Raw genomic sequence first — 55,604 nt, forward strand, 5'->3', positions numbered from 1 at the left:
TGGAAACGTCCTTGTCGACCATGACCCCATCGTCGTCGTGTCTATGTCCCCGGGTGAAGAGTCTGGCGGGGAAATTTATGTGAGGCACGACCCTTGGCTACGCGGGGACTATCTATGAGTCTCGTCGGCGTCTTGCATGACTTGACCGGTTGCTATAGACTTGATATTTGCGTTGATCTGCCTGTGGCGTGCCTTCATATAGCGGGGGGCACCTCAGTTCCACTCAAGTGAACCACGTTGTCGCCCGGTGTCGAAGTCTGACACACCCGGGGCCGTCGATGTGACTTCGGGTGGAGGGTCAACCTATCAATTGGTGAAGCACTCGGAAGGATCCCATTGGCCGCCGCCAACGATAACACCAGGACCGCTAACGCCCCCAAGAGAATCTCCTTCGCGAAGATTCGCGAACCGCTCGAGGTTCCCGATCTGCTCGGTCTGCAGACGGATAGCTTCGATTGGCTCATCGGCTCAGAAGCGTGGCAGGACCGCGTCGCCGAAGCCATCGAAATCGGAGACGATTCCGTCGCAACCACCTCGGGACTCGAAGACATCTTCGAAGAGATCTCACCGATCGAGGACTTCGGTGGATCGATGTCACTGTCGTTCCGGGAGCATCGGTTCGAAGCTGCCAAGTACTCCATTGATGAGTGCAAGGAACGCGACATGACCTATTCGGCGCCACTGTATGTGACCGCCGAATTCATGAACAACAACACGGGTGAGATCAAGAGCCAGACGGTCTTCATGGGTGATTTCCCGCTGATGACCGACAAGGGCACGTTCATCGTCAACGGCACCGAGCGCGTTGTCGTCTCGCAGCTCGTGCGTTCGCCCGGCGCCTACTTCGAGTCCAGCGTCGACAAGACCACTGACAAGGACATCTTCACCGCGAAGATCATCCCTTCCCGTGGTGCCTGGCTGGAGTTCGAGGTCGACAAGCGCGACCAGGTCGGCGTGCGTCTTGACCGCAAGCGCAAGCAGTCCGTGACTGTTCTGCTCAAGGCCCTCGGCTGGTCCGAAGCGAAGATCCTCGAGGAGTTCGGCGAGTTCGAGTCGATCCGCGAGACCATGGCCAAGGACACGGTCAACACGCAGGACGAAGCGCTGCTCGACATCTACAAGAAGCTGCGCCCGGCAGAGCCCGCGACCGCTGAAGCGGCACGCAACCTGCTCAACAACCTGTACTTCAACCCCAAGCGCTACGATCTGGCCAAGGTCGGCCGCTACAAGGTCAACCGCAAGCTGGGTGTCGACGCACCGCTGAGCGACTCGGTCCTCTCGACCGATGACGTGGTTGCGACCATTCGCTACCTCGTGTCCCTGCACGCCGGGGTCGACACCTCCAAGGGTGTCCGTGACGGCGAGAACATCGAGCTCAACGTCAAGCTCGATGACATCGACCACTTCGGCAACCGTCGTATCCGTGCAGTCGGCGAACTCATCGAGAACCAGGTCCGCACCGGACTCTCTCGCATGGAGCGTGTCGTTCGTGAGCGCATGACGACCCAGGACGTTGAAGCGATCACGCCTCAGACCCTGATCAACATCCGCCCAGTGGTGGCTGCGATCAAGGAGTTCTTCGGCACCTCGCAGCTCTCGCAGTTCATGGATCAGAACAACCCGCTCGCGGGTCTGACTCACAAGCGCCGTCTGTCCGCTCTGGGACCCGGTGGCCTCTCGCGTGACCGTGCCGCCATGGAAGTCCGTGACGTCCACCCGTCGCACTACGGGCGCATGTGCCCGATCGAGACTCCCGAAGGCCCGAACATCGGTCTGATCGGTTCGCTGGCCTCCTATGCCCGCATCAACCCGTTCGGCTTCATCGAAACGCCTTACCGCAAGGTCGTCGACGGTGTCGTCACCGATGACACCGAGTACCTCACTGCCGACGACGAGCTCGAGTTCAACATCGCGCAGGCCAATGCGCCGTTGACCGAAGAGCAGCGCTTCGCTGAAGTCGAAGTTCTTGCGCGTCCTAAGGGCGGCGGAGGAGAAGCCGAACTGGTTCAGTACGACACGATTGACTTCATGGACGTCTCCGCACGTCAGATGGTGTCTGTTGCGTCCGCACTGATTCCGTTCCTCGAGCACGATGACGCGAACCGTGCCCTCATGGGTGCGAACATGCAGCGTCAGGCTGTGCCGCTGGTGATGTCGGAGTCCCCGGTCGTGGGAACCGGCATGGAATACCGTGCCGCTGTCGACGCCGGCGATGTCATCACTGCCGATCGCCCGGGCGTCGTCACAGAGGTGTCTGCCGACTTCGTCACCGTCCTCGCCGACGATGGCACGATGCAGACCTACCGCGCCTCGAAGTTCAAGCGTTCCAACCACGGAACCTCGTACAACCAGCGCATCATCGTCGACGAAGGCGATCGTGTCGAGCCGGGCACTGTCCTGGCGGACGGACCGTCCACTCAGAACGGTGAGATGGCTCTGGGTAAGAACCTTCTCGTGGCGTTCATGTCCTGGGAAGGTTACAACTTCGAGGATGCGATCATCCTCTCCCAGCGTCTTGTTCAGGACGATGTTCTGTCCTCGATCCACATCGAGGAGCACGAGGTCGATGCTCGCGACACCAAGCTCGGTGCCGAGGAGATCACCCGCGACATTCCGAACATCTCGCCGGATGCTCTGGCCGACCTCGACGACCGTGGAATCATCCGCATCGGCGCCGAAGTCACCGATGGCGACATCCTCGTCGGCAAGGTCACCCCGAAGGGTGAGACCGAGCTGACACCGGAAGAGCGCCTGCTGCGCGCGATCTTCGGTGAGAAATCCCGTGAAGTCCGCGACACCTCACTGCGTGTGCCCCACGGCGAGATCGGCACCGTCATCGGTGTCCGCGTCTTCGACCGCGAGGAAGACGACGAGCTTTCGCCAGGCGTCAACCAGATGGTCCGCGTCTACGTCGCCCAGCGTCGTAAGATCACCATCGGTGACAAGATGGCCGGTCGTCACGGCAACAAGGGTGTCATCTCGACCATCCTGCCCGTTGAGGACATGCCGTTCATGGCCGACGGAACCCCCGTCGACATCATCCTCAACCCCCACGGTGTTCCTCGTCGTATGAACATCGGTCAGGTCTTCGAAGTCCACCTCGGGTGGATCTCGAAGCAGGGTTGGAAGATCGAAGGCAGCCCCGAATGGGCTGCCGACCTGCCGACTGCTGCACGCGAAGCCGAAGCCGGAACCAATCTGGCCACCCCGGTCTTCGACGGTGCACACGAGCAGGAGCTGCGTGGACTGCTGGACTCGACGACTCCGAACCGCGATGGGGATCGCCTCATCGACTCTTCGGGCAAGGCCCAGCTGTTCGACGGTCGCTCAGGTGAGCCGTTCCCGTACCCGATTGCTGTCGGTTACATGTACATGCTCAAGCTCCACCACCTCGTCGACGACAAGATCCATGCCCGCTCGACCGGTCCGTACTCGATGATCACCCAGCAGCCGCTTGGTGGTAAGGCACAGTTCGGCGGTCAGCGCTTCGGTGAGATGGAAGTGTGGGCTCTCGAGGCCTACGGTGCGGCGTACACGCTGCAGGAACTGCTGACGATCAAGTCCGATGACATCCCAGGCCGTGTGAAGGTCTACGAGGCCATCGTCAAGGGCGAGAACCTGCCCGATCCGGGAATCCCCGAGTCGTTCAAGGTCCTCATCAAGGAGATGCAGTCCCTGTGCCTCAACGTCGAAGTTCTGTCTTCGGACGGAGCCGAGGTTGAGATGCGTGACGGTGAGGACGAGGTCTACCGAGCAGCTGAAGAGCTCGGCATCGACTTGTCACGCCGTGAAGCCCAGACCGTAGAAGAAGTCTGAGGACTTCCACTTCAACCGACACAACTTCGCGGTGAACGAGACGTTCATCGCCAGGAAAGAGGATTTACGTGCCTGACGTCAATTTCTTTGATGAGCTACGTATCGGTCTTGCTACCGCGGAATCCATCCGCGGCTGGTCACACGGTGAGGTGAAAAAGCCTGAGACCATCAACTACCGCACACTCAAGCCCGAGAAGGACGGACTCTTCTGCGAGAAGATCTTCGGACCCACTCGTGACTGGGAGTGCGCCTGCGGCAAGTACAAGCGTGTCCGTTTCAAGGGCATCATCTGTGAGCGCTGCGGCGTCGAGGTGACCCGCGCCAAGGTCCGCCGTGAGCGCATGGGACACATTGAGCTGGCCGCACCGGTCACTCACATCTGGTACTTCAAGGGTGTTCCCTCGCGCTTGGGCTACCTGCTGGACTTGGCTCCGAAGGACCTCGAGAAGGTCATCTACTTCGCCGCCTACATGATCACCTCGGTGGATGAGGACTCCCGCCACCGGGATCTGCCCAGCCTGCAGAACAAGATCGACATTGAGAAGCAGCAGATCGGCACTCGCCGTGACGCTGACATCGACCGTCGTGCCAAGAAGCTCGAAGAGGACCTGGCAGCTCTCGAGGCCGACGGCGGCTCCGCCCCGGCCAAGAAGAAGCTGCGTGATGTCGCCGAGAAGGAAATGGAGAAGCTGCGAAAGAACGCCGACCGCGAGGTCGACCGCCTTGAGCAGGTGTGGGACCGGTTCAAGAGCCTTAAGGTCAATGACCTCGAAGGCGACGAGAGCCTGTACCGCGAGATGTTCCACCGTTTCGGTCTCTACTTCACCGGTGCCATGGGCGCCGAGGCGATTCAGAAGCGTCTCCTCGACTTCGACCTCGAGGCCGAATCGGACAAGCTGCGTGAACTGATCGCCACGGGCAAGGGCCAGCGCAAGACCCGCGCCCTGAAGCGTCTCAAGGTCGTCAACGCGTTCCTGACCACTGACAACAACCCCGAGGGCATGGTCCTCGACGTTGTTCCGGTGGTGCCGCCTGAACTGCGCCCGATGGTGCAGCTCGATGGTGGACGTTTCGCCACGTCTGACCTCAACGACCTCTACCGTCGTGTGATCAACCGCAACAACCGCCTCAAGCGTCTGTTGGACCTCGGTGCTCCCGAGATCATCGTCAACAACGAGAAGCGGATGCTGCAGGAAGCCGTCGACTCACTGTTCGACAACGGTCGTCGCGGTCGTCCAGTGACCGGTCCGGGCAACCGTCCGTTGAAGTCACTGTCGGACATGCTCAAGGGCAAGCAGGGACGTTTCCGTCAGAACCTCCTGGGCAAGCGTGTGGACTACTCGGGCCGTTCGGTCATCGTGGTCGGTCCGCAGCTGCGCCTGCACCAGTGCGGTCTGCCCAAGACCATGGCTCTGGAATTGTTCAAGCCCTTCGTGATGAAGCGCCTGGTCGATCTCAACCATGCGCAGAACATCAAGTCGGCAAAGCGCATGGTCGAGCGTCAGCACCCACAGGTGTGGGATGTGCTCGAAGAGGTCATCACCGAACATCCGGTGCTGCTCAACCGTGCACCGACCCTGCACCGTCTGGGTATCCAGGCGTTCGAACCGCAGCTCATCGAGGGCAAGGCCATTCAGCTTCACCCACTCGTCTGCTCGGCATTCAACGCTGACTTCGACGGTGACCAGATGGCCGTTCACCTGCCGTTGAGCCCCGAGGCGCAGGCTGAGGCCCGCATTCTCATGCTCTCCGCCAACAACATTCTCAAGCCTTCGGACGGCAAGCCCGTGACCATGCCCTCACAGGACATGATCATCGGTCTGTACCACCTCACCTCCGAACGCAAGGGACTGGCCGGCGAAGGACGGTCCTTCTCCGGACTCGGCGAAGCCATCATGGCCTTCGATCGTGGAGAGCTGGACCTTGGTTCGCTGATCACGATCCGTCTTGAGAACGTCGTCCCCGGTGACGCTCTCGAGGTTCCTGAAGGTTGGGAAGCCGGCGATCCGCTGGACGTGCAGACCACTCTGGGTCGCGCGCAGTTCAATGATTACCTGCCTGCTGACTACTCGTTCGTGAACTCCACGATCGACAAGAAGGCACTCAGCCGCATCGTGAACTACCTGGCCGAGGAATACCCCAAGGTCGAGGTCGCACACACCCTGGACAACTTCAAGGCTGGCGGCTTCTACTGGGCGACCCGCTCGGGCATCACCATTTCGATGTCAGATGTGGTCTCACCCGAGGCCAAGACCGAGATCCTCGACAACGCCGAGGCCCTCGACACGAAGGTTCAGCAGCAGTATGAACTCGGTGCACTCACCGACGACGAACGCCGCAACGAGCTGGTCAAGCTGTGGACTGAGACGACCGAAAAGGTCGACCAGGTCATGCGGACGAACTTCCCAGAGGAGAACTCAGTTCTGCGTCTGGTGGAGTCCGGTGCATCAGGCAACTGGATGCAGGTCCGTCAGCTGGCCGGTATGCGTGGACTGGTGACGAACCCGAAGGGTGAGATCATCCCTCGTCCGATCGTTTCGAACTACCGTGAGGGACTGTCGGTGCTCGAGTACTTCATCGCCTCGCACGGTGCTCGTAAGGGTCTGGCCGATACTGCTCTGCGTACCGCTGACTCCGGTTACCTGACCCGTCGCCTCGTCGACGTGTCGCAGGACGTCATCGTCCGCACTGCTGAAGCCGATACGAACAAGGGCATCACCCTGCCTGCAGCCGAGCGCGACCACGAGGGCAACCTCGTACCGCACGAGTATGCAGAGACGAGCCTCTACGGCCGTCTCACGGTTTCAGACGTCTCCGACGCCGATGGCAATGTCATCGTGCCGGCGAAGACCGACGTCACCGCAGAGACGATCGATACGCTGGTCGCGGCAGGCATCGAGGAGCTCAAGGTGCACTCTGTGCTCACCGCTGACTCCGACACGCAGATCTCGGCCATGCACTACGGTCGTTCGATGGCCACCGGCAAGCTGGTCGACATCGGCGAGGCTATCGGCACCGTCGCTGCCCAGTCGATCGGTGAGCCGGGAACCCAGCTCACGATGCGTACCTTCCACACCGGTGGTGCGGCCGCGTCCACGGGTGACATCACCCAGGGTCTGCCGCGTGTGACCGAGCTCTTCGAAGCTCGCACACCGAAGGGCTTCGCTCCCATCGCCGAGGCGACCGGACGTGCCAAGGTCGATGACAGCCGCAAGACCCGCTTCGTCGTCATCACACCCGATGACGGGGGCGAAGAGATCGAGCACGCAGTCTCCAAGCGTGCCCGACTGCTCGTCGAGGACGGACAGAACGTCAAGGCCGGCGAACAGCTGGTCATCGGTGCTGTCGATCCGAAGCAGGTGCTGCGCATCCGCGGTCGTCGTGAGGCCGAGCGCTTCCTCGTTGAGCAGGTGCAGAAGGTGTATCGCTCGCAGGGCGTGGGCATCCACGACAAGCACATCGAGGTCATCGTGCGTCAGATGCTGCGTCGCGTGACCGTGATCGAGTCGGGCGATACGAACCTGTTGCCCGGCGAGCTGGTCGACCGTGGTCGTTACCAGGGCGAGAACCGCCGCGTGGTCGCCGAAGGTGGCCAGCCGGCATCGGCTCGTGACGAGCTCATGGGCATCACGAAGGCCTCTCTGGCCACCGATTCGTGGTTGTCCGCCGCGTCCTTCCAGGAGACGACACGCGTCCTCACCGAGGCCGCTATGGAAGGCAAGTCGGACACCCTGCTGGGTCTCAAGGAGAACGTCATCCTCGGTAAGCTCATCCCTGCGGGCACCGGCCTGCAGACACACCGCGATATCGTGGTGGAGCCGACCGAAGAGGCGAAGGCCGAAATGTTCACGAACAGCTACGGTGACTTCTATGCAGGTATCGGCTCCGATTCCGGATCCGCCATCCCGCTGGAGGACTACGACTACGGCGCTTTCAGCTGAAACTGATCGTGTGAGTCGTCGGCAGCCGTGAGGCTGCACCGACAGCCAGAGTGAGAAGGGGCATCCACCATCCGGTGGGTGCCCCTCTTGCGATTCACGCTCCAATCCCACCCCGGCGCTCGCTTCATGTCGCTCCGAAGTCCTCGGCCTGGCCTCCGAATTAGGCGGAATCGGCTGGGAACGACAAACGGTTGGCCGCTTGTGGTCGAAGAAGCTCAAGATCTTCGACCAGAAGGTACCAACCGTTTGTCTGCTGTTGTGATTGTGGGCCACGACGAATCACCAAGTCGTGACCTCAGCGATGGTCCTCGAGGCCAGCGGTGCTCATCCGAAGAGGATCTGAGCCTCATTCCAGCGCTGGAGCGGGACCGTCTTGAGGCGGTCCACGGCCGAGGCCATATCGACCGAGACGATCTCGGTGCCCTTGAGGCTGGCCATCTTGCCCCAGTGGCCATTCTGTGCCAAATCCGCCGCGGCCATTCCCAGCCGCGTCGACAGGACACGGTCGTAGGCGGTGGGGGAGCCGCCTCGCTGCAGGTGCCCGAGGGTGGTGGCACGAGATTCGATTCCCGTGATCTCCTCGATCTTCGGAGCCAGAAAGTCCGCAATCCCGCCGAGGCGGGTCCGTCCTTTGTTGTCGACACCGCGGTCGGCGACCTGTTCGTCGAACCCCTCGGGAATGAACCCTTCGGCCACGACGACGATCGGAGCACGGCCGCGGTCCCTGGCCGATATCACCCAGTCTTCAATCTGGTCGAAGGAGACGGGAAACTCGGGCATGAGGATCGCGTGGGCACCGCCGGCCATCCCAGCGTGCAGGGCGATCCATCCGACGTTGCGGCCCATGACCTCTATGACCATGCACCGGTGATGGGACTCGGCAGTTGTGCGGAGGCGATCGATGGACTCTGTGGCGATGGCCTGTGCGGAGTCGAAGCCGAAGGTATAGTCGGTGCCGCTGAGATCGTTGTCGATGGTCTTCGGGACACCGATGATGTTGAGCCCCTCCTCGGTCACGAGTCGGGAGGCACCGGCAAGAGTCCCTTCGCCACCGATCGCTATGATCGCGTCGATGCCGTGTGAGGACATGACCTCGCGCATCCGATCCGGTCCGCCACCCTCATAAGGGTGGGTGCGGGAGGTGCCCAGGATGGTGCCGCCTCGGCCGGAGAGGCCGCGAACGTCGATCATCGACATGTCGAACATGTCGTCCTCGAGCAGGCCGCGCCAACCATCGCGGATCCCGACGAACGAGGAGTCGTGGGAGCGGATGCCCTTGCGGACTATGCCGCGGATGACAGCGTTGAGTCCGGGGCAGTCGCCGCCGGAGGTGAGCACACCTATCTTCATTCCAATTGCCCCTGATCCTTTGCTCGGTAGCCTTTGGCCAGATGAATGTCATGGCCGGCCATGAAGGAGACTCCCTTGAGAATGAGCGTCCCGTTCGAGCCGTCCCCTTTGGCGGATCCGCGGACCTCATTGCCGGCCATGATGTTGATCGTGTCGTCGCGGATACGCACTCCTGGGGGCACGTAGATGTCGTGGCCGGCCATCATCGAATAGGAGGTCAGAGACACGGTCACTCCTGGGCCCATGGCCTCGCAGAGGTCGACATGGTCACCTCCCATGAGAGCGTAGGTGGTGACTTCGGAGGTGCCCGCAGGGACATCGAGTTCTCGGCCTGACATGATCGCAACGGAATTCATCGGTCTCGCGGAACCGGGCTCGGCTCGTGGAGCCAGAGGCGCCGGTCCGCTGCTGTGGGCGAGGGACGTGCCGGCTGTGGTTCCGCCTCCGGTCTGTGTCTGCAGAGACCGGTAGATGTCATGACCTTCGGGAAGATCGACGATGAGCGGCATCAGCTCATCGAGGTATTTCGCCGATATTGCCTCGTCTTGACGTTCGGCGGTCTCGTCCGGGTCGAGGCGACCGCTGGTGACAGCGTCGGTGATGACTCCGAGGACGGCGTCGCGGTCCTTGTCGGAGGCGCGCAGGCGCGGCGCGGGCGGCTGGTTCGAATCGTCGTGAGCCATGGTGCCCAGTGTAGCGGGGACCACACATTCGCAGGTGAGATCGGGAGTTTTCGAGTCCCACAGGTTGGCCCACACGCCGGGACCGCCGACACCCGAACACTCACAATGGACGACCACGTCCGATGCCACCTCGGATGACGGCAGCGAGGATTACGTGGCGCAGCTCGACTTGAGCCGCTTGCCCCACGATGCCGCGGTCTTCAACCGAGAGGACTGATCCCATCTTCCGCCACGGTGTCCGATTCTGTCCCGGATACGACTGTGCCCCCACCCTGAGTGGTGGGGGCACAGTGGTGAGTCGTCAGATCACTCAGCGGTGCAGGTCGAAGCGGTCTGCTTCGACGAGCTTGCTCCAGGCCTTGACGAAGTCGTTGACGAACTTCTCCTGGGCGTCATCGGAGGCGTACACCTCGGCGAGGGCGCGTAGTTCGGAGTTGGCACCGAAGAGCAGGTCGATCCGGCTTCCGGTCCACAGTTTCTCACCGGCAGGGGAGAAGCACTCGTAGACGTTGGCGGACTCGGACTCACCGACCGGCTTCCAGGTGTTGCCCAGTTCCAGGAGGTTGACGAAGAAGTCGTTCGTCAGCTCACCGGGACGGTCGGTGAACACACCGAGATCGGAGTCCTGGTAGTTCGCGCCGAGGACGCGCAGGCCACCGATGAGCACAGTCATCTCCGAAGGAGTCAGTCCGAGCAGGCTGGCTCTGTCCAGGAGGAGGAACTCGGCTGACAGAGGAAGATCCTCTGTCAGGTAATTGCGGAATCCGTCGTGAGTCGGCTCCAGGTGGGAGAACGAGGCGACGTCGGTCTGTTCCTGGGTGGCGTCCCCACGGCCGGTGGTCACAGGAACGCTGATATCACGGCCAGCGGCCTGCGCAGCGGTTTCGACACCGACCGCACCGGCGATCGCCAGAACATCGGCGAACGAGGCACCGTTGTCTGCCGCGATGCCTTCGAGGACGGTGATGACCGCGGACAGTTTCGCTGGTTCGTTGACTTCCCAGCTCTTCTGCGGTTCGAGACGCAGACGTCCGCCGGTGACTCCGCCGCGGAAGTCTGAGACGCGGTGGGATGATGCTGCTGCCCAGGTGGTCGAGACCAGCTGGGAGACGCTCAGCCCGGAGTTGCGCACGGCAGTCTTGACGGCTTCGAGCTGGCTGCCATCGAGCGGGGTGCCGGCCGGAACCGGGTCCTGCCAGATGAGCTCTTCGCTGGGCACCTCAGGCCCGAGATAGCGGGTGGCGGGCCCCATATCGCGGTGGGTGAGCTTGAACCACGCACGAGCGAAGGCGTCTTCGAAGGTCTTCTGGTCGTCCTTGAATCGCCGCGAGATCTCACCGTAGATGGGATCGAAACGCAGAGACAGGTCGGTGGTGAGCATGCGCGGTTCACGACGTCCGTCGCCCTGCGCCATCGGGACCATGTCATCTCCGCCGCCGTCGATCGGGCGCCACTGCAGATGTCCGCCTTCGTTCTCGAAGACCTCCCACTCATACGCGAAGAGGATGTGGAAGAACTCGTTGTCCCAGCGTGTGGGGTGATAGGTCCAGGTGACCTCGATGCCGCTGCCGACGGTGTCGTTGCCCTGCCCGGTGCCGAAGTCGCTCTTCCACCCAAGACCCATCTCCTCGAGCGGTGCCGCCTCAGGGTCTCCACCCTTGTGGGATTCCGGGGCTGCGCCGTGAGTTTTGCCGAAGGTGTGGCCGCCGGCGATCAGGGCGACGGTCTCCTCGTCGTCCATCGCCATTCTGGCGAAGGTGTCGCGGATGTCGATGGCTGCGGCCAGCGGGTCTGGCTTGCCCTCGGGGCCTTCGGGGTTGACGTAGATGAGGCCCATGGTCGTTGCGGCAAGTGGCTTCTGCAATTCGCGGTTTCCCACATAGCGTTTGTCGGTGCCCAGCCATTCGGTCTCTGAACCCCAGTAGACGTCATTGTCGGGCTCCCACACGTCCCTGCGGCCACCGGCGTAGCCGAAGGTCTTGAAGCCCATTGACTCCAGTCCCACGTTTCCGGCGAGGATGAACAGGTCGGCCCAGGAGATCTTCTTGCCGTACTTCTTCTTGACTGGCCAGAGCAGGCGACGAGCCTTGTCGAGACCGACGTTGTCAGGCCAGGAATTCAGGGGGGCGAAGCGCTGCTGTCCCTCGCCGCCGCCGCCGCGTCCGTCCTGAACTCGGTAGGTTCCGGCCGAATGCCAGGCCATGCGGACCATGAACGGGCCGTAGTGTCCGAAGTCGGCGGACCACCAGTCGGCATTCGTCTTCTGCAGCTCTTCGATATCGGCCTTGAGCGCGTAGTAGTCGAGACTGGCGAATTCGGCATCGTAGTCGAAGTCCTCGTCCATAGGGTCGCGTGCCGGCTGGTTCTTGGCCAGGATCTTGAGGTTGAGACGGTTGGGCCACCAATGCGAGTTGGCGTCGCCCTGGCTGGGATCAACCAGTGAGTCGGCATCGGGCGCCGTTGGCGCAGACGCAGTCGTGTGGGCGACTGGACAGCCTCCGGTGATGGAAGTCTCGGTCATAGTGTTCCTTTCACATTCGAGTCCCGTGAGGGCCCGGTTGAAGACAAAGGTGTGGCTTTGTCAAAGTTTGGATCGGCTCAGACGGCCGAGGCTGGTTCGGGATGCCCAGAAGACGCTGCAGACGCAGCGCAGTCAGGACACAGACCCCAGAAAGTGATTTCAGCCTGTTCGATGATGAACCCTGCGTCGTGTGAAGGGGTCAAACAGGGGGCCTGTCCGACCGCACAGTCAACATCGACGATGAGATTGCATGACCGGCACACGAGGTGGTGATGATTGTCCCCGATGCGCCGCTCGTAGCGGGCAACGGACCCGGACGGCTGAATGCACCGAACGAGTCCAACCTCGGTGAGTGTGTGCAACGAGTCGTACACCGCCTGATGCGACACCTCGGGGAGGTTTTCCCGGACAGCGCGGATGACGGTCTCGGTGTCTGCGTGCTGGTGATCGCACACAGCCGCCAGAACCGCGACCCTCTGTTTCGTCACGCGAAGGGAACTGTTCCGCAGTGCTGCGGTCGGTTCGGATTCGTGCCTATGCTTGTTCTCAGCCACAGCTACAGCTTGCCGCCTTTTCTTGAATCAGTCAAGGAAGCGAATTCTCCGGGTGCACGGGCGATCGACCGTCATCTGCCTCGTGTTTCAATTCGCGGAGAGTGTCTGCACCGGGGGAGCGGCGGCTGTGTCGTGCAGCGCACAGTCGTTGGTTTTGACCAGATGCACGCGACCGCGATATTCTAGGATGCGACTGATTGTGTTATCTGCGTCGGCGAACGACCATACCGGATGTTTTGTGAGATCCGGGTTCATTGTGAAAGTTCGTCAGAGGCAGGCCGCGGACGTGTCATTCTGCATAGGTTGCGTGTCATTGCGACACGCCCGAGTGCAGGGTTCAGTGCGTCACGCGAATACTGGCATCGGGCGTGAAGCTTCACCCGGTGTCCAGTCGGATATGTCCCACGGTTCACAAACATGGCTGATGTCATGGCCAACGTTGGGAATTAGGTTTATCGAGAAGCAAATGGAGAACGCTTAGTGCCGACAATCCAGCAGCTCGTCCGCAAGGGACGACATGTCAAATCCGCAGGATCCGACGCTCCTGCTCTGAAGAGCAGCCCGCAGCGTCGTGGAGTGTGCACCCGTGTGTACACCACTACACCCAAGAAGCCGAACTCGGCTCTTCGCAAGGTCGCTCGCGTCAAGCTTTCGAGCCAGATCGAAGTGACTGCCTACATTCCAGGCGAAGGACACAACCTGCAGGAGCACTCGATCGTGCTCGTGCGCGGTGGTCGTGTCAAGGACCTGCCAGGTGTGCGCTACCGAATCGTTCGCGGTTCACTTGACACCCAGGGTGTCAAGGGTCGCCAGCAGGCACGCAGCAAGTACGGTGCGAAGAGGGAGAAGAAGTAATGCCACGTAAAGGTCCTGCACCCAAGCGACCGATCGTCATTGACCCGGTCTTCAGTTCGCCGATCGTCACGCAGCTGATCAACAAGATCCTGCTCGACGGAAAGCGTTCGACCGCTGAGCGCATCGTCTACGGTGCTCTTGAAGGTACCCGTGAGAAGAACGGCAATGACCCAGTTGTCAACCTGAAGAAGGCTCTCGACAACATCCGCCCATCCCTCGAGGTTCGCTCCCGCCGTGTCGGTGGCGCAACCTACCAGGTTCCGGTCGATGTTCGTCCGGTTCGTTCGACGACTTTGGCACTGCGCTGGCTCGTGGCATACTCCCGCCAGCGTCGTGAGAAGACGATGACCGAACGCCTCATGAATGAGATTCTCGATGCGAGCAACGGCCTCGGCGCTGCTGTGAAGCGTCGCGAAGACACCCACAAGATGGCCGAGTCCAACAAGGCCTTCGCCCACTACCGCTGGTAATCGTTCCTCCCCGGAACCCTGGCCGGCAGGCGTCATTCGGCGCCTGCCGGCCAGGTAACGGGGGAGTCGATCACATCATCGAGTGAGAGAGAGACACCGTGGCACTTGACGTGCTCACCGACCTGAACAAGGTCCGCAACATCGGCATCATGGCCCACATCGATGCTGGTAAGACAACCACGACCGAACGCATCCTTTACTACACCGGTGTGAACTACAAAATCGGCGAGACCCACGACGGCGCGTCGACGATGGACTGGATGGACCAGGAGCAGGAACGCGGCATCACGATCACGTCGGCTGCCACCACCTGCTACTGGCACGACAACCAGATCAACATCATCGACACCCCGGGCCACGTCGACTTCACCGTCGAGGTTGAGCGCTCGCTGCGCGTCCTCGACGGCGCCGTCGCCGTCTTCGACGGTAAGGAAGGCGTTGAACCGCAGTCCGAGACCGTGTGGCGTCAGGCTGACAAGTACGACGTGCCGCGCGTGTGCTTCGTCAACAAGATGGACAAGCTCGGGGCTGACTTCTACTTCACCGTCGACACCATCAGGGAACGTCTCGGAGCCAAGCCGCTGGTCATTCAGCTGCCAATCGGTTCCGAGTCCGACTTCGAGGGCGTCGTCGACCTTCTTGAGATGAAGGCCTTCATCTGGCCTGATGAGTCCAAGAAGGGTCAGGACATGACCGAGATCGAGATCCCGGCGGATCTTCAGGACAAGGCTGTGGAATACCGCGCCAAGCTCGTCGAGGATGTTGCTGAAGCCAGTGATGAGCTCATGGAGAAGTACCTTGAGGGCGAAGAGATCTCCATCGATGAGATCAAGGGCGGCATCCGCTCTCTCGTCGTCAACTCCACGGCGTTCCCGGTCATGTGTGGTTCGGCATACAAGAACAAGGGCGTCCAGCCCATGCTCAATGCCGTCATCGACTACCTCCCCTCGCCTCTCGAGGTTCCTCCCATGGTCGGAGAGAACCCCCGTGACGAGGATGAGAAGCTGACCCGCAAGCCCTCCGTCGATGAGCCCTTCTCGGCTCTCGCCTTCAAGGTGGCTACCCACGCGTTCTTCGGTACGCTGACATACGTTCGCGTGTATTCCGGAAAAGTGAAGTCGGGCGAACAGGTTCTCAACTCCACGAGCGGCAAGAAGGAGCGCGTAGGCAAGCTCTTCCAGATGCACTCCAACAAGGAGAACCCTGTCGAAGAGGCCATCGCCGGGCACATCTACGCGTTCATCGGTCTCAAAGAGACAACCACCGGTGACACACTGTGTGACCCCAGCCATCCGATCGCTCTTGAGTCGATGACCTTCCCTGAGCCGGTCATCTCTGTGGCTATTGAGCCCAAGACCAAGAGTGACCAGGAGAAGCTGTCGGCCGCCATTCAGAAGTTCGTCAGGGAAGACCCGACATACCGGGTCGAACTGGACGTGGAGACGGGTCAGACTGTCATCCGCGGGATGGGCGAGCTTCACCTCGACATCCTCGTTGACCGCATGCGTCGCGAGTTCAAGGTCGAGGCGAACGTCGGCAAGCCGCAGGTCGCCTACCGCGAGACCATTCGTCGCACTGTCGAGAAATACGATTACACCCACAAGAAGCAGACGGGTGGATCAGGTCAGTTCGCGAAGGTCCAGGTCACCTTCGAACCTCTCGAGGTTGAAGGCGATACGATCTACGAGTTCGAGAATGCTGTCACGGGCGGACGAATTCCGCGTGAGTACATCCCGAGCGTGGACGCCGGCATCCAGGACGCCATGCAGCTTGGCGTCCTCGCCGGTTACCCGATGGTCGGCGTCAAGGCCACACTGATCGACGGCGCCTACCACGATGTCGACTCTTCGGAGATGGCATTCAAGATCGCCGGATCGATGGTCTTCAAGGAGGCCGTTCAGAAGGCTAAGCCGGTTCTGCTGGAACCGGTCATGGACGTCGAGGTGCGCACCCCTGAGGAATACATGGGTGACGTCATCGGCGATATCAATTCCCGACGTGGCCAGATCCAGTCGATGGACGATGCTTCCGGTGTGAAGGTCGTCAAGGCTGTGGTCCCGTTGTCGGAGATGTTCGGTTACATCGGTGATCTGCGGTCGAAGACCCAGGGCCGTGCGGTGTACTCGATGACTTTCTCCAGCTATGCGGAGGTCCCCAAGGCAGTCGCCGAGGAGATCGTCCAGAAGATGCGTGGCGGAGAGTAATCTCCGGTCCCCGGTCGCCACGGTGAGCAAGAACATGCTCACCGAAATGAAAGATAACCAACAAAGGTCTAAGATATGAACCGCATATCTTTTGCCAACCACGAGGAGGAACCCAGTGGCAAAGGCTAGTTTCGATAGGACTAAGCCGCACGTCAACATTGGCACCATCGGCCACGTTGACCACGGAAAGACCACCTTGACCGCCGCAATCACCAAGGTGTTGGCGGACAAGTACCCAGATCTCAATGAGGCTCGCGCCTTCGACCAGGTGGATAACGCACCTGAGGAGAAGGAGCGCGGCATCACCATCAACGTCTCTCACGTTGAATACCAGACCGAGAAGCGTCACTACGCTCACGTCGATGCCCCTGGTCACGCCGACTACATCAAGAACATGATTACCGGTGCTGCCCAGATGGACGGCGCAATCCTCGTGGTTGCCGCCACCGACGGTCCGATGCCGCAGACTCGTGAGCACGTCCTGCTCGCGCGTCAGGTTGGTGTGCCCTACATCGTCGTCGCGCTGAACAAGTCCGACATGGTCGATGACGAGGAGCTCATTGAGCTCGTCGACTTCGAGGTGCGCGATCTGCTCTCGAGCCAGGACTTTGACGGCGACAACGCTCCCGTCATCCCTGTGTCCGCTCTCAAGGCGCTGGAAGGCGACGAGAAGTGGGTCAAGAGCGTCGAAGATCTCATGCAGGCCGTGGATGATAACGTTCCCGAGCCGGAGCGCGACATCGACAAGCCCTTCCTCATGCCTGTGGAAGACGTCTTCACGATCACCGGTCGTGGAACCGTCGTCACCGGTCGTGTGGAGCGCGGCGTCCTGCTGCCCAACGATGACATTGAAATCGTTGGCATCAAGGAGAAGTCGTCCAAGACGACCGTCACCGCAATCGAGATGTTCCGCAAGACTCTGCCTGACGCACGTGCAGGCGAGAACGTCGGACTGCTCCTGCGTGGAACGAAGCGCGAAGATGTGGAGCGCGGACAGGTCATCTGCAAGCCAGGATCGATCACACCTCACACCAACTTTGAGGGCCAGGTCTACATCCTGAGCAAGGACGAGGGTGGACGTCACAACCCGTTCTACTCGAACTACCGTCCTCAGTTCTACTTCCGCACCACGGACGTCACCGGCGTCATCACGCTGCCTGAGGGCACCGAGATGGTCATGCCCGGCGACAACACCGACATGTCGGTCGAGCTGATCCAGCCGATCGCTATGGAAGAGGGCCTCCGCTTCGCTATCCGCGAGGGTGGACGCACCGTCGGCGCTGGTCGAGTCACCAAGATCACCGCCTGATATACCATCGGTCATCGAGGCTGATGCCTTGAGTTCGGGACTTCGGTCCTGAACGATCGATTCGGAACCCCGGCCCATTGGACCGGGGTTCCGTGCATTCACAAAGAGGCACCGCCTCGGCACGCGATGCAACCGACGCGCGGCGCCAGACCATCATGAAATGGCTCACAAGACGGATGCCTGGAATTGCGCCGATGAAGTGCTCTATGACAAGATAGTGAAGTTGCGTTTTGGACGTTGACCCCTGCACTGCGGTAGCGATACCGCGAACAGTCCGGAACACTATCGGATCGATGAATCTGCTTGAAAGCGGGTTCGGACCGAGCAGCCAATGAGTAAAAGCGCCGTCGGCCCTGAATGAGAACCTTAAGATTCTCCGCCAGGATTAGCCGACACGCCCGACCTCGGGGGTCGGTCATGGTCAGCCGGCACAGACCACAGGCGATTTCGATCGACTGATGGTTGATGGCCGGAAGTAACTAAAGAAAGAGACGACGCCATGGCGGGACAGAAGATCCGCATTCGGCTCAAGTCGTACGACCATGCTGTGATTGACAGTGCTGCACGAAAGATCGTGGACACCGTCACTCGCGCAGGTGCGACTGTTGTGGGCCCCGTGCCGTTGCCAACGGAAAAGAACGTGTACTGCGTCATCCGTTCGCCACACAAGTACAAGGACAGCCGTGAGCATTTCGAAATGCGCACGCACAAGCGTCTGATCGACATCGTCGATCCGACGCCGAAGGCAGTCGATTCGCTGATGCGTCTCGACCTCGCTGACGACGTCAACATCGAGATCAAGCTCTAAGGGAGGCAGACATGGCGAACAATCGTTCATCAGCTCTCCCTACCACCCGCAAGGTCAAAGGCCTTCTGGGAACCAAGCTGGGCATGACTCAGGTTTGGGATGAGCAGAACAATCTCGTACCGGTGACCGTAGTGGCCGCCGGCAGCAACGTCGTGACACAGATCCGCAACGAGGAAACCGACGGTTACCCCGCACTGCAGATTGCGTTCGGCGAGATCGATCCTCGCAAGGTCAACAAGCCCACTGCAGGCCACTTCGAGAAGGCCGGCGTGACTCCACGCCGTCACCTTGTCGAGCTGCGCACCGCAGATGCTGCTGACTACGCACTGGGTCAGGAACTCGGAGTCGACACGTTCGACGCCGGGATCAAGGTCGATGTGACCGCAAAGACCAAGGGTAAGGGTACCGCCGGTGTCATGAAGCGTCATGGCTTCCACGGCGTCGGCGCCTCCCACGGTTCGCACCGCAACCACCGCAAGCCGGGTTCAATCGGCGGAGCCGCGACCCCTGGTCGCGTGTTCAAGGGTATGCGCATGGCCGGCCGTATGGGTGCAGTCAAGCACACCACCCAGAACCTCACGATCCACGCCGTGGACACCGAGAACAACTTCCTGCTCATCAAGGGTGCCGTACCTGGTCCCAAGGGTGCAGTCGTTCTCGTTCGCTCGGCCGCGAAGGAGGCCTGAACGTAATGACTGATGTCAAGACAGTCGACGTTGTCGATGCCGCTGGTGCGAAGACCGGATCCGTTGACCTGCCAGCCGAGATCTTCGGCGTGCAGACCAATGTGCCGTTGATTCACCAGGTTGTTGTCGCACAGTTGGCAGCAGCCCGTCAGGGTACACACAAGACAAAGACCCGCTCCGAAGTACGCGGTGGCGGTCGCAAGCCCTACCGCCAGAAGGGTACCGGTAACGCCCGTCAGGGTTCGATCCGTGCTCCTCAGTACAACGGTGGTGGAGTCGTGCACGGGCCGGTTCCACGCGATTACTCGCAGCGGACCCCCAAGAAGATGAAGGCTGCTGCTCTGCGTGGCGCTCTCTCGGATCGTGCACGTCTCGATCAGATCTTCGTTGTGAAGAACCTGATCACCGGCGAAGCACCGTCGACCAAGCAGGCGAAGCTCGCTCTGGCCGGCCTCTCCGATCGCAAGAACACCCTCGTGGTGCTCGACCGTGACGATGAGCTCACCGAGCGCAGCGTTCGCAACCTGCCTCACGTTCACGTGCTCACCTCCGATCAGCTCAACACATATGATGTGCTGATCGCCGATGACGTCGTGTTCACCGAGGCAGCGCTGGAGACGTTCCTGGGCGGCTACCGCAAATCGGAGGACGCATCATGAGTCTGAACTTCAAGGACCCTCGCGACGTCATCGTCGCTCCGGTCGTCTCGGAAAAGACCTACAGCCTGATGGACGAGGGAAAGTACACCTTCATCGTCGATCAGGGGTCGAACAAGACTGAGATCAAGAACGCCATTGAATCGATCTTCAATGTGCAGGTTGCCAAGGTCAACACCCTGAATCGTCAGGGTAAGCGCCGCCGCACTCGTACCGGTTGGGGTAAGCGCAAGGACACCAAGCGTGCCATTGTCGCCCTCAAGGACGGATCGATCGACATCTTCGGTGGATCGCTCTAAGCGATCCTTCGTAAAAGAAGGACAAGACTCATGGGAATCCGTAAGCACAAGCCGACGACCCCGGGCCGTCGTGGCTCATCGGTCGCCGACTTCGTCGAAGTGACCCGGTCTACACCGGAGAAGTCACTTCTGCGCCCACTGCCTAAGCGCGGTGGCCGCAACAGCCAGGGACGCGTGACCACTCGCCATCAGGGCGGCGGCCACAAGCGTCAGTACCGTGTCATCGACTTCCGCCGCCATGACAAAGATGGCGTACCGGCGAAGGTCGCACACATCGAATATGACCCGAACCGCACTGCGCGGATCGCTCTTCTGCATTATGCAGATGGCGAGAAGCGCTACATCCTCGCCCCGCAGAACCTTAAGCAGGGCGCACAGGTTGAAGCCGGTCTGGGTGCAGACATCAAGGCGGGCAACAACCTTGCCCTGCGCAACATTCCAGTCGGTACCGTTCTGCACGCAGTTGAAATGCGTCCAGGCGGCGGTGCCAAGATCGCTCGCTCTGCCGGTTCGTCCGTGCAGCTTGTAGCGAAGTACGGCCGGTTCGCTCAGCTGCGGATGCCTTCGGGCGAAATCCGCAATGTTGATGCGCGCTGCCGTGCGACGATCGGCGAGGTAGGCAATGCCGAGCAGTCGAACATCAGCTGGGGTAAAGCAGGCCGCATGCGTTGGAAGGGCAAGCGCCCATCCGTCCGTGGTGTCGTAATGAACCCGATCGATCACCCACATGGTGGTGGCGAGGGCCGTACTTCGGGTGGTCGTCACCCAGTCAGCCCGTGGGGTCAGTCAGAAGGCCGCACACGCCGGCCGAACAAAGAGAGCGACAAGTACATCGTGCGCCGTCGCCGGACCGGCAAGAAGCGCTGATTGGAGTACTGACTTATGCCTCGTAGCCTCAAAAAGGGTCCTTTCGTCGATGAACACCTGTACCAGAAGGTGGCTCGTCAGAACGAGAAGAACTCTAAAAACGTAATCAAGACATGGTCTCGTCGCTCGATGATCATCCCGGACTTCCTGGGACACACCATCGCAGTACATGACGGACGCAAGCATGTTCCAGTCTTCATCACTGAAGCCATGGTCGGACATAAGCTTGGCGAGTTCGCACAGACACGGACGTTCCGTGGCCACGAAAAGGACGATCGCAAGGGTCGCCGCCGCTGACGCGGGGCACTCTTACGATCCTAGACAAGAGAGAAGGAAGCGATGGAAGCCAAGGCTAAGGCGCGTTACCTGCGCGTCACGCCTCGCAAGGCTCGGCGCGTCATCGACCTCATTCGTGGTCAGCAGGCGACCGAAGCACTTGCAGTGTTGAAGTTTGCAGAACAGTCGGCATCAGATCCGATTTACAAGCTCGTTGCCTCCGGTATCGCCAATGCGCGTGTCCGGGCCGACGAGGAGGGCATTGCGTTCGACGAGAACGAACTGGTCATCTCCGAAGCATTCGTGGACGAGGGACCAACCATGAAGCGGTTCCGCCCGCGAGCTCAGGGTCGCGCTTTTCGCATTGAAAAGCGCACAAGCCACATTTCAGTGGTCCTGGCCAGCGGTGACGACCTGCCTCAGCGCAAGAGCCGGAAGGGGAACCGTTAATGGGCCAGAAAATCAATCCGAACGGATTCCGACTCGGAATTACCACGGATCACAAGTCAAAGTGGTTTGCTGACTCGACTAAGCCGGGACAGCGCTACAGCGACTACGTGCTCGAAGATGTGAAGATCCGACAGATGATGACCAAGGGCCTTGAGCGCGCTGGCATCTCCAAGGTGAACATCGAACGCACACGTGATCGTGTCCGAGTCGACATCCACACTGCCCGCCCGGGCATTGTCATTGGGCGTCGCGGAGCCGAAGCCGATCGCATTCGCGGTCAGCTCGAAAAGCTCACCGGCAAGCAGATTCAGCTCAACATCCTTGAGGTGAAGAACGCTGAGATCGACGCGCAGCTCGTTGCTCAGGGAGTTGCCGAGCAGCTTGCGAGCCGCGTGGCCTTCCGCCGCGCGATGCGCAAGTCGATCCAGAGTGCTCAGCGTGCAGGTGCCAAGGGTATCCGCGTGCAGTGCTCCGGCCGCCTCGGCGGTGCTGAAATGAGCCGTTCCGAGTTCTACCGCGAAGGTCGTGTGCCTCTGCACACCCTGCGTGCGAACATCGATTACGGCTTCCACGAAGCGCACACCACATTCGGGCGCATCGGCGTCAAGGTGTGGATCTACAAGGGCGATATGACCGACAAGGAGCTTGCTGCCGAGCAGGCGAAGGCTCCTGCAGCTCGTGGCCCCAAGGGCCGTGGGCGCGGCCGTGGCGGCCGTGGTCGTGGTCAGGAAGGCGCAGCAGCACCGCGCCGGAACGACGCAGCGCCGAAGACCGAGAACAACGCCGAAGCCCCTGCGGCTGAGGCCGGATCGGAGGGCTGACACATGCTGATCCCTCGTCGGGTGAAATACCGCAAGCAGCACCACCCCAAGCGGGGCGGCGCAGCAAAGGGCGGCACCAAGGTGTCTTTCGGTGACTACGGCATCCAGGCCACAGAGCCCGCCTACATCACCAACCGGCAGATCGAAGCCGCACGTATTGCCATGACGCGCTACATCAAGCGTGGTGGCAAGGTGTGGATCAACATCTACCCAGATCGACCGCTGACGAAGAAGCCTGCCGAGACCCGCATGGGTTCCGGTAAGGGTTCGCCTGAGTGGTGGGTCGCCAATGTCAAGCCGGGTCGGGTCATGTTTGAACTCGCCGGTGTGTCCGAGGAAGTTGCTCGCGAGGCGCTGCGTCTCGCGATCCACAAGCTTCCGCTCAAGGCCCGTATTGTGGCCCGCGAAGGTGGTGAGTGAGTATGGCAATCGGTTCGAAGAACCTTTCCATGGACGCACTTGACGGTTATGACAACGAGCGTCTGCTCGAGGAGCTCAAGAAGGCTAAGGCCGAGCTGTTCAACCTGCGCTTCCAGTCGGCCACTGGCCAGCTGGAGAGCCACGGTCGGCTCAAAGCCGTGCGTCGCGACATCGCTCGTATCTACACCGTGCTCAATGAGCGGGAATTGGACATTCGTCCGAACCCCGCTGACGCTAAGGAAGAGGACAAGTGATGGCGGAGACCACCAAGCCCGAGGCAACGCCTGCGGACCGTAACTCCCGCAAGACCGCGCGTGGTTACGTTGTTTCCGATAAAATGGAGAAGACCATTGTCGTCGAGGTGGAGGAGCGCAAGACGCACCGCCTCTACGGCAAAGTTCTTCGCCAGTCGGTGAAGTACAAGGTTCACGATGAGGAGAACGCCGCTGGTGTCGGCGACCTTGTCCTCGTGTCCGAAACGCGGCCGGTTTCGTCCGCGAAGCGTTGGCGGCTCGTCGAGATCATCGAACGCGCCAAGTAAGCTGACGCCGCCCCTCCCACCCGGTCCCGCCCACGATCTCCAGCAGATCGTGGGCGGCTACCGGGAACGGGGTGAAATGTCATTAATCCGTTCCGCAAGGCTCATCCAATCGTGTGAGAACCGGCGCGACGACAGGAGAAAATAGTGATTCAGCAAGAGTCGCGACTCAAGGTCGCCGACAACACTGGTGCCAAGCAGATCCTGGCAATCAGGATTCTGGGTGGTTCCGGTCGGCGTTACGCCTCGATCGGTGACACCATCGTGGCAACCGTCAAAGACGCAATTCCTGGTGGAAACGTGAAGAAGGGTGACGTCGTCAAGGCTGTCATCGTTCGCACCGCCAAGGAACGCCGTCGTCCCGATGGTTCGTACATCAAGTTCGACGAGAATGCAGCAGTCATTCTCAAGACTGATGGCGAACCACGCGGAACCCGTATCTTCGGACCCGTGGGGCGCGAATTGCGCGACAAGAAGTTCATGAAGATCGTCTCCCTGGCACCGGAGGTGTTGTGAGCATGGCGAACAAGCTCAAGATCAAGAAGGGCGACCTCGTCCAGGTGATTGCAGGCGCCCGTCAGTCACGGGGTGGCGATCGTGGGAAGCAGGGCAAGGTTCTTGCCGTGTACCCGGAACGCAACCGCGTCCTCGTTGAGGGCATCAACCGCGTGATCAAGCACAAGAAGGCAACGCAGACTCAGGCCGGCGGCACTGCCGGTGGCCGTGAGACTCACGAAGCCCCAATCCACGTGTCCAACGTGGCGCTCGTTGATCCTAAGGACAACAAGCCCACCCGCGTCGGATACCGCGAGGAAACTGTGGAACGCGATGGTCGCGATAAGACCGTTCGTGTCCGCGTCTCGCGTCGCACCGGGGAGGAGATCTGATGACGGAAACAACAACGAGCCGTCCAGCGCCACGCCTTAAGCAGGTTTACCGCGATGACATCGTGGCCAAGCTGCAGGACGAGTTCAACTACACAAACCCCATGCAGGTTCCCGGTCTGACCAAGGTCGTCGTGAACATGGGTGTGGGTGACGCAGCACGCGATTCGAAGCTGATCGAAGGCGCAATCAACGATTTGACTCTGATCACCGGTCAGAAGCCGATCGTGACTCGGGCGAGGAAGTCTATCGCCCAGTTCAAGTTGCGCGAAGGTCAGCCCATTGGAGCCCACGTCACCATGCGTGGAACCCGTATGTGGGAATTCGTCGACCGTGTCATCTCTCTGGCGCTTCCGCGAATCCGCGACTTCCGCGGCCTCTCGGATCGTCAGTTCGACGGGAACGGTAACTACACCTTCGGTCTCACGGAGCAGTCGATGTTCCACGAGATCGATCAGGACCGGATCGACCGCGTCCGAGGTATGGATATCACAGTTGTGACTACAGCGAACACCGACGACGAGGGACGTGCACTTCTGCGCCACCTCGGGTTCCCGTTCAAGACCAAATAATCGCTACGTTGCAGGTCCAAGCACACAGTGTGTGGGCGGAAACCGTAACGAGGAAGGGCTAGAGCCCAAATGACAATGACTGATCCAGTCGCAGACATGTTGACACGTCTGCGGAACGCCAACTCGGCTTATCACGAGGACGTCAGCATGCCGTTCTCGAAGCTGAAATCCAACATCGCTGAGATCCTCAAGAGCGAGGGCTACATCACCGGTTGGAGCGTCGAAGACGCTCAGGTCGGTAAGACCCTGCTTATGGACCTCAAGTTCGGTCCCAACCGGGAGCGCTCGATCGCCGGCCTGCGCCGTGTGTCGAAGCCCGGGCTGCGCGTTTACGCGAAGTCGACCAACTTGCCTAAGGTCCTCGGTGGACTCGGCATCGCCATTCTGTCGACCTCGTCAGGCCTCCTGACCGATCGTCAGGCCGCCAAGAAGGGTGTGGGTGGGGAAGTCCTCGCCTACGTCTGGTAAGGAAGGAGAGAAGAATATGTCACGTATTGGCAAGAACCCGATCTCCGTCCCGAATGGCGTAGAGGTCAAAATCGATGGCCAGGATGTCGCCGTCAAGGGACCGAAGGGCGATCTGTCCGTCTCCATCGCCGAGCCGATCACCGTATCGCTCGACGAAGGCGTCGTGACAGTGGCCCGTCCGAATGAGGAGCGCGAATCGCGTTCGCTGCACGGACTGTCCCGCACGATGATCAACAACATGATCGTCGGTGTGACCGAGGGCTACTCAAAGGCTCTCGAAATCGTCGGCACCGGTTACCGCGTGCAGGCCAAGGGATCGAACCTCGAGTTCGCTCTGGGCTACAGCCACTCGATCACCGTCGAACCCCCTGAGGGAATCTCCTTCACGGTCGACGGACAGACCAAACTGGCAGTTCACGGCATCGACAAGCAGCTGGTCGGAGAGACCGCTGCCAACATCCGGAAGCTGCGCAAGCCTGAACCCTACAAGGGTAAGGGTGTCCGCTATGTCGGAGAAAATGTCCGTCGCAAGGTCGGAAAGGCTGGTAAGTAGAGATGGCCTTTGGCAAAAAGGAAAGCTACGGCAAGGGCAGGGCTGCGGCCCGCAAACGTCGTCACGCTCGTCTGCGCAAGCATGTCAGCGGTACGCCGGAACGTCCTCGCCTGTCAGTGACTCGCTCCACGCGCCACGTCTTTGTCCAGGTGATCGACGACACCGTCGGTAATACCTTGGCATCGGCCTCCACCATGGAAGCCGACCTGCGCACATTCGAGGGTGACAAGACCGGCAAGGCCCACAAGGTCGGTGAGCTGGTAGCGCAGCGCGCCAAAGAAGCCGGTATCGAAGCCGTCGTGTTCGACCGTGGCGGCAATGCCTACCACGGCCGTGTGCAGGCAATCGCCGAAGGTGCACGTGAAGGAGGATTGGCCCTATGAGCACTGAAGAGAACAAGGAACAGCAGCCAGCTGCTGAAACCCGTACCGATGGCAACAGTGATCGCTCCTCACGTGGTCGCGGTCAGGCCGGTCAGGGTGGTCAGGGCGGCCAGGGTCGTGGACGCGGCGAAGGCCGTGGACGCGGCGGTCGCGGTGACCGCGAAGAGAAGAGCCAGTTCATCGAGCACGTCGTCACGATCAACCGCGTGTCGAAGGTGGTCAAGGGCGGACGTCGTTTCTCCTTCACCGCACTCGTCGTCGTCGGTGACGGAGACGGCATGGTCGGCATGGGATACGGCAAGGCTAAGGAAGTTCCTGCAGCCATTGCCAAGGGTGTCGAGGAGGCGAAGAAGAGCTTCTTCCGCGTCCCACGCATCCAGAAGACCATTCCGCACCCGATCCAGGGTGAAACCGCTGCCGGTGTTGTCATGCTGCGTCCTGCCGCTCCCGGTACCGGCGTCATCGCCGGTGGCCCGGTCCGTGCGGTACTCGATGCTGCTGGCGTTCAGGACATCCTGTCCAAGTCGCTGGGGTCGGCCAACGCAATCAATATCGTTCGCGCGGCGATCAAGGCCCTCCAGAGCCTCGAACGCCCAGAGCAGGTCGCGGCACGCCGCGGCTTACCGGTGGACGAGGTCGCCCCTCACGCATTGCTGCGGGCGGCTGCTGAAGGCGAGGGGAAATCCTGATGGCAAAACTCAAGGTAACCCAGCGCAAATCCGAAATCGGTGGCAAGCCGAACCAGCGTGACTCGCTGCGTTCGCTTGGACTGAAGCGGATCGACGATGTGGTGGTGTGCGAAGATCGTCCGGAAATTCGCGGAATGATCAATGTCGTGCGTCACCTCGTGACTGTGGAAGAGGTGGATTGATATGTCGAACGATGACTCACTCAAGGTCCACGATCTCCGTCCTGCTCCAGGAGCAAAAACCGCCAAGACCCGTGTCGGTCGTGGTGAAGCTTCGAAGGGCAAGACAGCCGGACGCGGAACCAAGGGCACACGTGCCCGCTACCAGGTTCCTCACGGCTTCGAGGGTGGACAGACTCCGATGCACATGCGTCTGCCTAAACTGCGCGGGTTCAAGAACCCCGCAAAGGTGACGTTCCAGGTTGTCAACCTTGACAAGCTGTCGGCCTTGTACCCAGAAGGCGGCGACGTCACTGTCGCCGATCTGGTGGCCAAGGGCGCCGTGCGTCCAAAGCAGCCCGTGAAGGTTCTGGGCACCGGTGAGATCACCGTTGCTCTGAACATCACTGCAGACAAGGTCTCGGGTTCAGCACTCGAGAAGATCATGGCTGCAGGCGGAAGCGTCAGCGAAGCCTGAACAGCACCCGCACAGCGGGTCTGAGGTTTCTCGGGAAGGGGCGGTCACTATGTGACCGCCCCTTCGTCGTCTCCGGTCTCTCAAGCCTATGACCTGCGCCAAGACGATGCTGAGTCCGTAGCGACACAGTCTCAGCGAGGATGGGCCTGACGTGGATCCAAGCGGCCTCTCGGTTTCAGCCTGAGGGTCATACCCTGGTAGTCTTTTGCAGGTATTTGTCTCATTCGCCAGGTCGTGTCTGCGACCCTGACTTTTTCATCCCCCAATGAGGAGGACGCTTGATCGGCGCAATTCGGAGGGCCTTCAGAACGCCCGACCTGAGGAACAAACTCCTCTTCACCCTGGGCATTCTTGTCATCTTCCGCCTCGGTTCGTTCATTCCCTCGCCGGGAATCGATTACACCCAGGTTCAACAATGCGTGGCGTCCCCGCAGCTGAATGAGGGCGGGTTCGCAATGATCAACCTGTTCAGCGGTGGCGCACTGCTCCAGCTGTCTATCTTCGCTCTGGGCATCATGCCCTACATCACCGCCAGCATCATCGTCCAACTCCTGCGCGTGGTCATTCCGCGCTTCGAGTCGCTGCACAAAGAGGGCGCCTCAGGACAGGCGAAACTGACTCAGTACACCCGCTACCTGACTATCGGGCTGGCCGTGCTCAATGCAACGACCCTCGTGGCCACCGTACGTTCGGGTGCCCTCTTCGGCGGCATCGAAGGCTGCAACGACCTGATCACCAATGACTCCTGGTGGGGCATCTCCGTGCTCGTCGTCACTTTGGTGGCCGGCACCGGCCTGATCATGTGGCTCGGCGAGCAGATCACCGAGCACGGTGTCGGCAACGGTATGTCGCTGCTCATCTTCACCTCCGTGGCATCGGCGTTCCCCTCCTCGCTGGGAGCCATCTTCCGCGAGCAGGGTGTCGACATCTTCCTCATCGTCATCGCAGTCGGACTCGTGCTCGTGGCACTCGTCGTCTTCGTCGAGCAGTCCCAGCGACGCATTCCGGTCCAGTACGCCAAGCGCATGGTCGGACGCCGGATGTTCGGCGGAACCTCGACCTACATCCCGATCAAGGTCAACATGGCCGGCGTGATCCCCGTGATCTTCGCATCCTCGGTTCTCTACCTGCCCAGCCTGATCTCGCAGTTCTTCGATCCGGAGAGCAAGTGGGTGGAGTGGATCAACACCTACTTCACACGCGGGGACCACCCGATCTACATCGCCACCTACGCACTGCTGACGATCTTCTTCGCATACTTCTACGTCGCGATCACCTTCAACCCGGAGGAAGTCGCGGACAACATGAAGAAGTACGGCGGCTTCGTCCCCGGCATTCGTGCCGGACGACCCACAGCCGACTACCTGAGCTTCGTGCTCAGTCGTATCAACTTCCCGGGCTCGCTCTACCTGGCCTTCATCGCGCTGATCCCACTGATCGCGCTCGTGCTCATCAACGCGAACCAGAACTTCCCGTTCGGCGGCACCTCGCTGCTGATTGTGGTGGGAGTCGGCCTCGAGACCGTCAAGCAGATCGACGCACAGATGCAGCAGCGTCATTACGAGGGCCTGCTGCGCTGACCGTTCCCGACCCGCGGAAATCTATTGGAAGGACACACACCTTATGAGCTCACGCATCATCCTGATCGGCCCTCCCGGCGCCGGCAAAGGCACCCAGGCCGCGCGCCTGTCTGAGGCGCTGAACGTCCCGGCCATCTCGACCGGCGACATCTTCCGTGCCAACGTGAAGGGCGAGACCGAACTCGGCAACCTTGCCAAGCGGTATATGGACGCTGGAGAGTACGTCCCCGATGAGGTGACCAATTCGATGGTCGCCGATCGTCTGGGCCAGGAGGACGCCGCTGAGGGGTTCCTCCTCGACGGTTACCCGCGCACCAGTGCGCAGGTGGATGAACTCGACCGGATCCTCGACGCCCAGGGCCATGAGATCGAGCAGGTCGTCGAGCTCACTGCTGACATCGATGAGGTCGTCGCCCGGCTGCTGGCGCGTGCGCAGACTGAAGGTCGCAGTGATGACAGTGAAGACGTCATCCGTCACCGTCTCGACGTCTACGCCGAGCAGACGCAGCCGCTGACCGACATCTACCGCGAACGCGGTCTGCTGCGCCAAGTGGACGGCCTCGGCGAAGTCGCCGAGATCACCGACCGGATCCTCGACTCCATTCGATGATCTTCGGTCCCCGGATCGAGCTGAAGTCACCCGAGCAGCTGGTCACGATGCGCCGGGCCGGTCTGCTCACGAGCGCAGTGCTCAAAGCCGCCCGTGAGGCGGCTGTGCCAGACGCAACCACCGCCGAGGTGGACGCGGCTGCCGAGGCTGTCATCACCGAGGCCGGGGCCCAGTCCAACTTCAAGGGTTACCAGGGTTTCCCCGCCGTCGTGTGCATCTCCGTCAATGAGGAGATCGTGCACGGCATCCCTGGGGACAAGGTCCTCAAGGCCGGGGATCTCGTGTCGATCGACGGCGGAGCCATCGTCGACGGTTTCCATGGGGATTCGGCATTCACCATGATCGTCGGCGGCGACTCCGCCGGCTCGAGCGCCGATATCGCGCTGTCGCGGGCGACGGAGAAGGCGATGTGGGTCGGCATCGCCGCGTTCGCCGCCGGAAACAAAGTCAGCGACATCGGTGACGCAATCGACGATTATGTCTCAAGCGAGGCTCCTGAACTCGGGCTGGTGGAGGAATTCACCGGCCACGGCATCGGCACTGCCATGCACATGCCGCCCGAGGTGCTGAACTATCGTGCGAAGTCGAACGGACCGAAGATCAAATCCGGAATGTGTCTGGCAATCGAGCCGATGCTCACAGCCGGCAGCAGCGAGACCATCACCCTGGCAGACGACTGGACCGTCGTGACAGAGGATGGTTCGCGTGCGAGCCATTGGGAGCACAGCGTCGCCAAGCATGATGGGGGAGTCTGGGTACTCACTGCTGAGGATGGGGGAGTGGCGGGACTGGCACCGTTCGGAATCACACCAGTCCCTCCGGCAGGCTCCTGAGTCCGAAGAACGACCAGGCAGCCGTGCCGATGGTTCGGTTCACGGTTGTGGAGTTCGCTGCGTTCGTTTGAGATCGTTCGTCGTGACGATGTGTATGATGACGAACAGTGCCGAACCTGACATGAGGCTCAGCGCGAACATCCACGCTGCAGTGACCTGAATGTCGAAACCTGCGATCATGAAGGCCACAAAGGTGATGAACGCTGTGATCGATGCGGTCAGGACCGCGGTGGTCCGTGCCCTCTGAAATACTCGTAGATTCGTTTCGTATGCCTCGTCGTCCATGACGCTGCTCCTTGTGTTCGGGGCCGATTTCAGCGGCCGTCTCAACACTATCGTTGTGATTTCACGTTAGGATCTGGTCATGACGGGTGTCCACGATCACACGAAACGTTCGGCAGATGTGGGCGATCGGTATCGCCTGACCCGGATCGCCTTTGACGTCATCTCTGCTTTCGGCTGTCTCCGCGCGCAGGGACTTCCGGGTCCTGTCATCGTCGGGATCCTCGATGAACACGGCTATTCGTCCTCAAGCGTGCACAATCAGCTGGTGAGGATGGTCCACCGGAGCATTCTGACCAGTGAAAAGGTCGGTCGGGTGACGGTCTACCGGTTAGGCGAACGCATTCTCTCCTGATTCATGGACATCGCGGGTGACCGGGAGGCGCCGACGTTCGATGGCTGTTTCCATTCTGCCCTGTACTCGATTCCAGAGACCTCGCGGATGCTGCGCGACCGGTTCCAATATGTGGCCAGGATGCTCGGATATCGGCAGCTGCGCCCGGGCCTCCTGCTGTCCTTCGCCGATCTCTCTTATGAGCTCTCCGCGCAGCTGCCCGAGGTCGCCGAGCCGGGGTGGTGCGAATTTGCGACGATACGGCCCGAGAGCCAGGAGACAGCCGTACGAATGACCTCGCGGGCCTTCGACCTGGAGGCGGCGTCTCTGCAGCTGCCACGCCTCGAGGATGCTCTTGCCGCCTTGAGCCTGAACGACAGACAGCCGGGAGCCGGACATCCGGACATGTCGCTGGTGAAGTTCTTCGACATCTACTTTCAGGTCGCCCAGGCGGTCATGTCCCATCCGATACTTCCGCCCGCGCTGGTGGGACCGGATCAGCCGGCTCTGCGTTTTCGCACGCTGATGGACCGGTGCAATCTGGAGTACTACCTGAGGTTCGATCAGCAGCTGTTGGAGCGCGCAGGCGCCAGTTCGGCCTTCGACCTCATCGAATGGCTGCCGAACAGATAAGACAAGCTGGCAGACGCCGGCGACCTCAGCTCAGAGCGCAGAGGCGATGCGTTCGATTGCTCCGGTCAGGAGCGGGCGGGGGAGGGCGAAGTTGAAGCGGATATGGCCCTCTCCGACCTCGCCGCACAGTCGGCCTTCCGTGATGGCGACGTGGGCACGTTCGTTGAAGTGCTGAGACAGACCGGTCTCGAGACCGTATCCGCGCAGATCCAACCAGGCCAGGTACGTCCCCTCAGGCGGGAGGAATGTGGCATTGGGCAGATGAGCGGAGACCAGATCGGTCAGCAGTTCGCGATTGCCTTTGAGATAGGCAGTGATCTCATCAAGCCAGTCTCCGGACTGGGTGTAGGCGGCCGTGGTGGCGAGAATGCCTGGATTCGATGCAGCGCCGGAGACGAAGTTTCCCTTCTCGGCCCAGATCTCTCTGTCCTTCTCACTGCTGAGGATGAGCTGCGCGCATTTGAGTCCGGGGATGTTGAATGCCTTGGAGGCGGCGGTCGCGGTGGCGGTATGCCCCGCGGTGGTCTCATTCAGGCTCGCATAGGAGATGTGACGGGCCGGCGCATAGACGAGGGGTGCGTGGATCTCATCGGAGAACACACGCGCACCATTGCGCTCGACCACCTCGGCGAGGGCCAAGAGCTCAGCTTCTGTGTAGACCTTGCCGATCGGGTTGTGGGGATTGCACAGCACCAGAGTGGCACCCGGCACCAGGGCCGAGTCGAGGGCGTCGAGGTCGACGGACCAGCCGGTCTCGGAGCGGATCATCGGCACCTCGAAGAGCTCGCGCCCGGTGACCTTGGCGACGTCGAAGAAGGGCATGTAGGCAGGGGTCGGAAGGACGATCGGGGTGTCTGCCGGGGTCAGGTGTGTGAGGATGCCCAGGAAGCTGGCGATGACGTCGCTGGCCAGTTCGACGTGATCGGTCGGGAACTGCCAGCCGTAGCGTTCGGCACAGAACGCCGAGGTGGCCGACTTGAGGTCGGAGACGATCGACTGCGGTGCATAGCCGTAGAGGTCACGCTCATCGACTTCGCGCAGTGCCTGACGCACACCCGGTGCGACTCCGAAGTCCATTTCGGCGATGAATGCGCCGAGGCTGCCCGGAAAGCTCGACCACTTCCGGCCGCCCTTGGCGATGAGTGATTCTTCTGTGATCGAATCCAGGTTCTGCACGTGATGCTCCTTCGATGGCCGGTGTGCGACTGTCGGTTTTCACGCTAGCAGGGCAGGCAGCCGTTGTGGCGCCCGTTCCGACATGCACGGTCACGGACTACAGTGGAACCGGCGGCACGAGCCGCTGCCACGATGACAGCCCATGAAGATGTGGAGGCCGGGATGCCAGCACAATCGCACTCTGTCTTCCGGCGCAACCAGTGGGCGCTGAGTCTGGCACAGCTCTTCTCCGGCATCGGCATCGCCACGGGGTTCGCCGTCGGTGGGATCCTCGCCGAGCGTCTGACCGGTCGGACCGAACTCGCCGGATTCGCGCAGACTGCGTCCATCCTCGGCGCGGGGCTCCTCGCGGTTCCCCTGGCGAAGCTGGCCGAGCGCAGAAGCCGCAGACTGGCACTGGCCAGCGCCTACGCGATCGCCCTCTGCGGTGCCATTCTCATCGTGTCGGCCATCCTCCTTGGCATCGACATCGCCTTCTTCATCGGCATGGGCTGCTTCGGCGCACGACGGCCGCGGGACTGCAGGGACGCTATGCGGCCACCGATGCCGCTCCCGACCACCTCAAGGGCTCCGCCATGTCCGTCGTCATCTGGGCCACGACCATCGGCTCCGTGATCGGACCCAACCTCTCCGGCCCTGGTGCCGGCATCGGGCGAGCCCTGGGGCTCGATCCTCTGGCCGGGCCCTTCGTCATCGCCATCGCCGGCTTCGGCCTCGCTCTACTCAGTGTGCTGTTCCTGCGCCGGCTCACCCCCGCCACCCGGGACAGTTCCTCGACCTCCCCGCGCCGAGGCGGCACCTGGCAGGCCATCCGACGATCCCCGAGTGCACTGATGGGACTGCTGAGCGTCGTCACCGGGCACATGATCATGGTCGCGACCATGGTGATGACGCCGCTGCACATGGACCATCATGGACTCGGCCTCGAACTGATCGGCATCACAATCGGCGGTCATATCCTCGGCATGTACGGGCTTTCGCCCGTCTTCGGCTACCTCACCGACAAGTACTCCGCCGGACGAGTCATCCTCGGTGGGCATGCGCTGTTCGCGCTGTCGCTGGTCCTCGGGCTCATCGATGCGCTGGGGGAGTCCTCGTTCCTGCGGCTGTCGGTGGCCCTCTTCGTTCTGGGACTCGGATGGAGCGCGTGCCTCATCGCCGGATCCACCCTGCTGACGAAGGAGATCGACCCCACCCATCGCATGTCGGTCCAAGGACTCTCCGATGCGGGAATGAATTTCGGGGCTGCCGCGCTGGCGGCTCTGTCGGGGCCACTGCTGGCAATCGGCGGGTTCGCCGCGATCACCCTGATGGGCTTCGTCGTGCTTGCCGTAGCCGTCATTGCGAGCATCCGGGCGGGGTACGGCACCGCGCATACGACGTGAGCTCGGGCCAGCCTCGGCGATGGTGGCGGTGATTGTAGGGGAGTTCGCGCGGGGAATCCAGCACCGTGTGGAAGAATATCCGACGATAGTGTAGGGTTGTTGATTGGTCTGTTCTCACTCAACTCACCCTTTTTCAGTTGTGGGCGGCATCTGCCATCCGCAACTTTTCATGTGGTGGGGTGAAACGCAGACCATGGGGTCGTCGGGGTAAATCGACGATACACGATTACGTCGAACGCGAAGTTTTCGCGGGAATACGAGGTTAGCGAACGATATGGCCAAAAAAGAAGGGGTCATTGAGATCGAAGGCTCTGTTGTCGAAGCCCTCCCGAACGCATCGTTCCGGGTCGAGCTGAGCAACGGACACAGGGTGCTTGCGCATATCTCAGGGAAGATGCGACAGCACTACATTCGAATCCTGCCCGAGGACCGGGTCATCGTGGAGCTGTCTCCATACGACCTCTCGCGTGGACGAATCGTTTACCGCTACAAGTAAGGATCTTCGATCATTCGTACCCGCCCCTGCGCAGGGGTAAGGGTCGGAAGAAGGAAAAACCATGAAGGTTAAGCCAAGCGTCAAGAAGATCTGTGAGAATTGCCAGATTACCCGCCGTCACGGCCGGGTCATCGTCATCTGCTCCAACCCGCGTCACAAACAGCGCCAGGGTTGAGCAGCTCTTCGAGCAGATAGAGGCACCCGCAAGGGGCTTCAGCAGCACCACACCCGCGCAGACCTCGCCAGCACCACCGCCTTCTGAGGCAGTGACAGGGCGACACCTTCGGTCGGGGGCCGAGGACCTTGGGAAACCAGGGACAGGTCTGCATCAGCACCTCCGGAACTACAACAGGAGATAGTACCTATGGCACGACTTGCCGGAGTCGACATCCCGCGTGAAAAGCGCGTGGAGGTCGCCTTGACTTACATCTATGGTGTGGGCCGCACCCGTGCGAGCCAGACCCTGACAGAAACGGGAATCAGCCCTGATACCCGTGTGAAGGACTTGAGCGATGCCGAGCTCGTCCAGCTGCGTGACTATATCGAGGGCACATTCCAGGTTGAGGGTGACCTCCGCCGTGAGGTTGCTGCCGACATTCGCCGCAAGGTGGAGATCGGAAGCTACGAAGGCCTGCGTCACCGCCGCGGTCTCCCGGTTCGCGGACAGCGGACCAAGACGAATGCGCGTACCCGTAAGGGACCGAAGCGCACCGTGGCCGGTAAGAAGAAGTAACATGCTCACCCGGTTGACCAGCATCAACCACCTCGATCAGGAGTAAAACACATGCCTCCCAAGTCACGCGCCGCTACAGTGCGCAAGCCTCGCCGTAAGCTCAAGAAGAATATCGTTGCCGGCCAGGCACACATCAAATCAACGTTCAACAACACCATCGTGTCGATCACTGATCCGACCGGTGCTGTCATCTCCTGGGCCTCCTCAGGTGAGGTCGGCTTCAAGGGTTCGCGCAAGTCGACCCCTTACGCCGCGCAGATGGCCGCGGAGTCCGCTGCCCGTCGCGCACAGGAGCACGGCCTCAAGAAGGTCGACGTCTTCGTCAAGGGACCAGGCTCGGGACGCGAAACCGCGATCCGTTCGCTGCAGGCCGCCGGTCTGGAACTGGGCACCATTCAGGATGTCACTCCGGTTCCCTTCAACGGCTGCCGTCCCACCAAGCGCCGCCGCGGCTGATCCTTCCGTGGATCTGTGATTGATGTCGGGCTCAGCCCGGCATCGATCACAGAACGGATTCCAAGATAAACCGAACCGTTCTTCATGGCTTCAGGCCATGACGTGCAGTGCGAACGTCATATAGCGGATGTTCGCTGAAAGGAAGCCCACGTGCTCATTGCACAGCGCCCAACGCTCACGGAAGAAGTCGTCTCCGAGAATCGCTCACGGTTCGCCATCGAACCACTTGAGCCAGGATTCGGCTACACCCTCGGCAACTCACTTCGTCGTACCCTGCTGTCGTCGATTCCAGGTGCCGCCGTCACATCCATCCGGATTGACGGAGTGCTCCACGAATTCAGCACCGTTCCAGGAGTCAAGGAGGATGTCACTGAGTTCATCCTCAACTTGAAGTCCCTGGTCGTGTCCTCGGAATTCGACGAACCTGTCGTTGCCTACCTGCGCAAGCAGGGCCCAGGCACCGTGACTGCCGCCGATGTCTCTGCTCCTGCCGGAGTCGAGATCCATAACCCGGATCTGCATATCGCCACGTTGAATGGTGAAGGCCGTCTGGACATGGAACTGACCATCGAACGTGGACGCGGTTACGTTTCGAGCGCTCAGAACAAGAACGCGGACGCAGAGATCGGTCGGGTCCCCGTTGACTCGATCTACTCGCCGGTTCTCAAGGTCACCTACAAGGTCGAGGCTACTCGTGTTGAGCAGCGCACCGACTTTGACCGCCTGGTGCTCGACATTGAGACCAAGCCGTCGATGACCCCGCGCGATGCCATCGCATCTGCGGGCAAGACACTGGTCGAGCTCTTCGGCCTGGCTCGGGAACTCAACGTCGAAGCCGAAGGCATCGAGATCGGCCCATCGCCGGTTGACGCAGCCCTGGCTGCTGATCTGGCTCTGGCCATCGAAGATCTCGACCTGACCGTGCGCTCCTACAACTGCCTCAAGCGCGAAGGCATCCACACGGTCGGCGAACTCGTTGCTCGCAGCGAAGCCGATCTGATGGATATCCGCAACTTTGGTTCGAAGTCGATCGACGAAGTGAAGGCCAAGCTCAACGAGCTGGGCCTGAGCCTCAAGGACAGTCCCGCCGGGTTCGAAGCCGGTCTCGTTGATGAGGACCAGTCCTACGTCGAAGACGAACAGTACTGATTAAGACCTAGGAGTAAGACACTATGCCAACCCCAACCAAGGGTCCTCGTCTCGGAGGTTCCCCAACACACGAGCGCATGATGCTCAACAACATGGCTGCGGCCCTGTTCGAGCACAAGAAGATCACCACGACCGTGACCAAGGCCAAGCGCCTGCGTCCGGTTGCGGAGCGCATGATCACCGCTGCGAAGAAGGGCGACCTCGCTGCCCGTCGTCGCGTGCTCGGCAAGATCGGCGACAAGTCGATCGTGCACGAGCTCTTCACCTCGATCGCCGAAACCATGGCCGAGCGTCCCGGTGGATACACACGTATCACCAAGATCGGCCCTCGCGCCGGTGACAACGCGCCCATGGCCGTCATCGAACTCGTTCTCGAGCCCTACTCGCCTAAGCAGGCAACTGTGAAGGAAGCCGAGCAGGCCACCGAGACCGCCGCTGCGAAGAACGAACCCGCAGAGGTCGTCGAAGAGGCTCCTGCAGAGACCACCGAGGAAGCAGCCGATTCGGCCGCAACCGACGAGGTCGCTGAAGAGGCAACCGAGGAAAGCACCGAAGAGACCAAGTAAGGCTCCTTCGTCGCAACATCTCAGGCGGGCACCCGATGGGTGCCCGCCTGAAGTGTATTCACAGGGGAGTGGTTGCGTAGCGGGGGAGCTATCGCCCTCCGTAGGAATGAGCGCGTAACACCTACCGGCAGCAGCATGTCGCACCCGGAGTGGGGCAGGAACCACTTAGCGGCTATTCCTCCCGTTGCTGGTGGAGGAATAGCCGCTGAGTGTAGGGCGTAGTGATGGCGACGGGGCAAGTGCGCCCGATGAGCAGGTACTCGTCAGGCGAACTGCCGCATCGTCACTTCACGCGGGAAAGCTCGACAGACTCGTCGAATTCCCGGTCGGTGTCCGCATTGGGCTTGTACGTGAACTTGCTGACCACGATCGCCACAACGAGGTTGACGGCGAAGCCGGGGATGATCTCGTAGATCTGCTCGGTCAACGGGGTACCCAACTGTCCCCAGATGAACGCGACTGCCGCACCCGAGATGAGTCCGAAGAGTGCGCCCCAGTTGCTGAGCTTCTTCCAGAACAGGGTCAGCAGGACAACCGGTCCGAACGACGCCCCGAATCCGGCCCACGCGAAGGCCACCAGGTCGAGGATGCTGTTCGACGGCGAGATCGCCAGGAGCACCGCGATGAACGCGACGACGAGAATGCCGAGACGTCCGAGCAGGACATAGGTCTTGTCCTGCAGCGTGCGCTTCGAACCCGTGCGCAGGGCCACGATCTTGTAGAGATCCTCGATGAGCGCCGAGGAGGTGACGACGAGCTGTGAGGAGATCGTCGACATGATCGCTGCCAGCACCGCGGCCAACACGAGTCCCGCGATGAACGGGTGGAACAGGATCTGCGCGAGGTCCAGGAACACTGTCTCCGGGTCGGTCGGCTTCATGTCGGCATGATCGGAGAAGTAGGAGATTCCAACGATCGCAGTGGCAATGGCGCCGAGGGCCGAGATTCCCATCCAGCCCACACCGATGCGGCGAGCGACCTTGGCATCTGCCGGTGTCCGCAGGGCCATGAACCGGACGATGATGTGCGGCTGACCGAAGTAGCCGAGACCCCAGGCCAGAGCTGAGATCACAGCGAGGTAGGTGCCTCCGGCCCAGAACGGTCCGCTGCCGAAGAGACTGAGCAGGCTGGGATCGATGTCCTTGACGTTGGACATCACGGTTGAGGGACCGCCTGCGTTGAAGACGGCAACGATCGGCACAGCGATCAGGGCGGCGAACATCAGCAGCCCCTGGGCCACGTCGGTGAGCGTGGCACCGAGGAACCCGCCGAACAGGGTGTAGACCATGGTGATGGCCGCGACGATGAGCATCCCGGCCATATAGTTCAGACCGAAGCTCGACTCAAAGAACTTGCCTGCCGCAACCATCCCGGAGGACACGTAGAAGGTGAAGAACACCAGGATGATGATGCCGCAGACGATGCGCAGCAGACGTGTGTTGTCCTTGAGTCGCTGCTCGAAGAAGCTGGGGATGGTGATCGAATCACCGGCCTTCTCGGTGAAGGCACGCAGACGTGGGGCCACGAACTTCCAGTTCACCCAGGCCCCGATGGTCAGACCTACAGCGATCCAGGCTTCGACCAGTCCAGAGAGGTAGATCGCTCCCGGCAGACCCATGAGCAGCCAGCCCGACATGTCAGATGCTCCGGCGCTGAGTGCCGCGACGCTGGGGCGCAGTCCGCGGCCTGCCAGCATGTAGTCGTCGAGGCTGTTCTTGGTCTTGCGGTACGCGAACCAGCCGATGGCCAGCATTCCTGCGAAGTACAGGACGATTGCAATTGTGCGTAAAGTGGTTTCCGTCATTCTTAAGTCGTCTCCTTTTGTAAACCGGGGCGACTCTACAACAGTTTCAGTACTCGACGTGAATCAACTGTGTATTGGCTCCACAGGGCGACGGGAGGAGCGGGGTACCGCTGTTGTCGAGCGTCCGACGGAGAACGCGGCCACTGGCACCGCATGCAGACCATGGTCGTTGAGGAGATAGTCGGAGACAGCGGATCGTGTCTGTGGGCAGTCCTTGATCTCCGAGTGCACGTCAACGCGCAGGTCATGCTGGTCGAGCAGAAGCCACGTTCGCAGCAGGTTTCGCCCCAGCTCGATATCCTGTCTCGCCAGAGAGTCGCCACCTGCGGAAGAGGCGGTGGCGTCCTTGACGAGCACGAGGTGATGCAGCGGCGCGGACCCGTCGGTGGACGCCTGTGCCGGCGACCCTCGGTCTCTCGATGTTCTCCGCACCACCGTGGCCCGCAGGCTGTCCACGAATTCCACGGGTGCCAAGGCCGCCGAGGTGAGCCCACCTATCCACGGCCGCAGGGTGGCCGTGTTGAGTCGGGCGGCGACCGCGGCCAGAGGTCTTGGGATCTGCAGGCAGTCCGCGCTCAACCCGTCTTCGGCGTAGGAGGTCGCTCGGCGGTCGAACCGCAGCCACTCGAGGGTTTCGGTGAAGATGTCAGCATGGGAGTACGAATATCGGGTCGCACGTGCCAGGCTCGTCTCCCACAGGTGATGGGGCACTTCGACGAGTGCCGTGCCCTCGACCGATGCCATGCTCGAGGCAGCCAGCGCCCTTTCGGCGGCAGCGAATGCTGTGGCGAAGGGCTCCTCGGCTCGGCGCAGCGGCCCCCGATCGACCTGACGGTGCTGCAGGTCGGCGGAGGTGAAGTTCGGCCAGAGGTCAGAGGCACCCGGCTGGTCGGGGAGGGCTGTGAGGAGCAGACGGATTTCGAGTGCGGGTCCGCGGCCTCGCACCGATCCGATGACGACGTCGATGCCCACTTCGGCGGCGGCGATGGTGAAGGACTCCACCCAACATCCCATGGCCAGATGCAGGTCCTGGGAATTCGGGTCGCCGACCGGAAGGGTGCGGGCCGGATCCACGGCCACGTGCACCTCGGCGGGGGATGCTGGTGTCGTCGCAGGAGCGAAATGAGGAATCCAGGGCTGAGTGTTGTGCGCCGAGGGGGAGCGAGCCGCGTGTGCGAAGAGCTCAGCGATGAGAGTCGCGGTGATCGGCATCATCGTCCGTGCTCCTCGAGCGGGACGGGAGTGCTGGCAGCGGTGAGATGCCGGTCGAGGAAGGTGAGTTCGTGCAGGACCCTGCCGCCTGACCTCTCGAAGACCGCGGCCGAGGCGGGATTGTCCTCGGCGATGAACGTCACCCGCAGCCGCCGGTAGCCTCCGGCGGCAAGGCCGGCGTTGAGATCACGGATGACCAGAGAGAGGATGCCCTGGCCCTGGAAGCGGGGATCGGTGCCCTGAATGATGAGCACAGCATCGCGCAGGCGTCGACGGTTGATGACGAGTTCGAGGATTGCGCGCGGTCCGAGCCGACCGCCGTGCCTGCGCAGGATCGGCACGGGGTCGGGGATGACGAGAGTGAAACACCGGGAAGGTGCAGCCTCGGGCTCGTCGCTGCCGACGATGTCGAGGACGAGAGCGGGATCCATGAGCGCAGGCAACCCTGCCATCTGGGACTGCAGCTGGGCGCGCGAGATCTGGGTGTAGTACGGCAGCTGTGCGAATGCGGCATTGAGCGTCGGCAGCAGTCTGCGGGCGAAGGCACGTAGACCGGTGCGGGAGACCCTGCGCCTGCGTAGGCCGTGCTGAGCCCATTCGGACTCGGAGACGGCGGTGGCCCGCGCGGCAGGGATCGAGCCGACCTCGACCTCCCAGGTGTGGGCTCGGCCCCAGTCGGCGAATCCCGCGCTGTGGAACGAAGGCGCGAAGAAAGCGGGGTTCCAGGCGGAGTCGAAGAAGCCTGGATGCTCGGTGCCGGACAGCAGCAGACCGCCGGTGACATTGGGCAGGGGGGAGACGGGACCGAAGAGCCGTTCGGCCGCGAGCTCCCTGGCCCGTGTGGTGAGGAAGGCGATGAGGTGGTCAAGTGCAGCCTCGTCGGCGGCCTCGATCGCGCCGAAGAAGAGCGTTGTCGGAGCGTGCCCGGCAGCCGAGGGTTCAGGATCCGATACTGCGACCTTCTGGGCCAGTTCCGGCGAGCGATGGCAGATGGTGCGAGCGACGGCCCGACCGGCTGTGTCGAGGATGAGCCACAGTTCGACGGGTTCACTGAACCATCCTCGGTGGGCGAACCACTCTTTGATGTCTGAGGTGAAGAGGGGCACGTAGTGCTCCGAGTCGCCTCGCTGCGCGGCCAACTGCGGTGCCAGCTCAATGAAGTCGGCCAGATCCTGACGAGTCCTGACCCGTTTCGCCTTCATTCGGTGTCGACCTTCATTCGGAGCTGAGCTTGGTGAATTGGTCGATCATGCCCAGCCGGGAGTCCTCGGCCCGGAACTCTCCATTCGTGTAGCCCCACTCCTCGGCGTTGAGGATGCGGATGAATCCGCCCTTCGCCGGGGACGAGCCTGCGCCGCCGACAAGCCATTTCATGATCTCGACGTGTTCAGGGGTGCGGGCATACTTCATGAGGTCATCCCGAGTCGCGAAGGCGACGATGAGGCCGATGCGGTCGGGGAATTCGTAATAGCTGCGGTGCCACATGTACCCGGGCGCCCGTTTGAGTCCCTTCGCCAGTTTGGGCCAACGCCGCAGCTGACCCACCATCACCAGGGGATTGCGATACCTGTTTGCGCCGAGGAAAACCACCTCGGCGCGGGCCTGGGGTGGGGCCTTGGAGAAATCATTCGATCTCATGGGTTCCATTCCTTCGCTGGATGATGGGTGCTGACGTTTCAGGTCCTCTGGACGTACACGTTCTTGATCTTGGCGACATCGGCCGTGAACGGACCGGTGGCGAAATAGTGGATCTCGATGTGGATCTCCGCGGTCGTCGGATCTTCCTTCATGCTCTGTGCGAAGTCTCGGGACACCGAGGCTAGGTGGCCCAGGACTCCGGCTTGGATGGTCTCGGCCATCTCGGCGCGCTCAGGTGCCGACAGCTCCTGGCTGTCCTCGCGCAACTGGATGTGCAGAGTCGGGCGCTGTTCATGGTTGTGCGTCTCACGCAGTTCGATCCGGAAGGACTCGATGAGATGAGCCTGCGGGTTGTCGCGGTAGAGCCCGTTCTCGATGTCGAGCGGGTAGATGTTGGCACCCATATACGAGATGGTGGAATCGGCGCGGCCGAAGAGGAGCACGAACGGCAGCTTCATGCCGTTGTCGGCGAACGCCGTGGAGCATTCGGCGGCCAGCTGCGGATGCCTGCGGGTGAGTTCGACCATGCGGGGGAAGTCGATGAGGGTCGCCTCGTCGCCGATGTTGTAGCGCAGCCGTGGGCTCATCACCGCAGCGGAGTTGATCGTCGCGACGAGCTCCCCGGATTCGTTCGTCTCCAGATAGGTCTCCAGCGGGTTGTACTGGAAGACCATCGGCACTCGGGATTCGGAAGGTCCGAGCACCTCGGCGCGGAAGTCGAGGTCGTGGGCCAGGGCCCGGCGGATGACGACGGAGAGATCGGACTCGCCGGCCATGCCGATCGTGAGGTCGCTGGCTCCGTATCCGGAGTAGACCCGATGGAAGCGTGACTGCACGTAGTCGCGCAGGCCCTCGGTCATGGCCTCACCCCCGACGAAGCCGTTGAGCCGGAACTCGTCCCAGACTCCGGGTTCGGAGTCCATCCGATCGACGAGGTGTTTGAGGAACGGGGGATAGGCGCTGATGAGGTAGGTGTGGCCCGGTCCGAAATGGGCCATCGTGTCGAGGATCTTCTCGAGGTCGGGGCCGGTGTTCTTCACCATGGCGACCTTGGCCATCGCCAGGCCCGTATTCGTTCCCGTGGCCCATGCGCCCATGGAGAAGGCGTTGATGCAGAAGAGGTCCTTGTCTTTGAAGAGCATCGTCACGTAGCCGGCGACGTTCTTGTGGACGGTGTCGAGTTCCTTCTTCGACCGCATCCAGTTGAAGGGTGTGCCGGAGGAGCCGGACGATTCGTCGACGACCGTGCCGGCTCGTTGGATCCGTCCGTCCCAGCAGCGGTGCTCCTCACTGTACCGGCGCACGAAATCATCCTTGGACGTCGGCGTATAGGCATCGAGGTCCCACCATCTGAAGGTGAAGCCGGTTCGTGCGAGATAGTCCTGATAGGCCGGAACATCGAGTGAGGCCTGTTGGCAGATCATCCACGCATTGAGCTTCGCAAAGGGTTCGAGGCCCGGATGGTAGTGCTTGGCCGTGAACCTCCAGATCGCCGGGTGGAGTCGGTAGGCTCCGTAGGCTGCTGTGAGTCCGACGTTGGCCAGGCGCAGGACGGCCTGGCGGGCCAGATTCACCGGACCGCGGGGGATCGGCAGGCGTTGGAGATCGGCGGCAACTCTGGTCTGGGGCTGGCTCATAATGTGACCGTAGCCCAGGTCACCGATCCCCGGGCGGCAAATTTCGAATTTGTGTCAGAATCGCATCATCAACCCGCCGAGGTGGCCGGACCTGCCGGTGGTCCCGCCGAGGGGGTCGGATCAGTTGAAGACGACCGTGCGGTGGCCGTCCATGAGGACCCGACCCTCGGCATGCCAGGCCACGGCCCGGGCAAGCACGGCGGCTTCGACGTCCTGACCACGTTGAACGAAGTCGGCGATATTGCGGTTGTGATCGACGCGGGCCACGTCCTGTTCGATGATCGGGCCCTCGTCGAGATCGGGGGTGACGTAGTGGGCGGTGGCGCCGATGATCTTGACCCCGCGGGCATGCGCCTGGTGATAGGGCTTGGCCCCCTTGAAGCTGGGCAGGAACGAATGGTGGATGTTGATGACCCGCCCCTCCAACCGAGCACACAGATCGGGGGAGAGGATCTGCATGTACCGGGCGAGGACGATGAGCTCGACGTCGAGGCTCTCGACGAGGTGACTCAGCCTCGCCTCGGCGGCCTCCTTCGTGTCCCGGGTGATCGGAATGTGGTGGAAGTCGTGGCCGTGGAACTCGGCGAGTGAGCGCATCGAATCATGATTGCCGGCCACTCCGACGATGTCGATGGGCAGCTGCCCTGAGCTCTGCTGGAACAGCAGGGTGTTGAGGCAGTGGGCGGCCTTGGACACGAGGACGAGGGTCCGCGTCTTCTTCTCCACCGGTTGGAGACTGAGCGTCATGTCGAAACGGTGGGCCGCCTCGGCGAGGGCAGACTCCACAGTTCCCGCCTCGGCATCCGCGCTCGTGACGAACTGGACTCGGAGGAAGAACTGCAGAGAATCGGGGGAGGAGAACTGCTGGGACTCGGTGATGTTGGCCCCGAGTGAGGCCAGAACCCCGGTCACGGCGTGGACGATTCCGGTTGCGTCCGGGCAGGTGACTCGCAGGATCCATTCTCGACTCATGCGCTCGATTCTAATCGCCTGCCCCACGCTGCCCCGCAACCGGCCCATCATCCGGATGACGAACGGCCCATCGGTGTGATCTGGTTCGCTGTTAGCATTGATTTCGGGTACTCGCGGAGCCGATCGCGGCGTCCCACTCATCACTTTGGATGCCACAGGAGTGTACACATGACTGATAACACGATGCAGGCCTCGCTTGCAGACATCGATCCCCAGATTGCGGAAGTCCTCGACCAGGAGCTGGGTCGCCAGCGTTCGACTCTGGAGATGATCGCCTCGGAGAACTTCGTGCCGCGCGCCGTGCTGCAGGCACAGGGCTCCGTGCTGACGAACAAGTACGCCGAGGGCTACCCGGGCAAGCGCTATTACGGTGGCTGCGAGTACGTCGATGTCGCTGAGACCCTGGCCATCGACCGGGCCAAGAGCCTCTTCGGTGCCGAATACGCCAACGTGCAGTCGCACTCGGGTGCCTCCGCCAACGCTGCCGTGATGCACGCGCTCGCCCGCCAGGGTGACAAGATGCTCGGTCTCTCCTTGGCTCACGGTGGTCACCTGACACACGGCATGAAGATCAACTTCTCGGGCCGCCTCTACGACGTCGCCTCCTACGAAGTCGATCCCGACACTTACCGCATCGACATGGACAAGGTGCGCGAGCGGGCGCTCGAACACCGTCCAGAGGTCATCGTCGCAGGTTGGTCCGCCTACCCGCGTCAGCTCGACTTCCAGGCCTTCCGCGACATCGCCGACGAGGTCGGAGCGAAGCTCTGGGTCGACATGGCCCACTTCGCCGGTCTCGTCGCCGCCGGCCTGCATCCGAACCCTGTGCCCTTCGCCGACGTCGTGTCCTCGACGGTGCACAAGACCATCGGCGGCCCTCGCTCGGGCTTCATCCTCGGCAAGGAGGAGTACGCGAAGAAGCTGAACTCCGCAGTCTTCCCGGGGCAGCAGGGTGGACCTCTGATGCACGTGATCGCCGCGAAGGCAGTGGCGTTCAAGTTGGCCGCCTCTGAAGAGTTCAAGGCTCGTCAGGAACGGACCGTGCGCGGTGCTCAGATCCTGGCCGAGCGTCTCCTGGCCGACGACGTCGCCAACGCCGGAGCCACGGTCCTCACCGGAGGCACCGACGTTCACCTGGTCCTCGTCGACCTGCGCAACTCAGCCTTGGACGGACAGCAGGCGGAGGATCTGCTGCATGAGGTCGGAATCACGGTCAACCGCAATGCCGTTCCGTTCGACCCCCGTCCGCCCATAGTGACCTCCGGTCTGCGCATCGGCACCCCTGCTCTGGCCACCCGTGGGTTCGGCGATGCCGAATTCACCGAGGTCGCCGACGTCATCGCCGAAGCACTCAAACCCGGTGCGAACGTCGAGGCCCTCAGCGCTCGGGTCAAGAAGCTCAGCGACAACTTCCCCCTCTACGAAGATCTGGAGCAGTACTGATGACAGCACAGATCCTTGATGGCAAGGCCTGTGCGAAGGAGATCAAGGACGAGCTGCGGACTGCCGTCGCGAACCTGGCCGAGCGGGGCATCGTCCCCGGCTTGGCCACGGTCCTCGTCGGCGAGGATCCCGGTTCGAAGTGGTACGTGGCCGGTAAGCACCGTGACTGCGCCGAGGTGGGCATCCATTCCATCCGTCGTGACCTGCCGGAATCGGTGAGCCAGGACGAGCTCCTGTCGGTCATCGACGAGCTCAACGCCGATGACGAATGCACCGGGTACATCGTGCAGCTGCCGTTGCCGTCCCACATCGACACGGACACCGTGCTCGAACGCATCGATCCGGCCAAGGACGCGGACGGGCTGCATCCGACCAACCTCGGTCGGCTCATGCTCAACGTCAACCGGGAGATCACGACCCCGCTGCCGTGCACCCCTCGCGGGGTCATCGAACTCATGCAGCGCAACGGCATCGAGCTGGCCGGCAAGCACGTTGTGGTCGTGGGCCGCGGCGTCACCGTCGGCCGGTCGATCGGCGCACTGCTGACTCGCCGTGAGTACAACGCCACGGTGACGCTGACCCACACCGGGACGAAGAATCTGCCCGAGCTGCTGGCTCAGGCCGACATCATCGTCGCCGCCGCAGGATCGGCCCGGATCGTGACCGCCGATGCGGTCAAGGACGGTGCCGTCGTCCTCGACGTCGGAGTCTCACGCGAAGAGGACCCGGAGACCGGGAAGTCGAAGATCGTGGGAGACGTGGACCCTGCCGTCGCCGAGGTAGCGGCTTGGGTGTCACCGAATCCCGGCGGAGTTGGGCCCATGACTCGGGCACTGCTTTTGAAGAATGTCGTTGACGTCGCTCAGCGGAGTGCCGCAGCCGCCTGAACGGTTCATGGTCTCAGACCGGCGGCCTCCCACACATCTGTGTGGGAGGCCGCCGGTCTCTGTTCTGCTGGTCAAACCATTTAGTTCACTCCTCGAGGAGCTTGAGCTCGAAGAACACACGCGGATCTCCGGTGCCCGCGTAGCCTTCGATGAGCTCACCGGTGAAACCGAGTGAGGAATGGAACGAGATCGCTGCGGACGAATCTGGCATGGTTGTCGCCTGCACCGATGAGACACCCAACTCTCGCGAGTGTTCGATGAAGTGCTGGTACAGGTGTCGACCGATTCCCCGATGGCGGAAATCCGACCGAGAGGCAACCAGGTGGATGTAGGCAGGACCGTCATGGGGGATCGCGCCGAGCAGATAGCCGACAATCTCCGAACGGTACCTGGCGACCAGTCCCGAGGTCACGAACTGGTGGAACCAATAGGCATTGTGATCGCTGCTCAGGTCCCGGTCTCCCCAGAACTTCTCCTGCGCACTGAGCAGGAACTCTCGCATCTCACGGGCGTCTACTTCGTCGAGCGGGCTGATGTTCAGCTGCTCAGAATCGAAAGTCTCGTCTACAGCCATTACGCCTCCTGAAATATACTTCTTTCCATCACTCTATAACGCCCAGGCCCGGATGAGTAGTGCGCTCATGCCATGATAGAACACATGATTCGGATTGCATCAGTCAACGTCAACGGAGTTCGAGCGGCATGGAGAAAGGGGATGCCCACCTGGGTAGACAGCGCCAAACCTGACTTCATCACGCTGCAGGAAGTCAGGGCCGCCAACGACATTGCCCTCACAGTGCTCGAGGACACCGGGTACACCACGATCAGCCACGACGCCGAGGCGAAGGGACGTGCCGGGGTGGCCGTCATGGCTCGAACTCAGCCTGTCGAGGTCCGCGAAGGACTCGGTACGGACGGGTACTTCGATCGGGCCGGCCGGTGGGTGGAAACCGACTATCGCCTCGGCGACGGGTCGTTGCTGACACTCGTGTCGGCCTACGTCCATTCCGGTGAGGTGGACACTCCCAAGCAGGAGGACAAATACCGTTTCCTCGACCGAATGACCGTGCGCCTGCCTGAACTCGCAGAGACCGCAGATCACGTGCTGATCACCGGTGACCTCAACGTCTGCCACACCGAACGGGACTTGAAGAATTGGAAGGCCAACCGCAAGAAGGCCGGCTTCCTGCCCGAGGAGCGCGCATACTTCGACGGCTTCTTCGGTGACGTGGGTTTCGTCGACGTGCACCGGAAGCTCAGCGGCGATGTCGACGGTCCCTACACGTGGTGGTCCATGCGTGGTCAGGCCTTCGACAACAATGCGGGGTGGCGCATCGACTATCAGATGGCGACACCGGGACTTGCCCAGGCGGCAGTCAGGGCCACGGTCGACAAGGCCGACAGCTGGGCCGAGCGTTGGTCCGATCATGCCCCTCTCGTCATCGACTACGAGGTTCCAGCCCCGAAGTAGGGGCCGAGCCTGCCGGGCTTGACAGATAGACCGTCTCAGCAGCCCTTCGGGCGCTGGGCAACCCCGCTAAAGGTTGCTCAGCGCCCGGAGGGCTGCTGTGTTCTGGCTGGCTGATCGTTCAGGCATGTGAGGAGCCGAGCTCGATGAGCAGGACGCCGATGAGGATGAGACCGATGCCGATGAGCATCTTCCGCGTCAGCTTCTCCTTGAACAAGGCGCGGCCGGCCAGAGCAGTCAGCGCCACCCCGGTGGCAGCCCAGATCCCGTAGGCCACCCCCAAGGGGATGCCGGTGCGCAGCGTCAGACTGAGCAGGCTGAACGAGATGAGGTACCCGGCTGTGACTCCTGCATACCACCATTTGCTGCCGCCGACCGATGCCATGCGCAGACAGATAGTGGCCGCGACCTCGAGAATGATCGCGATGGCGAGAAGAATCCAGCCGATGGTCATGACTCGTCTCCTGGATCGCGCTGTGGTGCGTCCAGTACGGTCTGGTGCGCGTCGTCTTCGCGGTTGCCGACCTCGACGAGGATGACGCCGGCCATGATGAAGACGATTCCGGTGATCATGACGGGTGTGAGCGGTTCAGCGAAAAGGACGAGAGAGAGGACCGCGGTGAGCGCGACTCCCGCAGCACCCCAGATTCCGTAGGCGATGCCCAGCGGCATACCGACGCGGAGGGTAAGGCTGAGGAAGACGAAGGCCGCGGCATAGCCGAGACCGACGACGATGTAGAGGGCGGGGGAGTCAAGGGCTGCCTTCAGCGCCAGAGTGCCAGTCACCTCGGCGATGATGGCGCCCATCAGAAATAGCCATTTGCTCACATGATAATTATCGAGCATCGTCATTCGGCAGGGAAATCGCCGGTCAAGCGACCAGGGACCAGCACCTTGGCGAAGCCGATCCCGCAGGCCCTTCACGAGCCGCTCGAGGCGATGTGTGCCTGCGCTGGTTCTGGTATCTCTCCTCTCGATGCCGCTGTCACAGCACAGGGAACACGGTCACTCTTGTTTGAGTGGGGAATGCTCGTCCCAGTGGGTCTTGACCTCTCGTACTGATGACCTCTCGTTGTGATTTCTGCGCGTTGAGACCTGTAGGAGCGAAACTCACGGTCTCCGTGAAGGGTGCCACCAGAGCCGACAAGCGTGTCTGCATCGTTGAATCAGCTGCTGAGCCCTGACACAGTCGTCACGGCCGAGACGATCTCGTCGCCGCAGCAGCGACCGTCTCGCCCGAGTCCTCGGCTCGCACAGGGGCGGACTGCAAAGACTCCCCGGTGAAGTGGCATCATAGTCACATGACGACTTCTTCTCTGCCACGCACCGTTTCAGGCATTCAGGCCACCTCTGACTCACTGCACCTGGGTAACTACATCGGAGCTCTGCAGCAGTTCGTGGCGCATCAGGAGTCACACGATGCCTTCTACTTCATCGCGAACATGCACGCGATCACCGTCGAGCAGGACCCGAGCGATCTGCGCGAGCGAACCCTGCGCACGGCTGCGCAGTTCATTGCTGCGGGCATCGACCCGGAGAAGTCGACGATCTTCGTCCAGTCGCAGGTCCCGGCTCACCCGCAGCTGTCATGGATCCTGGAATGCACCACATCGATGGGCGAGGCCAGTCGGATGACACAGTTCAAGGACAAATCGGCCAAGCAGGAGCATGTGTCCCTGGGCCTGCTCACCTACCCCGCGCTGATGGCCGCCGACATCCTCCTCTACAATCCGCAGATGGTGCCCGTCGGAGAGGACCAGCGCCAGCATCTCGAGCTGACCAGAAACCTGGCCGAACGCTTCAACTACCGGTTCGGTGAGACCTTCGTCGTACCCGAAGCACAGATCCTCAAGGCCACCGCGAAGATCTACGACCTGCAGAACCCCGCCTCGAAGATGTCGAAATCCCTGCCCAGCCCCCTGGGCCGCATTGACATCCTCGACGACGCGAAGTCGCTGACGAAGAAGATCAAGTCCGCCGTCACCGACGATGGCAAGGAGATCGCCTACGACCCGGAGGCCAAGCCGGGAGTGTCGAACCTGCTCACGATCTACTCCTCCCTGACCTCGCGGTCGCTCGACGACATCGTCGCCGAGTACGAGGGGAAGATGTATGGCCACCTCAAGGTCGACCTCGCCGAGATCGCCGTCGAAGCCCTCACCCCTGTGCGTGAGCGCACCAACGAGCTCCTGCAGGACCGGGCGCAGCTCCAGGCCATCCTCGATGCGGGTGCGGCGAAGGCCAATGAGATCGCCGAGGTGACTCTGCGAGACGTCTACGACAGGGTCGGCTTCATCTGAGCTGGCTGCACCCCGATCCGACCTGACGTGCGACGAGTGTGAAGGAAGAACCGTGGCGAAGAAGAAACCCGAAGAGGGACCGCTGAACCTCACTCCAGATATGCTGCACACCGCGGCACGGATGGAAGACCGTTTCAACGGTTGGCTGCAGAACCGCGCCACCGACCACACCTATCAACGCACGGTCATGGCCTATGACACGTACGGCGGCACCGGGTGGGTGAGAGTGCTCGGCCGTTTGGTCCTGACCCCGACCGGTCAGCCTGCCGCGGATCTGCAGGCGAGCATCCGGGGGTGGAAGTCCTTTGTCAGTGTGCCTCTGCCCAACGACACTGCATGGGTGCGCGTCAACGACGAAGAGCACATGGTCACTGCTGACCGGGGCGGCATCATCGACACGGTCATTCCCGGTGACTTTCAGCCCGGTGAGACGGAGATCGAACTGTGGACCGACGGGTCGCTCGTCGATTCCGCTGCGGTGCGGATCATCGGCGAGGACTCGACGTTCGGCATCATCTCCGATATCGACGACACCGTCATGGTCACCTCACTGCCCCGGCCGTTTCTGGCCGCGTGGAACACCTTCGTCCTCAGCGAGCATGCCAGGTCACCGGTGGCGGGGATGGCTGTTCTCTACGACCGAATCACCTATATGCGCCCAAACTCACCGATGGTCTATCTGTCAACGGGCGCTTGGAATTCGGCCCTGACGATCAAACGGTTCCTCTCCCGCAACCTCTACCCGATGGGGCCCCTGCTGCTCACCGACTGGGGACCGACGACAACTCGAGTCTTCCGTTCGGGCAAGGAGCACAAACGCAACTCTCTAGAGCGGCTATCGCGTGAGTTCCCGTGGATGAAATGGCTGCTCATCGGCGATGACGGTCAGAAGGACGAAGAAGTCTACGGAGAGTTCGTGGACAACCATCCCGACAATGTCGCCGCGGTCGCAATCCGCCAGCTCACCGTGGGCGAAGCGGTTTGGGCTGGTGGTCGTTCGAAGCGCCACGGTCGCGGTCAGGGCGTGCCGTGGATTTATGCCCCGGACGGTGCAGGACTGTCCTCACGCCTGACCGAACGGGGCATCATCTCCACGATCTGAGCTCGGCTCAGTTGCGAGCGGCGAGGTCTTTCTTCGCGGCTTCGAACTCTGCGGCCAGGCTCTCGACGAGTTCTGCGGTGGTGCGCTTGGTACCGAGGACGCCGATGCCCTGGCCCGAGCCCCAGATATCCTTCCACGCCTTCGAGTCCGAGCCCTCCTTCGTGCCGAAGTCCATCTTCGTCGGGTCGGCGTCGGGAAGGTTGTCGGGGTCGAGGCCCGAGGCAGTGATCGAACCGCGCAGGTAGTTGCCCTTGACTCCGGTGAAGTAGCTGGAGTAGACGACGTCTTCGGCGGCGGAGTCGACGACCATCTGCTTGTAGTCTTCGGCGACGTTGGCCTCTGCCGTCGACAGGAAGGCCGAGCCCACATAGGCGCAGTCCGCGCCCGCGGCCAGGGAGGCAAGGACCGAACGACCGTGGGCGATGGCTCCGGAGAGCAGCAGCGGACCGTCGAACCAGGTCCGGATCTCCTGGACCAGGGCGAACGGTGAGAGTGCTCCGGCATGTCCACCGGCACCGGCAGCCACGGCGATGACACCGTCGGCGCCCTTCTCCACGGCTTTGTGCGCGAATTTGTTGTTGATGACGTCGTGGAGGACGATGCCGCCGTAGGAATGCACGGCCTCATTGACCTCTTCACGTGCACCCAAGGAAGTGATCACGATGGGCACCTGATGGCGTACCACCTCGGCGAGGTCGGCCTCCAAACGGTTGTTTGAGCGGTGAACGATGAGGTTCACCGCGAACGGTGCCGCCGGACGATCGGGGTTCGCAGTGGTGAACGCGGCGTTGGATTCACGGATCTCGTCCAGCCAGTCGGTGAGCATCGAGGCCGGACGGGCGTTGAGCGTGGGGAAGGAGCCGATGATGCCGGCTTGGCACTGGGCCTTGACCAGGTCGGGCCCGGATGCGATGAACATCGGGGAGCCGAACACCGGAAGTCGCAGCTGAGGGAGAAGATTGGCGAAAGAATTCATTGTGCCTCCTTTGGGTGGATGAACGTTTCCACTCTAACCGAACGATTGTTAAAAGTGATCATGGGGGCAGAGACGACGATGGCGCAGACGAGTTCGACTCGCCTGCGCCATCGTTGCAGCCGCGCGTGGTCTGCGGCGTCGTGCGGTGGGTCAGGAATCCGTGAAGTTCGGGTCCCGCTTCTCGACGAATGCGGCCATTCCCTCGGACTGGTCGTTCGTGGCCAGAGTGGAGTGGAAGAGACGACGTTCGTAACGCAGTCCCTGCTCGAGGGTCGTTTCGAATGCGGTGTTGACCGCTTCTTTCACCATCGCCGAGGCGATGCGGGACTTGGACGCGATGGTGTGCGCGATCTCGTTGGCCGTTGAAAGCAGTTCCTCGGGTTCGACGATACGTGCGACGAGGCCTGAACGTTCCGCCTCCTCGGCGTCCATCATGCGCCCGGTCAGGCACATGTCCATGGACTTGGCCTTGCCGATGGCACGAGTCAGACGCTGGGATCCGCCCATGCCGGGGAGGACGCCGAGGTTGATCTCGGGCTGGCCGAACTTCGCCTTCGACGACGCGATGAGGATGTCGCCCATCATCGCCAGCTCGCAGCCGCCGCCCAGGGCGAAGCCGTTGACAGCGGTGATGACCGGTTTGCGCACGTTGGTCAGACGGGTCCAGCCGGCGAACCAGTCGGCCTTGAACGCGGTGGCGAAGTCGAGGTCGGACATCTCTTTGATGTCGGCGCCCGCGGCGAAGGCCTTGCCGCTGCCGGTGATGATGATCGCCTTGACCTCATCATCGGCATCGAATGCGGTGGCCGCATCTGTGACGTCGGTGAGTACCTGCATGTTCAGCGCGTTGAGAGCCTTCGGGCGGTCGATCGTGATGGTGGCGACGCCCTGGTCGACGGCCGTGAGGATGGTTTCGTAGTCGCTCATGAGAACACCTTCTCTTTGTGATCGGTGGTGAGGATGTCGTGGACTGTTTCGTCGCTGACCTCGTCGAATGTGGCCGGTGACCACTGCGGGTTGCGGTCCTTGTCGATGACCTGAGCGCGGATGCCCTCCTTGAGGTCCGGACGATGCGTCAGCGCGACGGCGACGCGGTAGTCCTGTTCGAGGACCTCGGCCAAGGACATGTTTCCGGCTGTGCGGAGGGCGGCCAGAGTCACCTTCACCGAAGTGGGAGCCTTGGTCCCGATCAGTTTCCCTGCGGCATTGGCGTCAGGATCCGCATGCGCGGCCAGCGCTGCGACGATGTCCTCCGCCCGCTCTCCTGTATAGCATTCGTCGATCCAGCTCGCGGCCTCGGCGAGTTCGTTCTCCGGAGCATCGGTGGCGTAGCGCCCGATCACCGTCTCAACGTCGCCGCCTGCTTCGAGCTCGGCGATGATCCCTGGCACATCTGCGTCGGGAACGTAGTAGTCGGCCAATCCCATGGCCAGCGCTGCTCCCGCTCCGACCGGCAGTCCGGTCAGTGCCAGATGGGTGCCGAGTTCGCCCGGCGCATTGGCCAGCAGATGTGTGCCGCCGACGTCGGGGAACAGGCCGATCCCAGTCTCTGGCATCCCGATCTTCGTGGAATCGGTGACGATGCGGTGTGAGCCGTGGCCGGAGATTCCGACACCGCCGCCCATGGTGATGCCATTCATGATGACAACATAGGGCTTGGGAAATTCGGAGATCTCATGGTTCATCTTGTATTCGCGATTCCAGAACCGAGCGTTCTCATCGGTGCCGGCCACAATGTCGTTGTACACGGCCTTGATGTCGCCTCCGGCGCACAGTCCGCGTTCCCCGCGTCCGGTGACCAGGACCGTCTTGATTGTGTCCTCATCGCGCCAGCTCTTCAGCGCGTCATCGATGGCACCCACCATTTCCTGGCTCAGTGCGTTGATCAGTTTCGGTTTGTTGAGTTCAATCCGCCCCACCCCGTTGTGACTCGAGGTGATGACGGAGGGTTCGCTCGGCGATGCCGCAGCTTCAGTCGTCATATCAGCCCACTCCTGTGCTCTTGCGCGAAATGATCACGCGCATGATTTCGTTGGTGCCTTCCAGAATCTGGTGGACGCGCAGGTCACGCACCAGCTTCTCAATTCCATACTCTGTCAGATAGCCATAGCCGCCGTGCAACTGGAGTGACCTGTTGGCGACGTCGAAGCCCGAATCCGTGGCTGTCAGCTTCGCCATCGCCGAGAGCAGCGAGGTGTTCGGATCGCCCGCGTCGTAGGCGCT

General features: G+C 61.7%; 63 protein-coding genes (1 of these 63 running past the window's edge). 44 read left to right on the forward strand and 19 right to left on the reverse strand.

Translation table 11 applies throughout. The features are described 5' to 3' along the window. Positions 1-336: 336 nt before the first annotated feature. On the forward strand, positions 337-3,816 hold the full coding sequence (gene rpoB / locus BANT918_RS15040; RefSeq protein WP_101621012.1) for a DNA-directed RNA polymerase subunit beta: 3,480 nt from the start codon (positions 337-339) through the stop codon (positions 3,814-3,816). Positions 3,817-3,884: 68 nt separating this feature from the next. Next, a complete protein-coding gene (locus tag BANT918_RS15045; protein ID WP_101621013.1) occupies positions 3,885-7,757 on the forward strand; it encodes a DNA-directed RNA polymerase subunit beta' in 3,873 nt (1,290 codons plus the stop codon). Between the two features lie 324 nt (positions 7,758-8,081). Here BANT918_RS15045 and BANT918_RS15050 read toward each other — a convergent pair whose 3' ends face one another. The 4 genes from BANT918_RS15050 to BANT918_RS15065 form a co-directional block, all read right to left on the reverse strand. After that, positions 8,082-9,107, reverse strand: coding sequence for a 6-phosphofructokinase (locus BANT918_RS15050; protein WP_101621014.1), 1,026 nt, complete (start codon positions 9,105-9,107; stop codon positions 8,082-8,084). Further along, a complete protein-coding gene (locus BANT918_RS15055) occupies positions 9,104-9,790 on the reverse strand; it encodes a DUF1707 SHOCT-like domain-containing protein (RefSeq protein WP_101621049.1) in 687 nt (228 codons plus the stop codon). Before BANT918_RS15055 ends, BANT918_RS15050 begins: the two co-directional genes overlap by 4 nt. 310 nt (positions 9,791-10,100) lie before the next feature. Then, positions 10,101-12,311, reverse strand: coding sequence for a catalase/peroxidase HPI (katG, locus tag BANT918_RS15060; RefSeq protein WP_101621015.1), 2,211 nt, complete (start codon positions 12,309-12,311; stop codon positions 10,101-10,103). 77 nt (positions 12,312-12,388) lie between these two features. Continuing rightward, entirely contained in the window at positions 12,389-12,865 is a 477-nt protein-coding gene (locus BANT918_RS15065; protein ID WP_101621016.1) for a Fur family transcriptional regulator, read from the reverse strand. A gap of 480 nt (positions 12,866-13,345) precedes the next feature. On the opposite strand from BANT918_RS15065, the gene rpsL reads away from it, so the two are divergent. The 27 genes from rpsL (at position 13,346) to map (ending at position 30,732) form a co-directional block, all read left to right on the forward strand. Further along, positions 13,346-13,720, forward strand: a complete 375-nt coding sequence (gene rpsL, locus BANT918_RS15070) for a 30S ribosomal protein S12 (protein ID WP_101621017.1) — start codon at positions 13,346-13,348, stop codon at positions 13,718-13,720. Further along, on the forward strand, positions 13,720-14,190 hold the full coding sequence (rpsG, locus tag BANT918_RS15075) for a 30S ribosomal protein S7 (RefSeq protein ID WP_009883572.1): 471 nt from the start codon (positions 13,720-13,722) through the stop codon (positions 14,188-14,190). Before rpsL ends, rpsG begins: the two co-directional genes overlap by 1 nt. A gap of 98 nt (positions 14,191-14,288) precedes the next feature. Continuing rightward, positions 14,289-16,394 carry an elongation factor G gene (gene fusA, locus BANT918_RS15080; protein WP_101621018.1) on the forward strand — a complete coding sequence of 702 codons (2,106 nt, stop codon included), beginning with the start codon at positions 14,289-14,291 and terminating at the stop codon, positions 16,392-16,394. 115 nt (positions 16,395-16,509) lie between these two features. Then, positions 16,510-17,703 carry an elongation factor Tu gene (gene tuf / locus BANT918_RS15085; RefSeq protein WP_101621019.1) on the forward strand — a complete coding sequence of 398 codons (1,194 nt, stop codon included), beginning with the start codon at positions 16,510-16,512 and terminating at the stop codon, positions 17,701-17,703. A 499-nt stretch (positions 17,704-18,202) separates the two neighbouring features. Then, positions 18,203-18,511 carry a 30S ribosomal protein S10 gene (gene rpsJ, locus BANT918_RS15090; protein WP_009379191.1) on the forward strand — a complete coding sequence of 103 codons (309 nt, stop codon included), beginning with the start codon at positions 18,203-18,205 and terminating at the stop codon, positions 18,509-18,511. A gap of 11 nt (positions 18,512-18,522) precedes the next feature. After that, a complete protein-coding gene (gene rplC, locus BANT918_RS15095; protein ID WP_101621020.1) occupies positions 18,523-19,197 on the forward strand; it encodes a 50S ribosomal protein L3 in 675 nt (224 codons plus the stop codon). 5 nt (positions 19,198-19,202) lie between these two features. Then, positions 19,203-19,856: a 50S ribosomal protein L4 gene (gene rplD, locus BANT918_RS15100; protein ID WP_101621021.1), complete on the forward strand. Its 654-nt coding sequence runs from the start codon at positions 19,203-19,205 to the stop codon at positions 19,854-19,856. Continuing rightward, positions 19,853-20,152 carry a 50S ribosomal protein L23 gene (rplW, locus tag BANT918_RS15105; protein WP_101621022.1) on the forward strand — a complete coding sequence of 100 codons (300 nt, stop codon included), beginning with the start codon at positions 19,853-19,855 and terminating at the stop codon, positions 20,150-20,152. Before rplD ends, rplW begins: the two co-directional genes overlap by 4 nt. A gap of 30 nt (positions 20,153-20,182) precedes the next feature. Then, positions 20,183-21,019: a 50S ribosomal protein L2 gene (gene rplB / locus BANT918_RS15110; protein ID WP_101621023.1), complete on the forward strand. Its 837-nt coding sequence runs from the start codon at positions 20,183-20,185 to the stop codon at positions 21,017-21,019. Between the two features lie 15 nt (positions 21,020-21,034). After that, on the forward strand, positions 21,035-21,316 hold the full coding sequence (gene rpsS / locus BANT918_RS15115; protein ID WP_009883565.1) for a 30S ribosomal protein S19: 282 nt from the start codon (positions 21,035-21,037) through the stop codon (positions 21,314-21,316). A gap of 42 nt (positions 21,317-21,358) precedes the next feature. Next, on the forward strand, positions 21,359-21,745 hold the full coding sequence (gene rplV / locus BANT918_RS15120; RefSeq protein ID WP_101621024.1) for a 50S ribosomal protein L22: 387 nt from the start codon (positions 21,359-21,361) through the stop codon (positions 21,743-21,745). Then, entirely contained in the window at positions 21,745-22,566 is an 822-nt protein-coding gene (gene rpsC, locus BANT918_RS15125) for a 30S ribosomal protein S3 (RefSeq protein ID WP_009883563.1), read from the forward strand. The genes rplV and rpsC overlap by 1 nt, the downstream gene beginning before the upstream one ends. 3 nt (positions 22,567-22,569) lie before the next feature. After that, on the forward strand, positions 22,570-22,986 hold the full coding sequence (gene rplP, locus BANT918_RS15130; RefSeq protein ID WP_009883562.1) for a 50S ribosomal protein L16: 417 nt from the start codon (positions 22,570-22,572) through the stop codon (positions 22,984-22,986). 2 nt (positions 22,987-22,988) lie between these two features. Beyond that, a complete protein-coding gene (rpmC, locus tag BANT918_RS15135) occupies positions 22,989-23,240 on the forward strand; it encodes a 50S ribosomal protein L29 (RefSeq protein WP_009883561.1) in 252 nt (83 codons plus the stop codon). Next, the gene (rpsQ, locus tag BANT918_RS15140; protein ID WP_101574502.1) at positions 23,240-23,527 is read left to right on the forward strand and encodes a 30S ribosomal protein S17; all 288 of its coding nucleotides are present in this window, start codon (positions 23,240-23,242) and stop codon (positions 23,525-23,527) included. The genes rpmC and rpsQ overlap by 1 nt, the downstream gene beginning before the upstream one ends. A 144-nt stretch (positions 23,528-23,671) precedes the next feature. After that, on the forward strand, positions 23,672-24,040 hold the full coding sequence (gene rplN / locus BANT918_RS15145; RefSeq protein WP_009883559.1) for a 50S ribosomal protein L14: 369 nt from the start codon (positions 23,672-23,674) through the stop codon (positions 24,038-24,040). A 2-nt stretch (positions 24,041-24,042) separates the two neighbouring features. After that, on the forward strand, positions 24,043-24,411 hold the full coding sequence (gene rplX, locus BANT918_RS15150) for a 50S ribosomal protein L24 (protein WP_101621025.1): 369 nt from the start codon (positions 24,043-24,045) through the stop codon (positions 24,409-24,411). Further along, complete coding sequence (gene rplE, locus BANT918_RS15155) at positions 24,411-24,980, forward strand: 50S ribosomal protein L5 (RefSeq protein ID WP_101621026.1); 570 nt, start codon at positions 24,411-24,413, stop codon at positions 24,978-24,980. Before rplX ends, rplE begins: the two co-directional genes overlap by 1 nt. Positions 24,981-25,049: 69 nt before the next feature. After that, entirely contained in the window at positions 25,050-25,448 is a 399-nt protein-coding gene (rpsH, locus tag BANT918_RS15160; RefSeq protein ID WP_009883556.1) for a 30S ribosomal protein S8, read from the forward strand. Positions 25,449-25,464: 16 nt separating this feature from the next. Beyond that, a complete protein-coding gene (gene rplF, locus BANT918_RS15165) occupies positions 25,465-26,001 on the forward strand; it encodes a 50S ribosomal protein L6 (protein ID WP_101621027.1) in 537 nt (178 codons plus the stop codon). 2 nt (positions 26,002-26,003) lie between these two features. Continuing rightward, positions 26,004-26,384, forward strand: coding sequence for a 50S ribosomal protein L18 (gene rplR / locus BANT918_RS15170; protein ID WP_101621028.1), 381 nt, complete (start codon positions 26,004-26,006; stop codon positions 26,382-26,384). After that, a complete protein-coding gene (gene rpsE, locus BANT918_RS15175; protein WP_233429497.1) occupies positions 26,381-27,073 on the forward strand; it encodes a 30S ribosomal protein S5 in 693 nt (230 codons plus the stop codon). The genes rplR and rpsE overlap by 4 nt, the downstream gene beginning before the upstream one ends. Next, complete coding sequence (gene rpmD / locus BANT918_RS15180) at positions 27,073-27,255, forward strand: 50S ribosomal protein L30 (protein ID WP_101621030.1); 183 nt, start codon at positions 27,073-27,075, stop codon at positions 27,253-27,255. The genes rpsE and rpmD overlap by 1 nt, the downstream gene beginning before the upstream one ends. 1 nt (position 27,256) lies before the next feature. Continuing rightward, positions 27,257-27,709, forward strand: coding sequence for a 50S ribosomal protein L15 (gene rplO / locus BANT918_RS15185; protein WP_101621031.1), 453 nt, complete (start codon positions 27,257-27,259; stop codon positions 27,707-27,709). A 278-nt stretch (positions 27,710-27,987) separates the two neighbouring features. Then, positions 27,988-29,289 (forward strand): preprotein translocase subunit SecY, encoded by a 1,302-nt coding sequence (secY, locus tag BANT918_RS15190; protein ID WP_101621032.1) that lies wholly within the window; start codon positions 27,988-27,990, stop codon positions 29,287-29,289. A 43-nt stretch (positions 29,290-29,332) separates the two neighbouring features. Continuing rightward, positions 29,333-29,899, forward strand: coding sequence for an adenylate kinase (locus tag BANT918_RS15195; RefSeq protein WP_101621033.1), 567 nt, complete (start codon positions 29,333-29,335; stop codon positions 29,897-29,899). Next, positions 29,896-30,732 carry a type I methionyl aminopeptidase gene (gene map, locus BANT918_RS15200; RefSeq protein WP_101621034.1) on the forward strand — a complete coding sequence of 279 codons (837 nt, stop codon included), beginning with the start codon at positions 29,896-29,898 and terminating at the stop codon, positions 30,730-30,732. Before BANT918_RS15195 ends, map begins: the two co-directional genes overlap by 4 nt. 39 nt (positions 30,733-30,771) lie before the next feature. Here map and BANT918_RS15205 read toward each other — a convergent pair whose 3' ends face one another. Beyond that, positions 30,772-31,017: a hypothetical protein gene (locus BANT918_RS15205; protein ID WP_009884965.1), complete on the reverse strand. Its 246-nt coding sequence runs from the start codon at positions 31,015-31,017 to the stop codon at positions 30,772-30,774. A 79-nt stretch (positions 31,018-31,096) separates the two neighbouring features. Between BANT918_RS15205 and BANT918_RS17830 the strand changes: the two genes are divergently transcribed. Beyond that, the gene (locus BANT918_RS17830) at positions 31,097-31,369 is read left to right on the forward strand and encodes a hypothetical protein (RefSeq protein ID WP_233430532.1); all 273 of its coding nucleotides are present in this window, start codon (positions 31,097-31,099) and stop codon (positions 31,367-31,369) included. A gap of 3 nt (positions 31,370-31,372) precedes the next feature. Then, positions 31,373-31,981, forward strand: coding sequence for a PaaX family transcriptional regulator (locus BANT918_RS15210; RefSeq protein ID WP_233430533.1), 609 nt, complete (start codon positions 31,373-31,375; stop codon positions 31,979-31,981). Between the two features lie 30 nt (positions 31,982-32,011). Here BANT918_RS15210 and BANT918_RS15215 read toward each other — a convergent pair whose 3' ends face one another. Continuing rightward, positions 32,012-33,157 carry a MalY/PatB family protein gene (locus tag BANT918_RS15215; protein WP_009884963.1) on the reverse strand — a complete coding sequence of 382 codons (1,146 nt, stop codon included), beginning with the start codon at positions 33,155-33,157 and terminating at the stop codon, positions 32,012-32,014. Between the two features lie 162 nt (positions 33,158-33,319). Here BANT918_RS15215 and BANT918_RS17835 point away from each other — a divergent pair, with 162 nt between their 5' ends. The 8 genes from BANT918_RS17835 (at position 33,320) to rplQ (ending at position 37,942) form a co-directional block, all read left to right on the forward strand. Next, positions 33,320-33,772: a hypothetical protein gene (locus tag BANT918_RS17835; protein WP_233430534.1), complete on the forward strand. Its 453-nt coding sequence runs from the start codon at positions 33,320-33,322 to the stop codon at positions 33,770-33,772. Continuing rightward, positions 33,733-34,542 (forward strand): MFS transporter, encoded by an 810-nt coding sequence (locus BANT918_RS17840; protein ID WP_233430535.1) that lies wholly within the window; start codon positions 33,733-33,735, stop codon positions 34,540-34,542. The genes BANT918_RS17835 and BANT918_RS17840 overlap by 40 nt, the downstream gene beginning before the upstream one ends. Before the next feature lie 274 nt (positions 34,543-34,816). After that, the gene (infA, locus tag BANT918_RS15225; protein ID WP_009884961.1) at positions 34,817-35,038 is read left to right on the forward strand and encodes a translation initiation factor IF-1; all 222 of its coding nucleotides are present in this window, start codon (positions 34,817-34,819) and stop codon (positions 35,036-35,038) included. Positions 35,039-35,099: 61 nt separating this feature from the next. Beyond that, positions 35,100-35,213, forward strand: coding sequence for a 50S ribosomal protein L36 (gene rpmJ / locus BANT918_RS15230; RefSeq protein WP_009884960.1), 114 nt, complete (start codon positions 35,100-35,102; stop codon positions 35,211-35,213). A 189-nt stretch (positions 35,214-35,402) separates the two neighbouring features. After that, on the forward strand, positions 35,403-35,771 hold the full coding sequence (gene rpsM / locus BANT918_RS15235) for a 30S ribosomal protein S13 (RefSeq protein WP_009884959.1): 369 nt from the start codon (positions 35,403-35,405) through the stop codon (positions 35,769-35,771). 51 nt (positions 35,772-35,822) lie between these two features. Then, on the forward strand, positions 35,823-36,227 hold the full coding sequence (rpsK, locus tag BANT918_RS15240; RefSeq protein ID WP_009884958.1) for a 30S ribosomal protein S11: 405 nt from the start codon (positions 35,823-35,825) through the stop codon (positions 36,225-36,227). 150 nt (positions 36,228-36,377) lie between these two features. Next, entirely contained in the window at positions 36,378-37,376 is a 999-nt protein-coding gene (locus BANT918_RS15245; protein WP_009884957.1) for a DNA-directed RNA polymerase subunit alpha, read from the forward strand. A 23-nt stretch (positions 37,377-37,399) separates the two neighbouring features. Then, positions 37,400-37,942: a 50S ribosomal protein L17 gene (gene rplQ / locus BANT918_RS15250; RefSeq protein ID WP_096158460.1), complete on the forward strand. Its 543-nt coding sequence runs from the start codon at positions 37,400-37,402 to the stop codon at positions 37,940-37,942. A 283-nt stretch (positions 37,943-38,225) separates the two neighbouring features. On the opposite strand, the gene putP is transcribed toward rplQ, so the two are convergent. The 6 genes from putP to purU all read right to left on the reverse strand — a co-directional run bounded on the left by putP (position 38,226) and on the right by purU (position 45,205). Continuing rightward, positions 38,226-39,746, reverse strand: coding sequence for a sodium/proline symporter PutP (putP, locus tag BANT918_RS15255; protein WP_069599780.1), 1,521 nt, complete (start codon positions 39,744-39,746; stop codon positions 38,226-38,228). Positions 39,747-39,809: 63 nt separating this feature from the next. Continuing rightward, positions 39,810-40,961, reverse strand: coding sequence for a hypothetical protein (locus tag BANT918_RS15260; RefSeq protein ID WP_101621035.1), 1,152 nt, complete (start codon positions 40,959-40,961; stop codon positions 39,810-39,812). Then, positions 40,958-42,160 (reverse strand): hypothetical protein, encoded by a 1,203-nt coding sequence (locus BANT918_RS15265; protein ID WP_096162661.1) that lies wholly within the window; start codon positions 42,158-42,160, stop codon positions 40,958-40,960. Before BANT918_RS15265 ends, BANT918_RS15260 begins: the two co-directional genes overlap by 4 nt. A 13-nt stretch (positions 42,161-42,173) precedes the next feature. Next, on the reverse strand, positions 42,174-42,596 hold the full coding sequence (locus BANT918_RS15270) for a hypothetical protein (protein ID WP_069599783.1): 423 nt from the start codon (positions 42,594-42,596) through the stop codon (positions 42,174-42,176). Between the two features lie 38 nt (positions 42,597-42,634). Then, on the reverse strand, positions 42,635-44,233 hold the full coding sequence (locus tag BANT918_RS15275; RefSeq protein WP_096161023.1) for a phenylacetate--CoA ligase family protein: 1,599 nt from the start codon (positions 44,231-44,233) through the stop codon (positions 42,635-42,637). A gap of 120 nt (positions 44,234-44,353) precedes the next feature. After that, entirely contained in the window at positions 44,354-45,205 is an 852-nt protein-coding gene (gene purU / locus BANT918_RS15280; protein WP_069599785.1) for a formyltetrahydrofolate deformylase, read from the reverse strand. A gap of 168 nt (positions 45,206-45,373) precedes the next feature. On the opposite strand from purU, the gene glyA reads away from it, so the two are divergent. Both glyA and BANT918_RS15290 read left to right on the forward strand, forming a co-directional pair. Beyond that, entirely contained in the window at positions 45,374-46,648 is a 1,275-nt protein-coding gene (gene glyA, locus BANT918_RS15285; protein WP_101621036.1) for a serine hydroxymethyltransferase, read from the forward strand. Next, positions 46,648-47,535, forward strand: a complete 888-nt coding sequence (locus BANT918_RS15290; RefSeq protein ID WP_101621037.1) for a bifunctional methylenetetrahydrofolate dehydrogenase/methenyltetrahydrofolate cyclohydrolase — start codon at positions 46,648-46,650, stop codon at positions 47,533-47,535. The genes glyA and BANT918_RS15290 overlap by 1 nt, the downstream gene beginning before the upstream one ends. An 85-nt stretch (positions 47,536-47,620) precedes the next feature. Here the strand turns inward: BANT918_RS15290 and BANT918_RS15295 are convergent, their stop codons facing one another. Next, complete coding sequence (locus tag BANT918_RS15295; protein ID WP_101621038.1) at positions 47,621-48,109, reverse strand: GNAT family N-acetyltransferase; 489 nt, start codon at positions 48,107-48,109, stop codon at positions 47,621-47,623. Between the two features lie 84 nt (positions 48,110-48,193). Here BANT918_RS15295 and BANT918_RS15300 point away from each other — a divergent pair, with 84 nt between their 5' ends. Next, entirely contained in the window at positions 48,194-49,006 is an 813-nt protein-coding gene (locus BANT918_RS15300; protein ID WP_101621039.1) for an exodeoxyribonuclease III, read from the forward strand. Between the two features lie 118 nt (positions 49,007-49,124). Here the strand turns inward: BANT918_RS15300 and BANT918_RS15305 are convergent, their stop codons facing one another. Together BANT918_RS15305 and BANT918_RS15310 are read right to left on the reverse strand one after the other, a co-directional pair. Next, on the reverse strand, positions 49,125-49,451 hold the full coding sequence (locus BANT918_RS15305; protein WP_101621050.1) for a DMT family transporter: 327 nt from the start codon (positions 49,449-49,451) through the stop codon (positions 49,125-49,127). A 2-nt stretch (positions 49,452-49,453) separates the two neighbouring features. Further along, a complete protein-coding gene (locus tag BANT918_RS15310) occupies positions 49,454-49,831 on the reverse strand; it encodes a DMT family transporter (RefSeq protein ID WP_208618141.1) in 378 nt (125 codons plus the stop codon). Positions 49,832-50,304: 473 nt separating this feature from the next. Between BANT918_RS15310 and trpS the strand changes: the two genes are divergently transcribed. Beyond that, entirely contained in the window at positions 50,305-51,303 is a 999-nt protein-coding gene (gene trpS, locus BANT918_RS15315) for a tryptophan--tRNA ligase (protein ID WP_101621041.1), read from the forward strand. Between the two features lie 52 nt (positions 51,304-51,355). Next, a complete protein-coding gene (locus BANT918_RS15320) occupies positions 51,356-52,405 on the forward strand; it encodes an App1 family protein (protein WP_101621042.1) in 1,050 nt (349 codons plus the stop codon). Between the two features lie 7 nt (positions 52,406-52,412). Here BANT918_RS15320 and BANT918_RS15325 read toward each other — a convergent pair whose 3' ends face one another. The 4 genes from BANT918_RS15325 to BANT918_RS15340 form a co-directional block, all read right to left on the reverse strand. After that, positions 52,413-53,381 (reverse strand): NAD(P)H-dependent flavin oxidoreductase, encoded by a 969-nt coding sequence (locus tag BANT918_RS15325; RefSeq protein ID WP_101621043.1) that lies wholly within the window; start codon positions 53,379-53,381, stop codon positions 52,413-52,415. 150 nt (positions 53,382-53,531) lie between these two features. Continuing rightward, positions 53,532-54,308, reverse strand: coding sequence for an enoyl-CoA hydratase (locus tag BANT918_RS15330; protein ID WP_101621044.1), 777 nt, complete (start codon positions 54,306-54,308; stop codon positions 53,532-53,534). Further along, positions 54,305-55,363 (reverse strand): enoyl-CoA hydratase/isomerase family protein, encoded by a 1,059-nt coding sequence (locus BANT918_RS15335; protein ID WP_101621045.1) that lies wholly within the window; start codon positions 55,361-55,363, stop codon positions 54,305-54,307. The genes BANT918_RS15330 and BANT918_RS15335 overlap by 4 nt, the downstream gene beginning before the upstream one ends. Position 55,364: 1 nt before the next feature. Next, positions 55,365-55,604, reverse strand: the final stretch of a protein-coding gene (locus BANT918_RS15340; protein WP_101621046.1) for an acyl-CoA dehydrogenase family protein. The gene runs 927 nt beyond the window's last position; the window shows 240 of its 1,167 coding nt (coding positions 928-1,167); its start codon lies beyond the right edge, outside the window; the stop codon is at positions 55,365-55,367.

Source organism: Brevibacterium antiquum CNRZ 918 (assembly GCF_900169145.1).
Taxonomy (GTDB): Bacteria; Actinomycetota; Actinomycetes; order Actinomycetales; family Brevibacteriaceae; genus Brevibacterium; species Brevibacterium koreense.

What these genes read in the sequence shown, in the direction of transcription:
- BANT918_RS15050 (WP_101621014.1), bottom strand. Translation starts at nt 9,107, where the DNA reads ATGAAGATAGGTGTGCTCACCTCCGGCGGCGACTGCCCCGGACTCAAC.
- BANT918_RS15055 (WP_101621049.1), bottom strand. Translation starts at nt 9,790, where the DNA reads ATGGCTCACGACGATTCGAACCAGCCGCCCGCGCCGCGCCTGCGCGCC.
- katG (WP_101621015.1), bottom strand. Translation starts at nt 12,311, where the DNA reads ATGACCGAGACTTCCATCACCGGAGGCTGTCCAGTCGCCCACACGACT.
- rpsG (WP_009883572.1), top strand. Translation starts at nt 13,720, where the DNA reads ATGCCACGTAAAGGTCCTGCACCCAAGCGACCGATCGTCATTGACCCG.
- rpsJ (WP_009379191.1), top strand. Translation starts at nt 18,203, where the DNA reads ATGGCGGGACAGAAGATCCGCATTCGGCTCAAGTCGTACGACCATGCT.
- rplC (WP_101621020.1), top strand. Translation starts at nt 18,523, where the DNA reads ATGGCGAACAATCGTTCATCAGCTCTCCCTACCACCCGCAAGGTCAAA.
- rplD (WP_101621021.1), top strand. Translation starts at nt 19,203, where the DNA reads ATGACTGATGTCAAGACAGTCGACGTTGTCGATGCCGCTGGTGCGAAG.
- rplW (WP_101621022.1), top strand. Translation starts at nt 19,853, where the DNA reads ATGAGTCTGAACTTCAAGGACCCTCGCGACGTCATCGTCGCTCCGGTC.
- rplB (WP_101621023.1), top strand. Translation starts at nt 20,183, where the DNA reads ATGGGAATCCGTAAGCACAAGCCGACGACCCCGGGCCGTCGTGGCTCA.
- rpsS (WP_009883565.1), top strand. Translation starts at nt 21,035, where the DNA reads ATGCCTCGTAGCCTCAAAAAGGGTCCTTTCGTCGATGAACACCTGTAC.
- rplV (WP_101621024.1), top strand. Translation starts at nt 21,359, where the DNA reads ATGGAAGCCAAGGCTAAGGCGCGTTACCTGCGCGTCACGCCTCGCAAG.
- rpsC (WP_009883563.1), top strand. Translation starts at nt 21,745, where the DNA reads ATGGGCCAGAAAATCAATCCGAACGGATTCCGACTCGGAATTACCACG.
- rplP (WP_009883562.1), top strand. Translation starts at nt 22,570, where the DNA reads ATGCTGATCCCTCGTCGGGTGAAATACCGCAAGCAGCACCACCCCAAG.
- rpmC (WP_009883561.1), top strand. Translation starts at nt 22,989, where the DNA reads ATGGCAATCGGTTCGAAGAACCTTTCCATGGACGCACTTGACGGTTAT.
- rpsQ (WP_101574502.1), top strand. Translation starts at nt 23,240, where the DNA reads ATGGCGGAGACCACCAAGCCCGAGGCAACGCCTGCGGACCGTAACTCC.
- rplX (WP_101621025.1), top strand. Translation starts at nt 24,043, where the DNA reads ATGGCGAACAAGCTCAAGATCAAGAAGGGCGACCTCGTCCAGGTGATT.
- rplE (WP_101621026.1), top strand. Translation starts at nt 24,411, where the DNA reads ATGACGGAAACAACAACGAGCCGTCCAGCGCCACGCCTTAAGCAGGTT.
- rpsH (WP_009883556.1), top strand. Translation starts at nt 25,050, where the DNA reads ATGACAATGACTGATCCAGTCGCAGACATGTTGACACGTCTGCGGAAC.
- rplF (WP_101621027.1), top strand. Translation starts at nt 25,465, where the DNA reads ATGTCACGTATTGGCAAGAACCCGATCTCCGTCCCGAATGGCGTAGAG.
- rplR (WP_101621028.1), top strand. Translation starts at nt 26,004, where the DNA reads ATGGCCTTTGGCAAAAAGGAAAGCTACGGCAAGGGCAGGGCTGCGGCC.
- rpsE (WP_233429497.1), top strand. Translation starts at nt 26,381, where the DNA reads ATGAGCACTGAAGAGAACAAGGAACAGCAGCCAGCTGCTGAAACCCGT.
- rpmD (WP_101621030.1), top strand. Translation starts at nt 27,073, where the DNA reads ATGGCAAAACTCAAGGTAACCCAGCGCAAATCCGAAATCGGTGGCAAG.
- rplO (WP_101621031.1), top strand. Translation starts at nt 27,257, where the DNA reads ATGTCGAACGATGACTCACTCAAGGTCCACGATCTCCGTCCTGCTCCA.
- BANT918_RS15195 (WP_101621033.1), top strand. Translation starts at nt 29,333, where the DNA reads ATGAGCTCACGCATCATCCTGATCGGCCCTCCCGGCGCCGGCAAAGGC.
- map (WP_101621034.1), top strand. Translation starts at nt 29,896, where the DNA reads ATGATCTTCGGTCCCCGGATCGAGCTGAAGTCACCCGAGCAGCTGGTC.
- BANT918_RS15205 (WP_009884965.1), bottom strand. Translation starts at nt 31,017, where the DNA reads ATGGACGACGAGGCATACGAAACGAATCTACGAGTATTTCAGAGGGCA.
- BANT918_RS17830 (WP_233430532.1), top strand. Translation starts at nt 31,097, where the DNA reads ATGACGGGTGTCCACGATCACACGAAACGTTCGGCAGATGTGGGCGAT.
- BANT918_RS15210 (WP_233430533.1), top strand. Translation starts at nt 31,373, where the DNA reads ATGGACATCGCGGGTGACCGGGAGGCGCCGACGTTCGATGGCTGTTTC.
- BANT918_RS17835 (WP_233430534.1), top strand. Translation starts at nt 33,320, where the DNA reads ATGCCAGCACAATCGCACTCTGTCTTCCGGCGCAACCAGTGGGCGCTG.
- BANT918_RS17840 (WP_233430535.1), top strand. Translation starts at nt 33,733, where the DNA reads ATGTCCGTCGTCATCTGGGCCACGACCATCGGCTCCGTGATCGGACCC.
- infA (WP_009884961.1), top strand. Translation starts at nt 34,817, where the DNA reads ATGGCCAAAAAAGAAGGGGTCATTGAGATCGAAGGCTCTGTTGTCGAA.
- rpmJ (WP_009884960.1), top strand. Translation starts at nt 35,100, where the DNA reads ATGAAGGTTAAGCCAAGCGTCAAGAAGATCTGTGAGAATTGCCAGATT.
- rpsM (WP_009884959.1), top strand. Translation starts at nt 35,403, where the DNA reads ATGGCACGACTTGCCGGAGTCGACATCCCGCGTGAAAAGCGCGTGGAG.
- rpsK (WP_009884958.1), top strand. Translation starts at nt 35,823, where the DNA reads ATGCCTCCCAAGTCACGCGCCGCTACAGTGCGCAAGCCTCGCCGTAAG.
- rplQ (WP_096158460.1), top strand. Translation starts at nt 37,400, where the DNA reads ATGCCAACCCCAACCAAGGGTCCTCGTCTCGGAGGTTCCCCAACACAC.
- putP (WP_069599780.1), bottom strand. Translation starts at nt 39,746, where the DNA reads ATGACGGAAACCACTTTACGCACAATTGCAATCGTCCTGTACTTCGCA.
- BANT918_RS15260 (WP_101621035.1), bottom strand. Translation starts at nt 40,961, where the DNA reads ATGATGCCGATCACCGCGACTCTCATCGCTGAGCTCTTCGCACACGCG.
- BANT918_RS15265 (WP_096162661.1), bottom strand. Translation starts at nt 42,160, where the DNA reads ATGAAGGCGAAACGGGTCAGGACTCGTCAGGATCTGGCCGACTTCATT.
- BANT918_RS15270 (WP_069599783.1), bottom strand. Translation starts at nt 42,596, where the DNA reads ATGAGATCGAATGATTTCTCCAAGGCCCCACCCCAGGCCCGCGCCGAG.
- BANT918_RS15275 (WP_096161023.1), bottom strand. Translation starts at nt 44,233, where the DNA reads ATGAGCCAGCCCCAGACCAGAGTTGCCGCCGATCTCCAACGCCTGCCG.
- purU (WP_069599785.1), bottom strand. Translation starts at nt 45,205, where the DNA reads ATGAGTCGAGAATGGATCCTGCGAGTCACCTGCCCGGACGCAACCGGA.
- glyA (WP_101621036.1), top strand. Translation starts at nt 45,374, where the DNA reads ATGACTGATAACACGATGCAGGCCTCGCTTGCAGACATCGATCCCCAG.
- BANT918_RS15290 (WP_101621037.1), top strand. Translation starts at nt 46,648, where the DNA reads ATGACAGCACAGATCCTTGATGGCAAGGCCTGTGCGAAGGAGATCAAG.
- BANT918_RS15295 (WP_101621038.1), bottom strand. Translation starts at nt 48,109, where the DNA reads ATGGCTGTAGACGAGACTTTCGATTCTGAGCAGCTGAACATCAGCCCG.
- BANT918_RS15300 (WP_101621039.1), top strand. Translation starts at nt 48,194, where the DNA reads ATGATTCGGATTGCATCAGTCAACGTCAACGGAGTTCGAGCGGCATGG.
- trpS (WP_101621041.1), top strand. Translation starts at nt 50,305, where the DNA reads ATGACGACTTCTTCTCTGCCACGCACCGTTTCAGGCATTCAGGCCACC.
- BANT918_RS15325 (WP_101621043.1), bottom strand. Translation starts at nt 53,381, where the DNA reads ATGAATTCTTTCGCCAATCTTCTCCCTCAGCTGCGACTTCCGGTGTTC.
- BANT918_RS15330 (WP_101621044.1), bottom strand. Translation starts at nt 54,308, where the DNA reads ATGAGCGACTACGAAACCATCCTCACGGCCGTCGACCAGGGCGTCGCC.
- BANT918_RS15335 (WP_101621045.1), bottom strand. Translation starts at nt 55,363, where the DNA reads ATGACGACTGAAGCTGCGGCATCGCCGAGCGAACCCTCCGTCATCACC.